48 protein-coding genes, 1 tRNA gene and 1 pseudogene (1 of these 50 only partly in view) are annotated in these 56,196 nt (G+C 68.6%); 24 read left to right on the top strand and 26 right to left on the bottom strand.

The genetic code is table 11. The features are described 5' to 3' along the window. The 6 genes from fusA to ACTJLF_RS12005 all read left to right on the top strand — a co-directional run. Positions 1 to 1,667, top strand: the 3' portion of a protein-coding gene (gene fusA, locus ACTJLF_RS12030; protein ID WP_440883149.1) for an elongation factor G. Its footprint begins 397 nt before the window's first position; only the last 1,667 of its 2,064 coding nucleotides appear in the window; its start codon lies beyond the left edge, outside the window; the stop codon is at positions 1,665 to 1,667. Positions 1,668 to 1,955: 288 nt separating this feature from the next. Then, entirely contained in the window at positions 1,956 to 2,294 is a 339-nt protein-coding gene (locus ACTJLF_RS12025; protein WP_126182716.1) for a hypothetical protein, read from the top strand. A gap of 106 nt (positions 2,295 to 2,400) precedes the next feature. Then, on the top strand, positions 2,401 to 2,967 hold the full coding sequence (locus tag ACTJLF_RS12020; RefSeq protein ID WP_132752382.1) for a DUF421 domain-containing protein: 567 nt from the start codon (positions 2,401 to 2,403) through the stop codon (positions 2,965 to 2,967). A 12-nt stretch (positions 2,968 to 2,979) separates the two neighbouring features. Further along, a complete protein-coding gene (locus tag ACTJLF_RS12015) occupies positions 2,980 to 3,483 on the top strand; it encodes a DUF421 domain-containing protein (protein WP_354406526.1) in 504 nt (167 codons plus the stop codon). A 228-nt stretch (positions 3,484 to 3,711) separates the two neighbouring features. Further along, positions 3,712 to 4,350: an isochorismatase family cysteine hydrolase gene (locus ACTJLF_RS12010; RefSeq protein WP_440883148.1), complete on the top strand. Its 639-nt coding sequence runs from the start codon at positions 3,712 to 3,714 to the stop codon at positions 4,348 to 4,350. A gap of 56 nt (positions 4,351 to 4,406) precedes the next feature. Further along, positions 4,407 to 5,279, top strand: a complete 873-nt coding sequence (locus ACTJLF_RS12005) for a glucose 1-dehydrogenase (RefSeq protein WP_019654342.1) — start codon at positions 4,407 to 4,409, stop codon at positions 5,277 to 5,279. Here the strand turns inward: ACTJLF_RS12005 and clsB are convergent. Continuing rightward, positions 5,272 to 6,513 carry a cardiolipin synthase ClsB gene (gene clsB / locus ACTJLF_RS12000; RefSeq protein WP_440883147.1) on the bottom strand — a complete coding sequence of 414 codons (1,242 nt, stop codon included), beginning with the start codon at positions 6,511 to 6,513 and terminating at the stop codon, positions 5,272 to 5,274. The two genes, ACTJLF_RS12005 and clsB, sit on opposite strands and share 8 nt — an antisense overlap. 284 nt (positions 6,514 to 6,797) lie before the next feature. On the opposite strand from clsB, the gene ACTJLF_RS11995 reads away from it, so the two are divergent. The 4 genes from ACTJLF_RS11995 (at position 6,798) to ACTJLF_RS11980 (ending at position 10,495) form a co-directional block, all read left to right on the top strand. Further along, positions 6,798 to 7,289: a hemerythrin domain-containing protein gene (locus tag ACTJLF_RS11995; RefSeq protein ID WP_126182712.1), complete on the top strand. Its 492-nt coding sequence runs from the start codon at positions 6,798 to 6,800 to the stop codon at positions 7,287 to 7,289. A 339-nt stretch (positions 7,290 to 7,628) separates the two neighbouring features. Further along, positions 7,629 to 7,862 carry a hypothetical protein gene (locus ACTJLF_RS11990; RefSeq protein WP_019654344.1) on the top strand — a complete coding sequence of 78 codons (234 nt, stop codon included), beginning with the start codon at positions 7,629 to 7,631 and terminating at the stop codon, positions 7,860 to 7,862. 45 nt (positions 7,863 to 7,907) lie between these two features. Then, positions 7,908 to 8,672, top strand: coding sequence for an SDR family NAD(P)-dependent oxidoreductase (locus ACTJLF_RS11985; protein ID WP_440883146.1), 765 nt, complete (start codon positions 7,908 to 7,910; stop codon positions 8,670 to 8,672). A 14-nt stretch (positions 8,673 to 8,686) separates the two neighbouring features. Continuing rightward, the gene (locus ACTJLF_RS11980; RefSeq protein WP_440883145.1) at positions 8,687 to 10,495 is read left to right on the top strand and encodes a thiamine pyrophosphate-requiring protein; all 1,809 of its coding nucleotides are present in this window, start codon (positions 8,687 to 8,689) and stop codon (positions 10,493 to 10,495) included. 28 nt (positions 10,496 to 10,523) lie between these two features. Here the strand turns inward: ACTJLF_RS11980 and ACTJLF_RS11975 are convergent, their stop codons facing one another. Continuing rightward, a complete protein-coding gene (locus ACTJLF_RS11975) occupies positions 10,524 to 10,787 on the bottom strand; it encodes a hypothetical protein (RefSeq protein ID WP_145761250.1) in 264 nt (87 codons plus the stop codon). Between the two features lie 171 nt (positions 10,788 to 10,958). Next, positions 10,959 to 11,588 carry a DUF4337 domain-containing protein gene (locus ACTJLF_RS11970; RefSeq protein WP_354406515.1) on the bottom strand — a complete coding sequence of 210 codons (630 nt, stop codon included), beginning with the start codon at positions 11,586 to 11,588 and terminating at the stop codon, positions 10,959 to 10,961. 122 nt (positions 11,589 to 11,710) lie between these two features. On the opposite strand from ACTJLF_RS11970, the gene ACTJLF_RS11965 reads away from it, so the two are divergent. After that, positions 11,711 to 13,390: a SulP family inorganic anion transporter gene (locus ACTJLF_RS11965; protein ID WP_440883144.1), complete on the top strand. Its 1,680-nt coding sequence runs from the start codon at positions 11,711 to 11,713 to the stop codon at positions 13,388 to 13,390. Here the strand turns inward: ACTJLF_RS11965 and ACTJLF_RS11960 are convergent. Both ACTJLF_RS11960 and ACTJLF_RS11955 read right to left on the bottom strand, forming a co-directional pair. Further along, complete coding sequence (locus ACTJLF_RS11960) at positions 13,359 to 14,657, bottom strand: aminotransferase class V-fold PLP-dependent enzyme (protein ID WP_019654350.1); 1,299 nt, start codon at positions 14,655 to 14,657, stop codon at positions 13,359 to 13,361. The two genes, ACTJLF_RS11965 and ACTJLF_RS11960, sit on opposite strands and share 32 nt — an antisense overlap. Positions 14,658 to 14,660: 3 nt before the next feature. Beyond that, positions 14,661 to 15,557 carry an amino acid ABC transporter substrate-binding protein gene (locus tag ACTJLF_RS11955; RefSeq protein ID WP_440883143.1) on the bottom strand — a complete coding sequence of 299 codons (897 nt, stop codon included), beginning with the start codon at positions 15,555 to 15,557 and terminating at the stop codon, positions 14,661 to 14,663. Positions 15,558 to 15,690: 133 nt separating this feature from the next. Here ACTJLF_RS11955 and ACTJLF_RS11950 point away from each other — a divergent pair, with 133 nt between their 5' ends. Next, complete coding sequence (locus ACTJLF_RS11950; RefSeq protein WP_440883236.1) at positions 15,691 to 16,653, top strand: LysR family transcriptional regulator; 963 nt, start codon at positions 15,691 to 15,693, stop codon at positions 16,651 to 16,653. A gap of 36 nt (positions 16,654 to 16,689) precedes the next feature. Here ACTJLF_RS11950 and ACTJLF_RS11945 read toward each other — a convergent pair whose 3' ends face one another. From ACTJLF_RS11945 to ACTJLF_RS11900, 10 genes are all read right to left on the bottom strand, one after another. Next, on the bottom strand, positions 16,690 to 16,875 hold the full coding sequence (locus ACTJLF_RS11945) for a hypothetical protein (RefSeq protein ID WP_019654353.1): 186 nt from the start codon (positions 16,873 to 16,875) through the stop codon (positions 16,690 to 16,692). Between the two features lie 259 nt (positions 16,876 to 17,134). Beyond that, a complete protein-coding gene (locus tag ACTJLF_RS11940) occupies positions 17,135 to 18,616 on the bottom strand; it encodes an N-acyl-D-amino-acid deacylase family protein (protein WP_440883142.1) in 1,482 nt (493 codons plus the stop codon). Then, the gene (locus ACTJLF_RS11935) at positions 18,613 to 19,524 is read right to left on the bottom strand and encodes a MurR/RpiR family transcriptional regulator (protein WP_019654355.1); all 912 of its coding nucleotides are present in this window, start codon (positions 19,522 to 19,524) and stop codon (positions 18,613 to 18,615) included. Before ACTJLF_RS11935 ends, ACTJLF_RS11940 begins: the two co-directional genes overlap by 4 nt. Before the next feature lie 26 nt (positions 19,525 to 19,550). Further along, the gene (locus ACTJLF_RS11930) at positions 19,551 to 20,855 is read right to left on the bottom strand and encodes an amino acid deaminase (protein WP_440883141.1); all 1,305 of its coding nucleotides are present in this window, start codon (positions 20,853 to 20,855) and stop codon (positions 19,551 to 19,553) included. 134 nt (positions 20,856 to 20,989) lie between these two features. Continuing rightward, complete coding sequence (locus tag ACTJLF_RS11925; RefSeq protein WP_126182704.1) at positions 20,990 to 21,943, bottom strand: ABC transporter ATP-binding protein; 954 nt, start codon at positions 21,941 to 21,943, stop codon at positions 20,990 to 20,992. Between the two features lie 154 nt (positions 21,944 to 22,097). Next, positions 22,098 to 23,135: an ABC transporter ATP-binding protein gene (locus tag ACTJLF_RS11920; protein WP_126182703.1), complete on the bottom strand. Its 1,038-nt coding sequence runs from the start codon at positions 23,133 to 23,135 to the stop codon at positions 22,098 to 22,100. 115 nt (positions 23,136 to 23,250) lie between these two features. Continuing rightward, entirely contained in the window at positions 23,251 to 24,090 is an 840-nt protein-coding gene (locus ACTJLF_RS11915; protein WP_019654359.1) for an ABC transporter permease, read from the bottom strand. A gap of 139 nt (positions 24,091 to 24,229) precedes the next feature. Further along, positions 24,230 to 25,171, bottom strand: a complete 942-nt coding sequence (locus tag ACTJLF_RS11910) for an ABC transporter permease (protein ID WP_126182888.1) — start codon at positions 25,169 to 25,171, stop codon at positions 24,230 to 24,232. An 11-nt stretch (positions 25,172 to 25,182) separates the two neighbouring features. Then, positions 25,183 to 26,451: a lactonase family protein gene (locus ACTJLF_RS11905; protein WP_440883140.1), complete on the bottom strand. Its 1,269-nt coding sequence runs from the start codon at positions 26,449 to 26,451 to the stop codon at positions 25,183 to 25,185. 20 nt (positions 26,452 to 26,471) lie between these two features. Beyond that, positions 26,472 to 28,046, bottom strand: coding sequence for an ABC transporter substrate-binding protein (locus ACTJLF_RS11900; RefSeq protein WP_132752369.1), 1,575 nt, complete (start codon positions 28,044 to 28,046; stop codon positions 26,472 to 26,474). 214 nt (positions 28,047 to 28,260) lie between these two features. On the opposite strand from ACTJLF_RS11900, the gene ACTJLF_RS11895 reads away from it, so the two are divergent. After that, on the top strand, positions 28,261 to 28,650 hold the full coding sequence (locus ACTJLF_RS11895) for a RidA family protein (RefSeq protein ID WP_019654363.1): 390 nt from the start codon (positions 28,261 to 28,263) through the stop codon (positions 28,648 to 28,650). 94 nt (positions 28,651 to 28,744) lie between these two features. Here ACTJLF_RS11895 and ACTJLF_RS11890 read toward each other — a convergent pair whose 3' ends face one another. Next, the gene (locus tag ACTJLF_RS11890; protein WP_409327442.1) at positions 28,745 to 29,374 is read right to left on the bottom strand and encodes an ATP-dependent Clp protease proteolytic subunit; all 630 of its coding nucleotides are present in this window, start codon (positions 29,372 to 29,374) and stop codon (positions 28,745 to 28,747) included. Between the two features lie 103 nt (positions 29,375 to 29,477). Between ACTJLF_RS11890 and ACTJLF_RS11885 the strand changes: the two genes are divergently transcribed. Next, positions 29,478 to 30,245: a sigma-70 family RNA polymerase sigma factor gene (locus ACTJLF_RS11885; RefSeq protein WP_440883139.1), complete on the top strand. Its 768-nt coding sequence runs from the start codon at positions 29,478 to 29,480 to the stop codon at positions 30,243 to 30,245. A gap of 132 nt (positions 30,246 to 30,377) precedes the next feature. Here the strand turns inward: ACTJLF_RS11885 and lolD are convergent, their stop codons facing one another. Together lolD and ACTJLF_RS11875 are read right to left on the bottom strand one after the other, a co-directional pair. Then, entirely contained in the window at positions 30,378 to 31,055 is a 678-nt protein-coding gene (lolD, locus tag ACTJLF_RS11880; RefSeq protein WP_440883138.1) for a lipoprotein-releasing ABC transporter ATP-binding protein LolD, read from the bottom strand. Next, positions 31,048 to 32,304, bottom strand: coding sequence for a lipoprotein-releasing ABC transporter permease subunit (locus ACTJLF_RS11875; RefSeq protein WP_019654367.1), 1,257 nt, complete (start codon positions 32,302 to 32,304; stop codon positions 31,048 to 31,050). Before ACTJLF_RS11875 ends, lolD begins: the two co-directional genes overlap by 8 nt. Before the next feature lie 55 nt (positions 32,305 to 32,359). Here ACTJLF_RS11875 and ACTJLF_RS11870 point away from each other — a divergent pair, with 55 nt between their 5' ends. Together ACTJLF_RS11870 and recJ are read left to right on the top strand one after the other, a co-directional pair. Continuing rightward, complete coding sequence (locus ACTJLF_RS11870; protein WP_019654368.1) at positions 32,360 to 33,328, top strand: hypothetical protein; 969 nt, start codon at positions 32,360 to 32,362, stop codon at positions 33,326 to 33,328. Continuing rightward, a complete protein-coding gene (recJ, locus tag ACTJLF_RS11865) occupies positions 33,325 to 35,136 on the top strand; it encodes a single-stranded-DNA-specific exonuclease RecJ (RefSeq protein ID WP_440883137.1) in 1,812 nt (603 codons plus the stop codon). Before ACTJLF_RS11870 ends, recJ begins: the two co-directional genes overlap by 4 nt. Positions 35,137 to 35,172: 36 nt before the next feature. On the opposite strand, the gene ACTJLF_RS11860 is transcribed toward recJ, so the two are convergent. Next, on the bottom strand, positions 35,173 to 36,165 hold the full coding sequence (locus tag ACTJLF_RS11860) for a hypothetical protein (RefSeq protein ID WP_440883136.1): 993 nt from the start codon (positions 36,163 to 36,165) through the stop codon (positions 35,173 to 35,175). 223 nt (positions 36,166 to 36,388) lie between these two features. Between ACTJLF_RS11860 and ACTJLF_RS11855 the strand changes: the two genes are divergently transcribed. The 7 genes from ACTJLF_RS11855 (at position 36,389) to ACTJLF_RS11825 (ending at position 49,513) form a co-directional block, all read left to right on the top strand. Further along, entirely contained in the window at positions 36,389 to 36,838 is a 450-nt protein-coding gene (locus ACTJLF_RS11855) for an SDR family NAD(P)-dependent oxidoreductase (RefSeq protein ID WP_354406479.1), read from the top strand. Between the two features lie 118 nt (positions 36,839 to 36,956). Beyond that, positions 36,957 to 38,093 carry a diguanylate cyclase domain-containing protein gene (locus tag ACTJLF_RS11850; RefSeq protein WP_440883135.1) on the top strand — a complete coding sequence of 379 codons (1,137 nt, stop codon included), beginning with the start codon at positions 36,957 to 36,959 and terminating at the stop codon, positions 38,091 to 38,093. Positions 38,094 to 38,278: 185 nt separating this feature from the next. Next, positions 38,279 to 42,451 carry a WGR and DUF4132 domain-containing protein gene (locus ACTJLF_RS11845; protein WP_440883134.1) on the top strand — a complete coding sequence of 1,391 codons (4,173 nt, stop codon included), beginning with the start codon at positions 38,279 to 38,281 and terminating at the stop codon, positions 42,449 to 42,451. A gap of 8 nt (positions 42,452 to 42,459) precedes the next feature. Next, entirely contained in the window at positions 42,460 to 43,599 is a 1,140-nt protein-coding gene (locus tag ACTJLF_RS11840; protein ID WP_132752364.1) for an AAA family ATPase, read from the top strand. 144 nt (positions 43,600 to 43,743) lie between these two features. Continuing rightward, complete coding sequence (locus ACTJLF_RS11835) at positions 43,744 to 46,206, top strand: DUF5682 family protein (protein WP_440883133.1); 2,463 nt, start codon at positions 43,744 to 43,746, stop codon at positions 46,204 to 46,206. Then, positions 46,203 to 47,327: a VWA domain-containing protein gene (locus ACTJLF_RS11830; RefSeq protein WP_132796909.1), complete on the top strand. Its 1,125-nt coding sequence runs from the start codon at positions 46,203 to 46,205 to the stop codon at positions 47,325 to 47,327. The genes ACTJLF_RS11835 and ACTJLF_RS11830 overlap by 4 nt, the downstream gene beginning before the upstream one ends. Continuing rightward, positions 47,324 to 49,513 carry an SWIM zinc finger family protein gene (locus ACTJLF_RS11825; RefSeq protein ID WP_440883132.1) on the top strand — a complete coding sequence of 730 codons (2,190 nt, stop codon included), beginning with the start codon at positions 47,324 to 47,326 and terminating at the stop codon, positions 49,511 to 49,513. Before ACTJLF_RS11830 ends, ACTJLF_RS11825 begins: the two co-directional genes overlap by 4 nt. A gap of 54 nt (positions 49,514 to 49,567) precedes the next feature. On the opposite strand, the gene ACTJLF_RS11820 is transcribed toward ACTJLF_RS11825, so the two are convergent. The 7 genes from ACTJLF_RS11820 to ACTJLF_RS11790 form a co-directional block, all read right to left on the bottom strand. After that, positions 49,568 to 49,643 (bottom strand) — tRNA-Thr (locus ACTJLF_RS11820). A gap of 79 nt (positions 49,644 to 49,722) precedes the next feature. Then, on the bottom strand, positions 49,723 to 50,286 hold the full coding sequence (locus ACTJLF_RS11815) for a ClpXP protease specificity-enhancing factor (RefSeq protein ID WP_354426420.1): 564 nt from the start codon (positions 50,284 to 50,286) through the stop codon (positions 49,723 to 49,725). A gap of 156 nt (positions 50,287 to 50,442) precedes the next feature. Then, a complete protein-coding gene (locus tag ACTJLF_RS11810; protein WP_007835362.1) occupies positions 50,443 to 51,054 on the bottom strand; it encodes a glutathione S-transferase N-terminal domain-containing protein in 612 nt (203 codons plus the stop codon). 96 nt (positions 51,055 to 51,150) lie between these two features. Next, entirely contained in the window at positions 51,151 to 51,924 is a 774-nt protein-coding gene (locus ACTJLF_RS11805) for a cytochrome c1 (RefSeq protein ID WP_019654379.1), read from the bottom strand. Between the two features lie 36 nt (positions 51,925 to 51,960). Then, a complete protein-coding gene (locus tag ACTJLF_RS11800; protein WP_019654380.1) occupies positions 51,961 to 53,397 on the bottom strand; it encodes a cytochrome b in 1,437 nt (478 codons plus the stop codon). Positions 53,398 to 53,411: 14 nt separating this feature from the next. Next, on the bottom strand, positions 53,412 to 54,029 hold the full coding sequence (gene petA, locus ACTJLF_RS11795; protein ID WP_019654381.1) for a ubiquinol-cytochrome c reductase iron-sulfur subunit: 618 nt from the start codon (positions 54,027 to 54,029) through the stop codon (positions 53,412 to 53,414). A gap of 176 nt (positions 54,030 to 54,205) precedes the next feature. Further along, positions 54,206 to 55,009, bottom strand: coding sequence for a LuxR C-terminal-related transcriptional regulator (locus ACTJLF_RS11790; protein ID WP_440883131.1), 804 nt, complete (start codon positions 55,007 to 55,009; stop codon positions 54,206 to 54,208). Positions 55,010 to 55,748: 739 nt separating this feature from the next. Here ACTJLF_RS11790 and ACTJLF_RS11785 point away from each other — a divergent pair. Then, positions 55,749 to 56,196 (top strand): annotated as a pseudogene (locus ACTJLF_RS11785) (hypothetical protein); the annotation flags it as partial.

Genomic DNA, 56,196 nt, shown 5'->3' with positions numbered 1-56,196 from the left:
TCGCGCGCCTCGTGGTCGTCAACAGGATCGACGACCCCGCCGCCGACCTCGCCGGCCTGCTCGCGCAGATCCAGGACACCTTCGGCCGCGAATGCCTGCCGCTGAACCTGCCCGCTTCGGGCGGCACGCGCGTGATCGACTGCTTCTTCAACCGCGAGGGCGAGTCCGACATCGGCGCAGTCGATGCGGCGCATCGCGCGCTGGTCGAACAGGTCGTCGAGGTCGACGCGGCCTTCGTCGAGCGCTACCTGAACGACGGCGACGTGGACGCCGCCGAGCTGCATGCGCCGCTCGAACAGGCGCTGCGCGAAGGCCACCTGATTCCCGTGTGCTTCGTCTCGGCGCGCAGCGGCGCGGGGGCGGCGGAGATGCTCGACATCATCGTCAAGCTGCTGCCCGACCCGAGCGAGGCCAATCCGCCGGACTTCCTGCTGGGCGAAGGCGAGGATGCAAGGCCGATGCATGCCAAGCCAGACCCGTCGATGCACGTGCTGGCGCACGTCTTCAAGGTGACGAGCGATCCCTACGTCGGCAAGCTCGGCATCATGCGCGTGCACCAGGGCACCGTCGCGAGCGACAGCCAGCTCTACATCGGCGACGGCCGCAAGCCCTTCAAGGTAGGGCACCTTTTCATGCTCCAGGGCAAGGACCATGTCGAGGTGCCGAGGGCCGTGCCGGGCGACATCGTGGCCGTGGCGAAGGTGGAAGAGCTCCAGTTCGACGACGTGCTGCACGACGCGGCCGAAGACAGCCACGTGCACCTCGCGCCGCTGGCGTTTCCCGTGCCCGTGCACGGGCTGGCCGTGGAGCCCAAGCGGCATGGCGACGAGCAGCGCGCATGGGAGATCCTCGGCAAGCTCGCGGCCGAAGACCCCTGCCTGCGCATCGAGCATGTGGCGGCGACCAACGAGACCGTGCTCTACGGCCTGGGCGAACTGCACCTGCGCACCGTGCTCGAACGCCTTCGCGAGGTGTATCGCTTCGAGGTGCAGACGCGCCCGCCGCGCATCGCCTACCGCGAGACCGTGACCGCGCCGGCCGAGGGCCATCACCGCCACAAAAAGCAGACCGGCGGCGCAGGCCAGTTCGGCGAAGTCTTCCTGCGCGTGGAGCCGCTCTCTCGCGGCGACGGCTTCCAGTTCGCCGACGAAGTCAGGGGCGGCGCGATTCCGGGCCAGTTCATTCCCGCCGTCGAGAAAGGCGTGCGCGAGGTGCTCTCGTGCGGCGCCATCGCAGGCTACCCGGTCGTCGACGTGCGCGTGGTGGTCTACGACGGCAAGCACCACAGCGTGGACAGCAAGGACATCGCCTTCGCCACCGCAGGCCGAAAGGCCTTCATGGCCGCGATCCGCGAAGCCAGGCCGGTGGTGCTGGAGCCGATCGTACAGATCGAGATCGTGGCGCCCGAACATGCGGTGGGCGACCTGACGAGCGACCTTTCGTCGCGGCGCGGACTGGTCACCGGCACGTCGGCCCTCGGAGCCGGCGCGGCTGCCGTGCGCGGACAGGTGCCCATGGCCGAGCTGGCGAGCTACCAGTCGCGGCTCAATGCGATGACGAGCGGACAGGGCCGCTACACGATCGCACTGTCGCACTACGAGGCCGTGCCGCCGAACGTGCAGCAGGTGCTGATGGGGCAATACCGGGGGCGGGAAGACGATCAGTGAAGCGCCAGTGAGGCCGCGGCGGGTGGCTATACTGCGCCCCGTCACGTCGAACAAGGGCGTGATCGGGATTGGCGTCCCGCTGAAATCACTGCGACGCAAAGCCGCAGTCACCGCGCAGGGTCTGCGGCTTCGTCGTTCGTGCCTCCAGTTTTGGCGGCTCGACGTGCGGGCGCGAGCCCGGCCGGTTTCATGCAAGTGGTTTCCCGGTACGCCAACTCGTCGAGCCGCCGCCCTCAATTGGCGTTGAGCGCAGCGGTGTCAACAAGCCGAAACCACTGGAGGCCTTTGATGGCTGCATCTGCCCGCGCGTCAGCGCCCGTCTCTTCATTCCCCCCATCTTCCGAAGCCGCAAGCGTCGAATCGCTCGCGCTGCAGGCCTGCGACGACATCGATGGCCTCCTGGCAGTGCAACGCGCATTCGCGTGCCTTGAAAAGCTCATCGCTCCCCAGCGAACGAGCGAAACCGATGAGGTCTACCCGACCCGCACCGAACTCGGAGCGCTGGTGCGAGTGGTCAACGAGGAGCTGCAGAGGTGCCTGGGAGCGGCAGACGCGACGTTGCAAAGGCTGCGGGCCGGCCTCGCCGAGCGCGTCGTCGACGAACACCCCATGGCTCAACCCGGGTAGTCGCCACCTACAGCCCGCAGCCACCGCTGCCGACAAGGCCCGACTCCACCCGAACCTATGTTGAAGCCTGAACCGACTCACAGCAGAAAGAGGACAGGCAGACGACATGAGCGAAGTCGCCGAACTTTTCGCGCGCGAGTTTCCCGTGTGGCACATGGTGGTGCGGGGCACGGTCGTGTACTGGTTCCTGCTGCTGGTGTTCCGCTTCGTGCTGCGGCGCGACATCGGCTCGATGGGCGTGGCCGACCTGCTCTTCGTGGTGCTGGTGGCCGACGCTTCCAGCAATGCGATGCAGGGCGAGTACAAGTCGATCGACGACGGCCTCGTGCTGCTGGCGACGCTGGTGGGCTGGAACTTCGCGCTCGACTGGCTCAGCTATCGCTTCGAGCCGGTCGCCCGCTTCCTCGAGCCGCAGCCGGAGGTGCTCATCCGCGGCGGCCGGCTGAACCGGCGCGCGCTTCGGCGCGAGATGATCACCACGGACGAACTGCGCGGCAAACTACGTGAGCAAGGCGTGGCGGATTTCTCGGAGGTGCGCGTCGCCCGGCTTGAGAGCGATGGAACGCTGAGCGTTTTCAAGAAGAAGAGCAGCATCAAGAAGCAGAACGACGGCGGCAGCGAAGACGAGGATCGTCACCAGCCGCCCGAGGCTCCCAGGCCTCCGGCCCAATGACGCAATGACGCAATGACGAAGGCGATGCAGTTCTTCGACTGGCTCTTCGGCGAGGGCTCCGCGCTCACCCCGTGGCAGATGGCCGCGCGGGCGCTGGTCGTCTTCTTCTTCGCGCTGGCGATGATCCGCGCATCGGGACGGCGCTCCTTCGGCCAGCAGAGCCCGTTCGACATCTGCATCACCGTGTTGCTGGGCGCGGTGCTCAGCCGCGCGGTGGTCGGCGCTTCGCCCTTCTGGAGCACCATGGCGGCCGGTGCGGCGCTGGTGGCCACGCACCGGCTCGTCGCGCTCGCGAGCAGGCGGTGGCAGGGCTTCGAGGATCTGGTCAACGGCCACAAGATCACGCTGGTGCGCGATGGCAGGCTCGACGAGAAAGCCATGCATCACGCGCTGGTCTCGCGCAAGGACATCGACGAGGCGCTGCGCCAGCAGGGCGGCGGCGTGTCGCTCGACGAAGTCGAATGCGCGGTGCTGGAGCGCGACGGCAAGCTGAGCATCGTCAAGCGACGCTCCTGATTCAGTGTGGCTCGCGCCACGCACGTAAGACAGCACCGACCCACGGCAACGGCGATGGCCTCGTTCGCGCGGGCTTCAGCTGCGAACACTCGGGCCCTGGAATGACATCCATCACTCCGAGGAAAGCCCATGAGCAGCAGCCCCACCTCCGACCCGGCCCGAAGCCTTGAAATGAAGACCCGTCGCGAGTCCGGCAGGGGTTGAGCGGGTGCCTTCCTTCTTTTCGACATGGCAACACCGCGCCGGCCCCGTACCGGGTCCTCTTCCCCTTCGAACGACGCCCTGGCCGTCGAAGCGGCCAATGGCGAGACCGCCCTGCTCATCATCGACATGATCAGCAGCTGGGACTTTCCCGACGCCGAGAAGCTGCTGCCCGCAGCCGTGGCCATCGCTCCTTCCATCGTGGCGCTGAAGCGACGCTGCAAGGCACGCGGCGTGCCGGCGATCTACGTCAACGACAACCGCGGCCGCTGGCGCTCCGACTTCAATGCGCTGGTCGGCCTCTCGATGCAGAGCGGCGGCCCCGGCGCGGACATCACGGCCAGCCTCGCGCCGGACCACGACGACTACTTCGTGCTGAAGCCGCAGCAGTCCGCCTTCGTCGCCACGCCGCTCGAACAGCTGCTGGGCGTTCTGAAGGCGCGCCGCCTCATCGTGACCGGCGTGGCCAGCGACCAGTGCGTGATGAGCACGGCCACCGACGCGCGCATGCACGGCTTCGAGGTGGTGCTTCCCAGAGACTGCACCGCCACGCAGACGGCCAGGCGCCACGCGATGCTGCTGGAGCAGTGCGAGACGGTGTTCGGCATCGCGACCACCTCCGGCCCGCGCATCCGCCTGCCGGCCGCGCGATCGCGCAAGCGATAGCTCCTCCATTTCTTTTTCTGTTTCCTTTTCGTTCCCACTTCCGTTTGGAGAAACCCATGACACACCCCATGCAAGCCGCACCGCAACCACCCTTCGACACGCCCCGCCAGACCCCGCCCGGGCTCGAATCGCGGATGGATCCGCCGCCGGACTTCGGCGAGTCGTCCTATGTCGGCTCCGGCAAGCTCATCGGAAAGGCCGCGATCATCACCGGAGGCGACAGCGGCATCGGCCGCGCCGTGGCGCTGGCCTTCGCACGCGAAGGGGCGGACGTGCTGATCTCCTACCTTGCCGAGGAGGAGTCGGACGCGCGCCGCACCGCGGAGCTCATCGAGAAAGAGGGCCGCACCTGCGTCGCCGTGCCGGGCGACATCCGCGACGAACCGCACTGCAGGAAGCTCGTGGACACGGCCATGGAGCGCTTCGGCAAGCTCGACATCCTGGTGAACAACGCGGCCTTCCAGATGGCCCACAAGGACCTCTGCGAGATCACGCCCGAGGAGTTCGACCGCACCTTCCGCACCAACGTCTACGCCAACTTCTTCCTCAGCAAGGCAGCGGCGGCGTGCATGAAGCCGGGCAGCGCCATCATCAGCACCGCATCGGTCAACGCCGACAAGCCCAATGCCACGCTGGTGGCCTACGCCGCGACCAAGGGCGCGATCCAGAACATGTCCGGCGGCATGGCGCAGCTGCTGGCCGAGAAGGGCATCCGCGTGAACTGCGTGGCGCCGGGGCCGTTCTGGACGCCGCTGATCCCCTCGACCCTGCCGCCAGAAAAGGTGAAGGAATTCGGCATGCAGACGCCGATGAAGCGGCCCGGCCAGCCCGCGGAACTGCAGGCGGTGTACGTGCTGCTCGCCTCCGACGAGGCCAGCTACATCTCGGGCGCCACCATTCCGGTGACCGGGGGCGTGCCTTTCATCTGAGGGGCCCGGCGCGCCGGCGCGCGCCTGCATCGGCATCTGCGCGGGTGCTGCCGCCGGCCGCGCGCCGCACCTCCAGCTTCTGCCGCCGTCTCGGCAGCCAAGTGCCGATGCGCGATACCCAGCGCAGAACGTGAAAGACCACGAAGCTGCCCAGTTGCGGCCAGCTGTTCCACATGCGCAGCTGGTCGCTCCGCACGACCCGGCATTGGGGCGAAAGTGCGTCGAGCCGCTCGGCGACCTGAGCGTTGAACCAACGGCTGACCACCACCACATTGGCCTCCATGTTGAGCGTGAGGCTCAGCGGATCGAGGTTGCTGGAGCCCACGGTGCTCCATGTGTCGTCGACGATGGCGATCTTTCCATGCAGCGGGCGGGCGCAGTACTCGTGCACCTGCACGCCGGCTGCCAGCAGATGGCCGTAGAGCAGCCGGGTCGCGAAGCGCACCGATCTCATGTCGGGCATGCCCTGCAGCAGCAGCTTCACCTCCACGCCGCGGCCCGCTGCGCGACACAGGTCGCGGAACAGGCGATAGCCGGGAAAGAAGTACGCATTGGCGATGACGATGCGCACGCGCGCGGTGCGGATGGCCTGGCGGTAGATCTTCTCGATGCTGTCGGGCGAGGCCTTGTTGTCCCTTCTGGCGAAGAGGATGTCGGCATCGCCGGCGGGTGGCGACGGCTGCGACATCGCGGAGGCCGGCTCGGGGCTTTCGCCTGCCGTGTGCTGCATGAAGCTGCGGATGCGCCCGACGACGGGCCCGTGCAGTTCCACCGCGTAGTCCTGCTTGGCCAGCTCGCCGTAATCCAGCAGCTGGTCGGCGCAGAAGTTGATGCCGCCCACGAAGGCCACCGTGTCGTCGACCACCACGAGCTTGCGGTGCATGCGCCTAAGCAAGTTGAGCTGCTGGCCGAAGAGCGCGCGGCCCGGGTCGAAGATGCGCACCTCCACACCCGCTTGCGAAAGCCGCTCCAGAAAGCCCTCCGACAGCCGCGGCGAGCCGAAGCCGTCGATGGTGAGCACAGTGCGAACGCCTCGGGCTGCGCACCCGCGCAGCGCGCCGGACAGCGCGCGGCCCACCTTGTCGTCTTCGAGGATGAAGGTCTCCAGCAGCACCAGCCGCCCTGCACCGGCAATGGCGTCGAGGACGCACGGGAAGAACTCGTCGCCGTTCTCCAGCAGGCGGCCCGCGTTGCCGTGCGTCCAGCCGCCGTCTTCGCTGCGTGCTCTGTGCATTGCTCTCGTTGTTCTGTGCATCGTCGACCCAGGCTACTGCGCGCCGACCGTACCCGTGTCGGGTCGTTCACCGCGTCGGGGTGGGATAGCGCCTGCGAAGGCCGTCGAGTCCGCGCCTGGAGTCGCAGCCTCCTGTTGCCGTTTGTTGCGCGAGCGGAAATACGCCGCCAGCCGCGTACGCCGCTTTCCTACGCAACGAAGGCAAGGCGAGTTCCATCTTCTGGACTCAAGTTCTTAGTTGATTGCCTGTTTTTCATTCCTCAACCCAAACCATGGAGCCCACGATGCCAACGACCCGTCGCGCCACCCCCGATGCCTGCAGCCTTCTGGATACCGACCACAAGAATGTGAAGAAGCTCTTCACCGCCTACGACGAACTCGCCCACTCCCGCGCCGCGAGCGCAACCGAGAAGAAGCGCGACCTCGCGATGCAGATCTGCATGGAACTGCAGGTGCATACGCAGCTGGAAGAAGAGATCTTCTATCCGGCGCTGCGCGAGGCCATCAAGGAGGTGGACCTGCTCGACGAGGCCGAGGTGGAACACGCCAGCGCCAAGGAGCTCATCGCGCAGATCCAGGACGCCACCGAGGTCGATGAGAAGTTCGACGCCAAGGTGAAGGTTCTGGGCGAGTACATCGACCACCACGTGAAGGAAGAGCGCAACGAGATCTTCGTGAAGGCCCGCGCGGCCCGCGGCCTCGACCTGGTCGCCATGCGCGAGCAGCTGGCGCAGCGCAAGGAAGAGCTCATGGCGGAGATGGAAGCGATGGCCTGAGGCCAGGCTTTCGCATCTTCCTCCGGGGCAGCCGTCAGCGCTGGGCTGGCGGCTGCCCTTCCTGTCCTGTGGCGCCCGTTTCAGTGCGGCACCCGCCGCAGCTCGCCGCGAGGCCGCTCGCTCGGCCAGACACCCCCCGCCTGCTCTCCCCCCAACCTCATCACACCTCCTTGAGCAGTGCGAGCTGCAGCTTGGATGAACGACCCCGCCTCGTGTTGCCGTACCCGGGAGAGTCTTCTCGACAGGCGTCCAAGCCGATGTCCGACACGCGAGCCGCAACGCCGTCCTAGCTTGTCCCTTGTGGACGGATAAGTCCGCGCCGCAGGAAAGGAACATCCCATGACCGACACAGCGAGAAGACAGCAGGCCAGGAGCGACCGACGCGACAACCAGCGGGTGTTCGTGTTCAGCGTGACGCTGGCCATCGTCGTGATGCTCGGCGCCCTGCTCTATTTCTATGCCGCGGACAAGCGTGGCGAAGGGCCCTCGCACGAGGCCTCGCCGCCGGCCGCGCAGGTGCAGGGCGGCGCGCAGACATCTCCGGCGACGGCACCAGCCGCACCGCCGAAATAGACGGCACCCCGTCATCAACCCGACCCCATCACCGAGAGGATCGTTATGCAACGTTTCAAGGACCGCGTCGTCATCGTGACCGGCGCAGGCAGCGGCATCGGCGAAGCGACCGCCCGCCGCTTTTCACAGGAGGGCGCGAGCGTGGTGCTCGCGGGCGACACCCTCGACAAGCTCGACCGCGTCGCGCGCGACCTGCCGAAGGAGCGCACGCTGGTGAAGGTGGCCGACGTCTCCAGCTTCGAACAGGTGCAGGCGCTGGTGGATGCGACCATCGAGCGCTTCGGTGCGCTGCACGTGCTCTTCAACAACGCCGGCATCGCGGTCGAGGGCACGGTCACCCAGCCGCCGCTGGAAGACTGGAACCGGATCATGGCGGTCAACGCCGGCGGCGTGTTCCATGGCTGCCGCGCAGCCATGCCGCACCTGGTGCGCAGCAAGGGCTGCATCGTCAACACCGCCTCGGTCTCGGGCCTGGGCGGCGACTGGGCGATGGGCTTCTACAACGCGTCGAAGGGCGCGATCGTCAATTTCACCAAGGCCCTCGCGCTCGACCACGGCAAGGACGGCGTGCGCGTGAATGCCGTGTGCCCGAGTCTCACCTTCACCCCCATGACCGAGGACATGAAGAGCGACGGCGCGCTGATGGCGAAGTTCGCCGAGCGCATTCCGCTGGGGCGCGGCGCCGACCCTTCGGAGATCGCGGCCGTGGTCGCCTTCCTGGCGAGCGACGACGCGAGCTTCGTCTCGGGCGTCGCGATGCCGGTCGACGGCGGGCTGATGGCATCCAACGGACAGCCCGACATGGGCTGAGGAAGGGCAGGAACATGGCATCGAGCACAGTCGGCGATTTCGTCGTGGAGCGCATGCACCAGTGGGGCGTGCGCCGCATCTACGGCTATCCGGGCGACGGCATCAACGGCATCGTGGGCGCGCTCGACCGCGCGGGCGATGCCATCGAGTTCGTGCAGGCCCGCCACGAGGAACTGGCCGCCTTCATGGCGTGCGCGCATGCCAAGTTCTCGGGCGAGGTGGGCGTGTGCCTGGCGACATCGGGGCCGGGTGCCATCCACCTGCTCAACGGCCTTTACGACGCGAAGCTCGACCACCAGCCGGTGGTTGCGCTGGTCGGCCAGCAGAAGCGCAGCGCGCTCGGCGGCGACTACCAGCAGGAGGTGGACCTCGTCTCGCTCTTCAAGGACGTGGCCCACGAGTTCGTGCAGATGGCCACCAGCGCCGAGCAGGTGCGCCATCTCATCGACCGGGCGTTCCGCATCGCCCGCGACCGCCGCACCGTGACCTGCGTGATCTTCCCGAACGACGTGCAGGACCTTCCCGCCGTGCCGGTGCCACCGCGCGAGCACGGTACGGTGCACAGCGGCATCGGCACCACCGTGCCGTCGGTGGTGCCGCCGCCCGACGCACTGCAGTACGCGGCGGACATCCTCAACACGGGCAGCAAGGTCGCGATCCTTGCGGGCGCCGGTGCGCTCCATGCGGGCGACGAACTCATCGCCGTGGCCGAGTGCCTGGGCGCCGGCATCGCCAAGGCACTGCTCGGCAAGGCCGCGGTGCCCGACGACCTTCCATTCGTGACCGGTTCCATCGGCGTGCTCGGCACGCGGCCGAGCTCCTGGATGATGGAAGAGTGCGATACGCTGCTGATCGTCGGCTCGTCCTTCCCCTATGCCGAGTTCCTGCCCGAGGAAGGGCAGGCGCGCTGCGTGCAGATCGACACCGACGCACGCGCGCTGGGCCTGCGCTACCCGTCGGAGCTGGGCCTCGTGGGCGACAGCGCCGCCACGCTGGCGGCGTTGCTGCCGCTGCTGGAGCGCAGGACCGAATCGCCATGGCGCGCCTCCATCGAAAGCGAAGTCGCGCGCTGGTGGCGCGTGCTCGAGGCGCGCGCGCACGTGCCCGCATCGCCGATCAACCCGCAGCGCGTGTTCTGGGAGCTCTCCCCTCGCCTGCCCGACAGCGCGGTGATCACCTGCGACAGCGGCTCGGCCGCCAACTGGTACGCGCGCGACGTCAAGCTGCGCCGCGGCATGAAGGCCAGCCTCTCCGGCGGGCTCGCGACCATGGGTCCGGCGGTTCCGTATGCGATCGCTGCGAAGCACGTGCACCCCGAGCGCCCGGTCGTCGCGCTGCTGGGCGACGGCGCGATGCAGATGAACGGCATCAACGGCCTCATCACCATCGCACGCCTGTGGCGCGACTGGGCCGATCCGCGGCTGGTGGTGATGGTGCTCAACAACCGCGACCTCAACCTGGTGAGCTGGGAACAGCGCGTGCTCGGCGGCGACCCGAAGTTCGATGCCTCGCAGGAGCTGCCCGACTTTCCCTATGCGCGCTTCGCGCAGATGCTGGGGCTGGAAGGCATCCGCGTCGAGAATCCCGACGCCATCGGCGACGCCTGGGATGCGGCCTTCAGGGCCGACAGGCCGGTGCTGCTCGACATGGTGACCGACGCCGCGGTGCCGCCGCTGCCGCCGGACGTCTCGCTGGCACAGGCCAAGGCGTACTTCTCCGCGCTCTGGCAGGGCGACCCCGAGGGCATGCGGACGCTGAAGGCGGTGATGCGGGAGTACTGGGCCAGCTTCACGGCAGGACGCTCGGAGAAGACGACGGCCTGATCGGTGCCTGCCAGGGCCCCCGAGAGGGTCAGGCGGGAATCGGCTGCGTGCGGGAAGAGTCCTGCTCGTGGCGCTCCACCTGCTCGATCCAGTCGACGCAGCGGCGCTTCAGCAGATCAAGCCCGGTTTCCACGGGGACGCGGGGTTGGCACAGCACCAGCTTGCAGCGGTGCCGGCCATCAAGGGCAACATCGCCCACGGCGGCGAAATTGCCCTCCTCCTGCGTCAGAAGGTAGATCGTGCAGGCCCAGGGTCCGGACCGGCCGTCATAGACAAAGGTACTTCCATCCACGCACACCTCGGTACCCGATACATGCGGGCCACCAGGATCGATGGATTGGCGCGAGCATCGAGCGAACCCACCATACGCGCATCGGCGGGCAGCGCCAAACGGCATTTCGCAGGCGGGGTTTCTTGACGCTTGTCCGGTTTCCGGCCGGTTTTCGGGCCTGTGCCAGCCGCCTCAGAGGTGGAATGCAGCCAGTACCCCGACCGCCAGCCCCGCAGCCGCCACCCCGAACATCGCCCGCTCCAGCCACTTGTTCTTCGTCAACAGCGCAATGGCAGCCAGGGCAATGGAAACCTGCAGCACGGTAGTCGCCTGCGCCCACCGATGATGCTGGTGCATCTGCTCATCCGACTGTGCGTCCCACTTGCCCGCCTCGGCCTCCAGCTTCTTCGCCTCGGTCTGGATGTCGGTCTTCTCCTGCTCGTAGCGCGCCACCTTGGCCTGCCAGCCCTGCTTGCGCGCGTCGTCGGTCGCGGTGTCGCGGGCGAACTCGGCGAGGGCCTGCTTGGTGCTCTTCGACTGGAAGTAATTCCACTGGTTCGACGCCTCGGTCTTCTTGATGGCAGCGTTGTTCTTGTAGATGCCCGCGTTGGCCTGCGTGGCGCCGCCCATGTACGCGAAGATGGCGCCGAAGGTGGCGATGACGGCGGTGCACATGGCGATCTTGCTCGTCATGCTCATGCCGCCGGAGTGCTCCGCTGCCGGAGCCGCGTGATGGCCATCGCCATGACCATGGCCGCCCGATGCGGCGTGTTCGAGTTCGTGATCGTGCGGGCCGTGCACGTGAAAGCCGTGTCCTGACATGGGATCCTTGTTGTAGAGAGATATGGTTTTTCGGGCGCGCGCGAGTATGCCCGTTCGATGAGTCAGCTTCCGGTCCGCCAGCCATTGCAAGCATGGGACGACATCAGCACACTTGCCTGCCCATGGCCGCCGAACCCTCGCCGACACCGACAGCCAACGCCCGCCGCCCCGGCTTCGCCGACATCGTGGCGGGTATTTCCATCGCAGGCCTGCTGCTTCCGGAGGCGGTGGCCTATTCGGGCATCGCGGGGCTGCCGCCGCAGGCCGGAGTGATCGCACTCTTCGCCGGGCTGCTGGTCTACGGCCTCTTCGGCAGCAGCCGCTTCGCAATCGTTTCCGCCACCTCCTCCTCGGCTGCGGTGCTGTTCGCGGCCACCACCTCGGTGACGGGCGTGGACGCCGCCACGCGGCTTGCGATGGGCATGGGCATCGTGCTGCTGGCCGGCGTGTTCTTCGTGATCGCGGGCGTCGCCCGGCTGGGCGCGGTGTCGAGCCTGATCGCCAAGCCCGTGCTGCGCGGCTTCGCGCTGGGGCTGGCGCTCACCATCGTGGTCAAGCAGCTGCCCAAGGTGCTCGACGTGCATCCGGCGCACAGCGATTTCTTCAGGCTCCTCGCGGGCCTGGTGGCCGAATGGCGGCACTGGAACATCGCAGGCGCGGCCATGGCGCTGGTGGCGCTGGTGCTGCTGCGCGGCCTCGCACGATGGCGCGCGGTGCCGGCAGCGCTGCTGGTGATCGTGGCGGGCATCGTGCTCGACGCGCAGGGCTTCTGCCATGCCTGGGGCGTGGCGGCGGTGGGGCCGATATCGCTCGACTTCTCGCATCCGAAGGTGCCGCAGCTCGATCGCGCGCAGTGGCAGAACCTTGGCGGGCTGGCATTCGCGATGGCGCTGATCCTCTATGCCGAGTCGTACGGCTCCATCCGCACCTTCGCCATGCGCCACGGCGACAACGTGTCGGCCAACCACGACCTGCTCGCGCTGGGCGGAGCGAACCTGCTGTCGGCGCTGTTCCAGGGCATGCCGGTGGGCGCGGGCTACTCGGCGACATCGGCGAACGAATCGGCGGGCGCCAGGAGCCGCGCGGCCGGCATCGTGGCGGGGCTGGTGGTGCTGGTGGCGGTGCTCACGCTGCTGCCGTGGATCGCGCACACGCCCGAGCCGCTGCTGGCGGCCATCGTGATCCACGCGGTGAGCCACACGCTGAACCCGGCTGCGCTGCGGCCCTACTTCCAGTGGCGGCGCGACCGTCTGGTGGCGCTGGTGGCGGTGGCCGCGGTGCTGGTGCTGGGCGTGCTCAACGGGCTGCTGGCGGCCATCGGCGTGAGCATCCTGCTGCTGCTGCGCGGCTTCACTCGCACCACGGTGAGCTGGCTCGGGCGGCTGGGCCAGAGCCACGACTTCGTCGACATCGCGCGCCACCCCGAGGCCGTGGTGCCTCCGGGTGTGCTGATCGCGCGGCCCGAGGTGCCGCTTTTCTTCGGCAATGCGGACGCGGTGTTCGCATCGATCCGCGCATGCATCGACGCCGCGCCGGGCCTGCAGCGCATGGTGCTGAGCCTGGAGGAGTCGCCCGACCTCGACGCGACCAGCATCGAGGCCCTGTGCGACTTCGCGGCCTACGTGCGCGTGCGGGGCCTTCGCCTCTCGCTGGCGCGCGTGAAGGACGACGTGCGCGACCTGCTCGCGAAGGTGAATTCACCCGACCTGCATGCCGAGGTGTACGCGCCGTGGAGCGTGGACGATGCGGTGCCGCGCACGGCGCCCGGCATCACTGCGCGTTCCGGGCGATCTCCCGGGTGATCCGCAGGAACTTCTCGATGTCCGCCATCGAATGGCAGTGCAGCGGCGACACCCGCACGGTGCCCGTGAGCCCGAAGGATTCGAGCATGCGCTTCGAGTAGATGCTGCTCGCCACGCGCTCGTAGACCGTCACGCCGCGCTTCGCATACTCGACCACCGCCTGCGTGCAGTCGATGCGGTCGAAGCCGATGCCCAGGATCAGGTCGCGCTTGCTCAGGTCCTCGTAGTCGAGGAAGACGTTGACGCCTTCCATCCTGCGCATGCCGGCGGCGTTCGCAGTGCCGTCGAGCAGGGCCGCCAGCAGCGCGCGCTCGTGCAGCTCGATATGGGTGATGCCCGCTACGAAGAGCTCACGCCTGTCCGCGGCATCAGCGAAGTGCGAGCCCAGCCAGCAGACGTAGTCGACGATCTCGGTGAGCACCGCGAACTGCCATGGCGAGGCGCTGCCCAGGTCCCAGTAGTCGGGCTTCTTGCCCGCGAGCTTGTGGTGCGGCAGCACGGCCGCGCGGTCGGACATCCACGACAGCCCCGAGCCCCTGCAGCCGAAGAACTTGTAGGGCGCGAGGTTAATGCCGTCCACCGGCGTCTTCTGCAGGTCGATGAGGCCGTGCGGCGCGTGCTGCACGGCGTCGACCAGGATGTAGAGGTCAGGCTTGATCTCGCGCGCGCGGCGCACGATGGCTTCCATGTCGAGCTTGGCGCCCGAGATGTTCGACGCGTGGATCACGTTGAGCAGGCAGGTGTCCTTGTCGACCAACCGAACGATCTCGTCGACGTCGACGCCGCCGGTGACGGGGTTGCTCTTCGCCACGCGCAGCTCGCGACCCAGGCGCTGGGCGTAGAGGCTCATCGCGTCGAAGGCCGACGGATGCTCCAGCACGGTGGTGACCATGTTCGTGCCCGGCACGTTCTCGGCCACCGCGCGCACCATGTCGAACATGGCGCCCGAGGCGGTGAGCGAGGCGTACACGCTGCCGCCGGTGGCGTTGAGGATGGTGCGCAGGTCGGCGCAGCCCCTGGCCTGGATCTGCTGCAGCTCGACGGCGGTGGCGTGGATGCGCTCGGTGTTGTCGGGAATGGCATCGACCTGCGCGAAGCGCTCGGCCGCGGCCTTCAGGCGGAAGGAGCCGCCGGCGTTGTCGAAGTACAAGCGCTCGCGGCCGTGGTGGTCGTGGTCGACCTGCAGGAAGCGACTCTTCACCTCGCGCATGAGCGCGTCGGAAAAGGCCAGCCCGTTCGGATGGCTCGATGACAGCTTGGAATCCATCGCTCAGACGCCCTTGTTGTTCGGGTTCTTGTAGATCTCGCGCACCGCGTCGGTCATCGGGAAGTTGAGGTTCGCGTTGCGCGGAGGGATCGGCGAGAGGAACCACTTGGTGTAGAGCTGTTCGATGGCGCCCGACTTCATCAGGCCCGTGACGGTCTCGTCCACCAGCGCCTTGAACTGCGGGTCGTCCTTGCGCAGCATGATCCCGTAGGGCTCCTGGCGTAGCGATTCCTTCAGGATCTTGTACTCGCCCGGGTTGGTGGAGCTGGCGATCATGCCGGCGAGCTGCACGTCGTCGAGCACATAGGCGTCGGCGCGGCCGTTGGACAGGCGCAGGAAGCCGTCGGAGGTGTCCTTGCCGGGGATCTCGTTGACTTCGATGGTGCCGCTCTTGCGCGCAACGCGCAGCAGCTGGATCGAGGTGCTGCCCGAGACGGTGGCCACGTTCTTGCCGTTGAGGTCGGCGAACGTGTCGATGCCGGAGTTCTTGCGCACGGCGGCGGTGATGTTGGCCACGAAGTGGCTGGGCGCGAAGTCGACCTGCTGCTGGCGCTGCGTGGTGTTGGTGGTGGTCGCGCAGTCGAGGTCGACGGTGCCGTTCTGCAGCAGCGGAATGCGGTTGGTCGAGTTGAGCATGGAGTAGCGCACGTCGATCTTCGCAAGGCCCAGCCTGGCCTTCACCGCATCGACGATCTTCAGGCAGATGTCGTTGGTGAAGCCGATGGGGTCGCCGTCGGCACCCAGCTTGTAAGAGAACGGGATCTGGCTGTCGCGCGCGCCGATCTGGATCGTGCCGCTGTCCTTGATCTTCTGCAGCGTGCCGCTGTACTGGGCGACGGCAGCGCCGCTGGCGAAGACAAGGGCGAGTCCGAGCGCGGGGGGCAGTTTCTTGAAGTCCATGGCGGTTCCTTGAAGGGTCGATGAGGTGGTTCCGGCGAATCTTCGGTCTCGCCATCAATTTCCAAAAGCGATTTTTTGTGATCGAATCGCATGAGAAAAAGCGTTCTTTTCAATCCGGAGCCAGCTTCCCGTGATGACCTTCAAGCAGCTCGAAGCCCTGTACTGGATCGCCCGGCTGGGCGGCTTCGCGCAGGCGGCCAACCAGCTGCACACCTCGCAGTCGGCCATCTCCAAGCGTGTGCACGAGCTGGAGCAGCTCTTCGACACCGAGCTCTTCGACCGCAGCCAGCGCACCGCCCGCCTCACCGAGAAGGGCGAGGAGATGTTCGTGCTCGCCCGCAAGCTGCTGGAGCAGCGCGACGCGGCCATCGAGCAGTTCGGCAAGCCGGAGGTCGTGGAGCGGCGCATCCGCCTCGGCGTGACCGAGCTGACGGCGATGACCTGGCTGCCGCGGCTGGTCGGCCTGATCCGGCGGCACTACCCCAAGGTGATCCTCGAGCCCGACGTGGACGACAGCCTGCAGCTGCGCGACAAGCTGCTGGCCGACGAGCTCGACCTGGTCATCGTGCCCGAGACCTTCGCCGACTCGCGCCTTCCGCACAAGGTCATCGGCCAGGTCAAAAGCGCCTGGATGTGCAAGCCCGGCGTGGTGCCGCAACCCAGCGGCGGCGCCATGCGGCTGCACGAACTGGCGCGCCACCGCATGCTGGTGCAGGGCAACAACTCCGGCACCGGCCGCGCCTACGACGCCTGGATGAAGGACCAGGGCGTGCAGCCCTCCGACGTGATCGTGGTGAGCAATCTGGTGGCGCTGACCGGGCTCACCGTGTCGGGCCTGGGCGTGAGCTACCTGCCCCGGGAGTGCCTGCAGCCGCTGGTTGCGGCGGGCATGCTCGCGGTGATCGAGGTGGCGCCGGCCCTGCCGGTGGTGCGCTATGTGGCGATGCACAAGGGCGAGCACCGCAGCGCGCTCACCTCGTCGATCGTGATGCTGGCGCAGGAATGCTGCGACTTCGCGCGCATGTTCCAGGCGCAGGGAGAGGAGGAAAAGGAACGGGAGAAAAAGGAGGAATCCGGCGAATCCGGCCCGGCCTGAGCGCCTTCGACGGGGAAACGCCTTGTTGACGCTGGCTCAGCCGTCGCCGCCGACCGGGGAAAGATCGGGGTGCAGCCGCTGCAGCGCCAGCGACAGCCGAACCACCCGCTCTCGCGCGCCGGGCTCGCCACGGGCTAGCGCACCCAGAGCGACTTCGTAGTCGTCGGTGAGCTGTTGCCACAACTCGAAGTCGGCGCCAAGGCCTTCGGCGTCCTTGTCCATCTTTGCTCCAGTAGGAATTCGACGGCTGGGAAGTGCACAGTTTGACTGATTTCTGCCAGGAGCGTTAGAACTTTAGCGGTCTTAGGGTTATAGCCGCGCAGATATTGCGGTGCAGCATGGAGCGGCCGGGGCGGCAGCCCGAGCCCCGGCACGGGGACCGCCCAGGCCTGGAGGGAGGCTGGCTGCGAGGCGCCCGGTGCGACCAGGCCGACAGCGCCGGCGCCGCCGCCCCGGGGCGGCGGCGCGATGTGAGCGGGCCCTAGCTAGCGCTGCCCCGCGTCAGCATCCGCCCCGCGCGCGCGAGCACCCGGGCCTCGGGCTCGCCGCCGCGATAGGCCAGCACGCCGTTCACGAACACCCGCTCCACGCCCAGGCTCACGCCGTGCGGCTGGTCGTAGGTGGCGGTGTCGGCGATGGTCTCGGGGTCGAACACCACCACGTCGGCCATGGTGCCGGCGCGCAGCAGGCCGCGGTCGGCGATGCGCAGGTTGCGCGCGGTCATGCCGGTCATCTTGTGCACCGCCTGCTCCAGCGTGAACAGCCGTCGCTGGCGCCAGTAGCGTGCGAACACGCGCGGAAAGGCACCCCACAGGCGCGGATGCGGATGGCGGTCGTGCGGCAGACCGTCGCTGCCGATCATGGTGAGCGGGTGCGAGATGACGCGCTCCACGTCCTCCTCCTGCATCTGGAAGTAGCAGGCGCCGCCGGGCTTCAGCCTCAGGCAGGCCTCCTGCTCGCTCACACCCCATTCGCGCGCGATGTCGGAGACCAGCCGCCCCGTCATCTCCGGATGCGGATCGGACCAGGTCAGCAGCACGTCGATCACGCCATCCACCAGGTCCTCGCGCAGCACGGTGGAGCCGGCCACATAGGGGTACACGTCCATCGCGATCTTCTGGCGCTGGGCGAGCGACTCGATCAGCGGCAGCGTCTCCTTCGTGCGGCCCCAGTTGGCGGGGCCCGCGCACTTGTGATGCGAGATGACGAGCGGCACGCCGGCCTCGAAGGCGCAGTCGCCGGCCTCGTGCAGCGCCTCGATGATCTGCTGCATCTCGCTGCGCAGGTGCGTGGCGTAGACGCCGCCGTGGCGGCTCACCACGCGCGCCAGCGCGGTCACCTCCTCCGCGGGCGCCGCGAAGGCTTCTTCATAGAACAGGCCCGAGGACATGCCGTGCGCCCCGTCGGCCATGCAGCCGTCGAGCAGCGCTTCCATGCGCGCCAGCTCTTCGGCATTGGCGGGACGGTCCAGCGCCTGCATGGCGGCGAAGCGCAGCGTGGTGTGGCCGACCAGCGCGGCCACGTTGAGCGCGGGCTGCGTCTCATCGACTGCGGCGCGGTACTCGGCCATGGTCGCGTGCCGGAACGAATCGGCGCCCAGCAGCGTGAGCGGCGGCAGCGACTGCGGCGTGCGGTACGGCGCCAGCGAGATGCCGCAGTTGCCCGTCACCACCGTGGTGATGCCCTGCGACACCTTCGGCAGGCACAGCGGGTCGCGCAGCACGATGGCGTCGTCGTGCGTGTGCGCATCGATGAAGCCGGGGGCGATCACCTTCGCGCGGCAGTCGACCACCTCGACCTCTGCCAGCGCCAGGCCATCGGGCAGCCGCCCGCGCAGGCCCTCGCCCAGCGCGACGATGCGGTCGCCCTGCAGCAGCACGTCGCCCGGCCACGAAGGGCCACCCGAGCCGTCGACCACCAGGCCGGCCTCCAGCAGCACGGCCTTCTTGTTGTCTTCGCTCACGATGCGCTCCCTCCGTCGTTCACGCCGCCGCCGTCCCAGCTCTGCAGCGGATGCGTGGTGGCGTCGATGCCATGGCGCTGGAAGGCCTCGCGCGCACGCTGCAGGCGCTGCACCGCGGGCTCGCCGCGGCGCTGGGCCACCAGCACGGTGAGGATCTCGATGACCGTGAGGTGCGTGAGGTAGGCGTCGATGCCCACGTGCATCACCGCGTCGTCGGGCACCGACAGGCCCAGCAGGAAGTCGGCCCTGGCCGCGAGCGCCGTGCCCGGCCGCGTGAGCGCGACCACCTTGGCGCCCTGCCCGCGCGCGATGTCCACCGCATCGAGCAGCGAGGGCATGCCGCCCACGTGCGAGATGGCGATGACCACGCCGCCCGGCCGCTGCGCCGCGCCGGCCACCTGCTGCAGGTGGTAGTCGGCCCATGCGTTGGCCGACAGGCCCAGGCGGAAGAGCCGCGCCTGCAGGTCGTTGGCCATGAACCACGAGGTGGCGCCCGCGCCGTACAGGTCGACGTGCGGCGCCGCCGCGATCGCCGCCACGGCGCCGTCGAGCACCTGCATGTCGAGCTGGCCGCGCACGCCCGAGACCGAGGCCGCCGCGCTGCGCGCGATCTTGCCGACCACTTCGTCGGCCGCGTCCTCGATGTTCACGCGGCGGTGCAGCGGCGAGCCGCCCAGCGCGAGCTCCTGCGCGAGCGCGAGCTTGAATTCGCGCAGGCCAGCGAAACCGAGGTCTCGGCAGGTCCGCATGATGGTGGGCACCGAACTGCGCGAGCGCTCGGCCAGCTGCTCGAAGCTTTCTTCGAGCACGCGGTCGGGGTCTTCGAGGATCAGGTCGAGGATCGCGCGCCGCGTCGCCGGTGCGTCGCTGCGGATGTCCGCGATCCTCTGGAGCAGTGATGGGGTCATCGGAATGCGCTCGGGAAGTCGCTCTCTCAGAAATGCATGGCCACCGCGTCGCTCACGCGGTAGTCCTGCTCGACGACCGGCATCCAGTGCCATTTGTCGAAGGTGGTGCAGGGGTGGGAGATGCCCAGGCCCACGCGGTCGCCGACCTTCGGCGCCTCGGCTTCCTCGTTCGCTTCCCAGCGCAGGTAGGCGTGCTGGTCGTTCAGCGCGGTGATCTTCCAGCCGGCGGGCACGCCCTGCGGCTGCAGCACGCCGCGCGCCGCGCGTGCGATGGGCACGGGCAGCGAGAGGTCGAAGGAAATGTCGCGCTTGCCCACCGCCAGGATCGCCAGACCCGGCTCCGGGCGCGACTGCACGGTGGCCCAGACTTCCATCGCCGGCACCAGGCTTTCGCCGCAGTTGCAGCCCAGGCGCTCATCCACCGCGCTCACCATGCGCTTGTAGAAGCCGTGGTCGTGCGTGACGTAGCAGCCCGAGCGCAGCAGGCCGCGCACCGGCGCACCCAGCGCGGGCTTGAGCCGGCCGGCCACGAGGTCGAAGATGGCCGAGCCGCCGGCCGAGACCAGCACCTCGCCGGTCTCGAAGAGACTGTTCTCGTCGCAATGGCGCGCCACGGCTTCCACGCGGTCCATCAGCGCCTTGGCGTAGGCGGTGTCGGGTTCGCTCTGGCCAGTGGCGCCCTGCCCTTCGTAGCACTCGATGCCCACGAGCTTGACCGCGTCGCTCGCGCGCAGCCTCGTGGCCAGCGCCACGGCTTCCTCGTGCGTGCGGCAGCCGGTGCGCGCACCGTCCACGCCGATCTCGATCATCACCTCGAAGGGCACGCTCGAAGGATGGCGCTTCGACCAGTCCTCGATCAGCGCCAGCTGCGCCAGCGAGTCGACCAGGAACACGATGCGCAGGTCGGGGTGCTTGCTCAGCAGCATCTGGATGCCGGCCAGGTCCTCGTCGCTCACCACCTGGTTGGCGATGAGCGTGCGGCGCGCGCCGGCCGCCACGCCCACCGCCAGCTGCGTGACGGTGGCGAAGGTCAGGCCCCAGGCGCCGGCGTCGAGCTGGCGCTGGAAGAGCTGCGGCGACATGGTGGTCTTGCCGTGCGGCGCGAGGTCGATGCCCCACTCGCGCACACGCGACTGCATCCAAGCCAGGTTGTGCTCGAGCGCCTCGCGCTTGAGCACGGCCAGCGGCAGCGGCAGGTCGCCGGCCAGCACGTTCCAGCCGGCGGCGCCGATCTCGCTGCGGCGGCGCGGCGCGGCGGTGCGCGGATAGCCCTTGAAGTTGCTGCCCAGCAGCGGGTCTGTGAAGTCGTTCATGACGAGCGGAGTGTTCATTGAGTCTCAGGGTTCATTGTTGTCATCGCATGTTCGTGAAACACCGCGGAACCGGCTTTGCCGGGCCGCAGGTGTTGCCCCCTGCAAGGGGGAAGGCGCACGCGACACGAAGTGCGCGAAGACTGGGGGTTTGGTCATAACTTGATGCAGGCGCTGTAGTGTCCCGCCGAAATCTCTTCGAGCGGTGGCACCGTCTGCGCACAGGCTTCTGCGGCATGCGGGCAGCGCGTGCGGAACACGCAGCCCGAAGGCGGCGAGATGGGACTCGGGATGTCGCCCTTGAGCGCAATGCGCTCGGTCGCCATCTCCGGATCGGGCTTCGGGCTCGCAGCCAGCAGCGCGCGGGTGTAGGGATGCGATGGGCGCGCGAACAGCTCCTCGGTGGTGGCGACTTCCATCACCTTGCCGAGGTACAGCACCACCACGCGGTCGCACAGGTACTCGACCACGTCGAGGTCGTGCGAGATGAAGAGCATCGTCAGGCCCAGCCGCTCGCGCAGGTCGGCCAGCAGGTTGATGACCTGCGATTGAATGGACACGTCCAGCGCCGACAGCGGCTCGTCCGCCACGATGAACTCGGGCTCCACGGCCAGCGCCCGTGCCACGCCGATGCGCTGGCGCTGCCCGCCCGAGAACTCGTGCGGGAAGCGGTTCGCATGCTCTGCACGCAGGCCGACGGTCTCGAGCAGCTCGGCGATGCGCTTCTCGCGCGCCGCCGCCCCCTTGTGCAGGCCGTGCGTGGACAGCGCCTCGCCGAGGATCGCGCCGATGCGCATCTTCGGGTTCAGGCTGGCGTACGGGTCCTGGAAGATGATCTGCAGCTTGCTGCGCAGCCGGCGCATGCGCTCGGCCGAGAGTTCGCCGATGTCGTCGCCGCGATAGAGCACCTGGCCGCCGCTGCGCTCCAGCAGGCGCAGCACGGTTCGGCCGATGGTGCTCTTGCCCGAGCCCGATTCGCCGACCAGGCCCAGCGTCTCGCCGGGGTGGATCGCGAAGGACACGTCGTCCACCGCGCGCACCGGGCGGTCGCTGCTGCCGAAGTACTTCTTGAGGGCGCGGACTTCGATGAGGGGGGCTGCGGTGGTCATCGTGGACTTTGGGTATTGGCTCCCTCCCCTTCTGGGGGAGGGTTGGGATGGGGGCTAGGAGCGATGGAGACTGTCGCGGCGGTGGAAAGGCCGCGTGCCCCCACCCCGGCCCTCCCCCAGAGGGGGAGGGAGCAAGACGGGAGCGGGGTGCGACTCATGCAGCCCTCGCCAGCGTTGCTTCAGGCTGCACACGAACGCATCGCGCCTGCCGCCCCTGCCGGATGTCCAGCAGCGGCGGCATCCCCGCGCTGCATTCGGCCAACGCCAGATCGCAGCGCGGCTCGAAGGCGCAGCCCGGCGGCGGCGCGAGCGGGCTCGACACCTGGCCGCGAATGGCGAACAGGCGCCTGGGCTTGGGCTGGCCGGGCTGTCGCGCCTTGCCCGGCAGGCAGGCCAGCAGGCCCTGCGTGTACGGGTGCTCGGGCTGCGCGAACAGCGGCCGCACCGGCGCGCTCTCGACCACGCGGCCCGAATACATCACGACCACGTCGTCGGCATGGTGCGCGACCACGCCCAGGTTGTGCGTGATGAACAGGATGCTCATGCCCGTCTCGGCCTGCAGCCGGCGCATGAGCTCGAGGATCTGCGCCTGGATGGTCACGTCGAGCGCGGTGGTGGGCTCGTCGGCGATCAGCAGCGTCGGGTCGCAGGCCATGGCCAGGGCGATCATCGCGCGCTGGCGCATGCCGCCCGAGAGCTGGTGCGGGTACTCGTGGATGCGCTGCGCCGCGGCCGGAATCTCCACCAGCTCCAGCATGCGCTGCGCATGCGCCAGCGCCGCCTTGCGGTCGAGCCCCTTGTGCAGGCGCACGCTCTCCGCGATCTGCTCGCCGATGGTGAACACCGGGTTCAGGCTGGTCATCGGCTCCTGGAAGATCATCGACAGCTGGTTGCCGCGCAGCGAGCGCATCTCGCGCTCGCCGATGCCCAGCAGGTCGAGCGTCTTGCCCTCGCGCGTCACGAAGGAAGCGCTGCCGCTGACCTGCGCGTTGGCGGTCTTGGGCAACAGGCGCATCAGCGTGAGGCTGGTGACCGACTTGCCCGAGCCCGACTCGCCGACCAGCGCGGTCGTCTTGCCGGGCTGGATCGAGAAGCTCACGTCGGCCACCGAGCGCACCAGGCCGTCCTCGGTCGGGAAGCTGGTGCTCAGGTGGCTGACCGTGAGGCGCGGGGAATTGGAAGCGGTGTTCATCTCGGATATGCCTTTCGCGCGGAATACCGCAGAGCCGGCCTTGCCGGGCCGCAGGCATCGCCCCCGGCGAAGGGGTCGACGGCCACAGGCAGTGAGCAAGCCTGGGGGAGTGCTTTCATGCCGTCTTTTTCAGCTTGGGGTCGAGCAGGTCGCGCACGCCGTCGCCGAGCAGCTGCAGAGACAGCGCCGTGAAGATGATCGCGAGCCCCGGGAACAGCACCACCCAGAAGGCCTGGTGCGCGTACTGCTGGCTGCCCGCGACCATCGTGCCCCAGGTCGGAATCTCGGGCGGCACACCCACGCCGAGGAACGAGAGCCCCGCCTCGGCCAGGATGGCGTAGGCGAAGATGAACGACACCTGCACCAGGATCGGCGACATCAGGTTCGGCAGGATGTGCCGCCACAGGATGCGCGAGGTGCGCACGCCCAGCGCGCGCACCGCTTCCACGAAGAGCAGTTCGCGCACCACCAGCGTGGAGGCCCGCACCACCCGCGCCACGCGCGGCGTGTAGACCAGCACCAGCGCCAGCACCGTGTTGACCAGCGAGGGCCCGAGGATGGCCACCAGCGCGATGGCCAGCAGGATGTCGGGGAAGGACATCATCGCGTCGACCACGCGCATCAGCGGCGCATCGAGCCGGCGGAAGAAGCCCGCCATCAGGCCCAGCACGGTGCCGGCGATCACGGCGCCCAGCGCGGTGAGCGCGGCGATGGCCAGCGAGTAGCGCGCGCCATGCACGATGCGCGAATAGAGGTCGCGGCCGAGTTCGTCGGTGCCGAGCAGGTGCTCGGCGCTCGGCGCCTTCAGGCGTTCGAGCACGGCCGTGTCGTTGGGGTCGATGGAAGCGAACAGCGGCGCGCCGATCGCGAGCACCGCGATCACCAGCAGCACCAGCGCGGACACCATCACGATGCGTCTGTGCATCAGCTGGCGGAGCATTCGGGGCATTTGCATCAGATGCCTCCAGCCACAGCAATACAAAGGGTCGAGGAGCCGATTCCAGAAATACCGCGGAACCGGCTCTGCCGGGCCGCTGGTATTGCCCCCTGCAAGGGGGTTGGAGGCCACACGAAGTGGGCAAGCCTGGGGGTATTCATACTTTGACGCGCGGGTCGACCACCGCGTACAGCAGGTCGATGGAGAAATTGATGAGCACGTAGATCGCCGCAATGACGAGCAGCGCCCCCTGGATCACCGGATAGTCGCGCCGCAGCACCGCACTGACCACGAGGTTGCCCACGCCCGGCAGGCCGAAGACGGTCTCGGTGATGACGGCGCCGCCGATCATCAGCGCGATCGTGAGGCCGATCACCGTGACGATGGGCACCAGCGCATTGCGCAGCGCGTGCTTGAGCACCACGGTGCCCTCGCTCAGGCCCTTGGAACGCGCGGTGCGCACGTAGTCCTCGCCGAGCACGTCGAGCATCGAGGCGCGGGTGAAACGGATGATGAGCGCCGAGTTCAGCAGGCCCAGCACGGCGGCCGGCAGCACCAGCGCATGCAGGCGCTCGGCGAAGGGCGCATCGGGCGCGCCGTAGCCAGACACCGGGAACCAGCCCAGCGACACGGCGAAGATCTGGATCAGCACGATGCCGAGCCAGAAGCTCGGGATGCTGGCACCCAGCATCGCGATGCCGGTGAAGAGCTGGTCGACCGCGCGCCCCCGGAACACCGCCGACACGATGCCGCACGGCACGCCGATCAGCGCCGCGATGGCCACCGCCATCAAAGCGAGCAGCGCGGTGGGCTCGGAGCGCTCCCACAGCGCCTGCGTCACGGGGCGCTGCAGGAAGATCGACTGGCCCAGGTTGCCCTGCAGCACCTCGCGCAGCCAGTAGCCGAACTGCACGGGCAGCGGCTTGTCGAGGCCGTATTCCTTCTGCACGCGGGCGATGTCGGCCGCGGTGGCCTGGTCGCCCAGCAGCACCGAGACCGGGTCGCCCGACGCGGCGCGCGTGAGCACGAAGACCAGCACCGCCACGATGGCGAGCACGACCAGCATGCCCGCGACGCGAGAGGCGATGTAGCGGAACAGCGATTTCTTCATCACGCTGAAAACTCGAGGGCCGCAGCGGAACCGACCGCGATGTACTGCCCGGTGAACTGAATGTCGCCGCCCTTCACGCGGAAGACCGTCACGTTGTCGCCCTGCTTGTTGTGGCACACGTAGAGGAACCTGCCGCTGGGGTCGAGCGTGCAGCTGCGCGGGTAGTTGCCGCGCGACCATTCCTCTCGCACCAGCGAGGGCGCGCCGGTGCGGGCGTCGACCTTGAAGATCGAGATCGAGTCATGCAGCCGGTTGAGCGACACGAAGTGCTGGCCGTCGGGCAGCATGCGGATGCCCGATGCGTAGCTCGTGCCCTTGAAGCCCTTGGGCAGCGCCGAGGTCTCGTTCACCAGCGTGAGCACGCCGGTGGCGTCGTCGTAGCGCATGAAGGCGATGGTCGAGGCCTCCTCGTTCACCAGGTAGAGCCACTTGCCGTTCGGGTGGAACACGAAGTGGCGCGCGCCGGAGCTTTCGGACACGGCCACGGTGCTCGGCTGGCTCAGCACGCCGGTGGCGCGGTCGAAGCGGTAGGAGATGACGCGGTCGAGCCCCAGGTCGGCCACGAGCACGAAGTTGCCCTTCGGGTCGGCATGCACCATGTGCGCGTGCGGGCCGTCGTGGTCGCTGGTGGCGAAGCCTTCGTGCGAGCGCGCGGCCTGCGGCACCACGTCGGCGCCGGGCTTGCAGGGCGTGCCGGCGCCGCAGGCTTCCGCGTCCTTGTAGACGACGGCTGCGACGGCAGGGTCGGGCGTGCCGTCGGCGCGTAGCGCGAGCACGCTGACGTCGCCGCTCGCGTAGTTGGCGGTGAAGAGAAAGCGGCCGTCGGGGTGCACGCTGATGTAGGCAGGGTCCTTGCCGCCGCAGGGCGTCTCGGAGACGAAGCTCAGCGCGCCGTCTGCACCGATACGAAAAGCCGAGACCGAGCCGGCCTCGAACTCGTTGGCCGCATAGAGCATCGGCAGCTTCGGGTGGCGCGCGAGCGAGGCGGGGTTGCGCAGCTTCGCGCCCTCTCCCGTGCCTGCCACGGCCGCCGGTGCGCCGGGAATGGGCTTGAGCGCGCCGGTGGCGCTGTCGAGCACGAACTGGTGCACGCCCTGTCCGCGGCCGCCGCGCCACGGCTTGCCGCCGTCGCTGTAGGTGCCGACGTAGGCGTAGACCGGGCCCTGGGCGGCAGCCCGGGCGGCGAAGGCAAGGGAAGGTTCGAGGCCCAGAGCCCCGAGGCCGGAGGCCAGTGCGCTGGCTTGCAGGAGTTGGCGACGCGACGGCATGGCTGTGTGTCTCCGCCTTCTTACTTGATCTTCGCGTTCCAGAAGAACGGCCAGGTCGCGGGCTGGTAGTTGTCCAGCGCCGGGCTCTTGGCCGAGAGGCCGTTGAACTTGCCGACGTTGATGTACGGCACCTCGTCGTACACCACCTGCTGCACCTTGCCCCACAGCGCGCCGCGCTTGGCGGGGTCGCTCTCGACGTTGAAGGCCTGCAGCGCCGACTTCTTGGCAGGCGTTTCCCACCAGCCGGGCGCGCCGTCCCCGAGCTGCGGCGGCGAGAGCATGGGCTCGGGGAACTGCCCCGAGTGGGTGACGTAGATGTCCCACAGCTTGGCGTCGTTGCGCCGCTGCACCAGCGTGGCCCAGTCGACCACGTTGAGGTCGACCTTGAAGCCGGCGCGCTTGAGCTGCTCGGCCATCAGCAGCGCCATGTTGTAGTGGAAGTCGTACTGGCGGCTGGTGAGCACGCGGATCGGCTCGCCCTTGTAGCCGGCCTTGGCGGCGGCTTCCTTGGCCTTGGCGGCGTTGCGCTGGTTGTACTGGTCGGCGCCCGCGGTCGAATAGAAGGGCGAGCCCTTCGGGAAGTGGTTGGGCTCGGCGGTGAAGAAGCGCGTATCGCCGAAGCCGGCGGCGAGCATCTCGCCTTCGCCCAGCGCGGTCTGGATCGCCTGGCGCACAGGCTGGCTGGCTGCCACGCCTTCCTTGGTGTTGAGCACGAGGTACGGGAAGCCGAACGAGGGCGTCATGATCGGCACGGTCTTGCCGCCCGACTTCTCCAGCCGCGGCAGCGCTTCCACCGGCAGCAGGTCGGCGAAGTCGTACTGGCCGGCCAGCGCGCCCTCGACGCGGGTGCTGGCGTTGGGCACGGGCACGAAGCGCAGCTCCTCGATGGCCGCCTCGCGCTTGCCGCCATAGCCGCTGGCGGCCTCCTTGCGCGGGCTGTACTTGTCGAAGCGGGTGAGCAGCACGAACTGGTCGGGGCGGCGCTCCTTGAACTTGTAGGGGCCTGTGCCCACGAACTCCTTCAGCGGCGAGGCGATGGAGTCCTTGGCCATGATGGCGGCCATGCCGCTGGGCAGCGCGAGCTGCGACAGCAGCGGCGCGTAGGGTTCCTTCAGCACGATCTCCACCGCCAGCGGGCCCTTGGCCTTGAGGCTGTCGATTTCCTTGCCCACGGCCTTGCCGCGCGGCGACTGGTCCATCCAGCGCTGCAGGCTGGCCACCACGTCGTCGGCCGTGAGCTCGCGGCCGCTGTGCAGCATCACGCCCTTGCGCAGGGTGATGGCGTAGGTCTTGCCGTCGGCCGAGATCTTCGGCATGCCCTCGGCCAGCATCGGCACCACGTTCCACTTGGCGTCGAAGGTGTAGAGCGTCTCGTACACGTGCTGCATGATGGTTCCGACCAGGTCTGCGGTGGAAGCCATCGGGTCGAGCGTCTGCGGCTCCGCCACCATCGCCAGCGTGGCGAAATTGCGCGGCCCCTGGGCATGGACGCTCTGGTGGGGCAGCGCGGCGCACAGCACCGCGAGCAGGGAGGCACCCAGCAGGCTGCGCTTGGACAGCATGGGCAGGCGCTGGACGGGACCGACGTGGGGCATGGGGAACTCCTTCATGGGGCGGACTGATTTGTGAAAGAAATTTTCTCTCTGGCCCGGACTTTGAAGCAGTATCCATGCCAAATCATCCGTGTTAACCCTCGTTCGGACGATTTTTTGAAATAGATTTTCAAATCAGAGGGATACTCGCGGCTGGCTCCAGCCCTTGTTTCCTTGTTCCTTCCCTTCTTCCTTCAACCACTACTCAGGAGTACCCATGCCCCTCGAATACCTCGGCGCCCCGCCCCTTGCCTCCGACCGCCAGGTCCGCCCCTTCTCCCCGGCCGTGCGCGCCGGCGACTTCATCTACGTCTCGGGCCAGGTGCCCGTGAACAAGGACGGCGAGATCGTGGTGGGCGGCATCGAGGCGCAGACGCGCCAGGTGATGGAGAACATCAAGTCCGTGCTCGCGCTGGCTGGCGCCACCCTCGACGACGTCTGCAAGAGCACCTGCTGGCTGCAGGACGCGCGCGACTTTGGTGCCTTCAACCGCATCTACATGAGCTATTTCGGTGAGAACAAGCCGGCCCGCTCGACCACCGAGGCGCGGCTGATGGTCGATGCGCGGGTGGAGATCGACGTGGTGGCCTACAAGCCCAAGGCCTGAGAAAGCGGGATCGGACAGCCGGACGCGAAGAGCGCGAAAGTAAGACCCGGAAAATTCTTCCGGATTCGCTTTTGTTGCGTCCGGTCTTGCGCCTTCAGCCGTGCAATTCGGTCTTGCGCTGGATGATCCGCGAGACCAGCCCGTACTCCACCGCCTCCTCGGCCGAGAGCCAGCGGTCGCGCTCGATGTCGGCCAGCACCACGTCGATGGGCTTGCCGGTCTCGCGAGCGATCTCGTGCGCGATGCGCTGGCGGGCCTTGATGATTTCCTGGGCCTGGATGGCGATGTCGGTCGCCTGGCCGCCCGCGCCGCCGCTGGGCTGGTGGATCAGGAAGCGCGTGTTGGGCAGGCACACGCGGCGCTCGCGCGGTGCCGCCAGGAACAGGTGCGTGGCCGCGCTGCCCACCCAGCCGGTGCCGATCATGTTCACCGGCGCGCTGATGAAACGCACGATGTCGTGGATGGCATCGCCCGACTCCAGGTGCCCGCCGGGCGAGCTCACGAGAATGTCGATGGGCTTCGCGGCGCTGTCGGCGTCCAGCGCGATCAGCCGGCGCGTCACGTCGGCGGCCACCGAATCGGTGATGGCGCCGAAGATCAGCAGCGTGCGCGACTTGAACGCCTTTTCTTCCAGGTAGGAGTTGCGCGGCTCGGCCGTGGCGGCGGGCTTGGTGTCGTCTTCGTCGGATCCCATCGAGAACATGGGCATGGTGGGTTGCTGCATGAAGAAAGCTCCTGTGGTTGGACTGTCTTGACGAACAAGCCCACAGTTTCGTGACATTGCGCGGGCATTGCACGGGCTTTGCGCACCATGGCAAGCTGTGCGGATGCTCGACGAACACTACCTCTCGCAATTCCCGGCACTGCGCGGCCGGCTGGTCCGCGCGGCGGCGCGCATGCTCGGCGGCCCGGCCGATGCCGAGGACGTGGTGCAAGAGAGCTACCTGCGCGCGCTGGAAGCCGGCGAAAGGCCCGGGCCCGAATCGATGCAGGCCTGGCTGACGACCGTGATGCAGCACCTCGCGATCGACCGGCTGCGTCGCGACGGCTGGATGCAGCGCTGGCTGCGCGATGCCGAGGGGCTCGCATCCGAGGCGCCTTCGGCGGAGAGCGAGGCTGCGCAGGCCGAATCCATCGATCAGGCCTTGCGCCTTGTCGCCGCGAAGCTATCGCCGGCCGACGGCGCCGCGGTGCTGCTGCGCGAAGTCTTCGAAGCCAGCTTCAGGGAAATCGCCGAGGCCGCCGGCAGGACCGAGGCGGCCTGCAGGCAGCAGCTGCATCGCGCACTGCTGCGGCTGCGCGAGGAAAAGAGCCGGGATGAAGCCGGCTCCTCGGACACGGTCTTCCATGTCTACCGGCAGGCGCTGCAGGACTGCGATGCGCGCGTGTTGTTCGCGATGCTGCGGCAGCCGCCTGCGCGGGCCTTGTCGATGTCTGCGAGCGCGGCCGGTGAAACACCACGCACCGTCTGCCAGGTGATGCAGATGGGCGGCCGGCTTGGACTCGTGCTCACGCTGGGAGGCAAGGTGCTGTGTGTCTTGCCGCTCGATGCAAGGCAGACGGACGAAGAGGCCGAAGCAGCCCTGTCGTATTAGCCCCTTCCCCCTCTGGGGGAAGGTTGGGATGGGGGCAAGCTGCGGTTGTTCGGCGCAGTGCTTTGTTGAACGCCGCCGTGCCCCCACCCCTGCCCTCCCCCAGCGGGGGAGGGAGAAAGACAAAGACCGGTATCAACCCGCCAATCGCCCCGCCACCAGCTGCAGCACCCGGTCGCAGCGCTTCGCCAGGTCCTGGTCGTGCGTCACCATCACGAAGGCGGTGCCGTGCCGGCGTGCGAGGTCGAGCATCAGTTCGAAGACGGTGTCGGCGGTGCTTCGGTCGAGGTTGCCGGTGGGCTCGTCGGCCAATACGCAGGCCGGCTGCGTGACCAGAGCGCGCGCGATCGCCACGCGCTGGCGCTCGCCGCCCGAGAGTTCGGCGGGGCGGTGGTGCAGGCGCTGGCCCAGGCCCACGCTCTCGAGGATCTTCGCGGCCGACTGCGCGGCGGCCTGCTTCTCGACGCGGCGGATCTTCAGTGGCATGGCCACGTTGTCCAGCGCGCTGAATTCGGGCAGCAGGTGGTGGAACTGGTAGACGAAGCCCAGGTGCTGATTGCGCAGCCGCCCCTGCTCGGCCGGATCGGCGTGGGCGATGTCCTTGCCCAGCAGCTCGACCTTGCCGGTGGTGGGCTCGTCGAGCCCGCCCATCAGGTGCAGCAGCGTGCTCTTGCCGGAGCCGGAGGCGCCGACGATGGCCAGCGTCTCGCCGGCGTGCACGTCGAGGTCGATGCCGTGCAGCACGGTCAGGTCGAGCCTGCCCTCGTGGAACCGCTTGGTCAGTCCACGGGCCTTCAGTACAACTTCACTCATAACGCAGGGCTTCGGCGGGGTTCACGCGGCTGGCGCGCCAGCTCGGATACAGCGTGGCGACGAAGGCCAGCACTAGGGAAATGATCGCGATGGGCACGATGTCGCTTTGCTGCGGATCGCTGGGCATCTTGCTGATCAGGTAGATGTCCTTCGGCAGGAAGCTCGCATGGAACAGCTGCTCCAGGAAGGGCACGATCACGTCGATGTTGTAGGCGATGCCCAGGCCCAGCAGCAGGCCGGCCACGGTGCCGATCACGCCGACCATCGCACCCTGCACCACGAAGATGCCCATGATGCTGCGCGGCGAGCTGCCCAGCGTGCGCAGGATGGCGATGTCGGCGCGCTTGTCGGTCACGGTCATCACGAGCGTGGAGACCAGGTTGAAGGCCGCCACCGCCACGATCAGCGTGAGGATGATGAACATCATGCGTTTCTCGACCTGCACCGCCGCGAACCAGGTCTTGTTCTGGCGCGTCCAGTCGCGGATGAGGAACTCGCCCGGCAGGCTCACCGCCAGCTGGTCGGCCACCTCGCGCGCCTCGTTGAGGTTCTTGAGCTTCAGGCGGATGCCGGTGGGGCCTTCGAGGCGGAACACCTTGGCGGCGTCCTGCTCGTGCACCATGGCCAGCGCGGAGTCGTATTCGTAGTGGCCCGAGTCGAAGGTGCCGACCACGGTGAACTGCTTGAGCCGAGGCACCACGCCCGCCGGCGTGACCTGCCCGCCCGGCGCCACCAGCGTGACCTGGTCGCCCGGCTGCACGAAGAGCGAGCGCGCGAGTTCCGCGCCGAGCACGATGCCGAACTGGCCCGGCACGAGCTTGTCGAAGGTGCCGCGCGAGGCGATGCCGTTGATGTCGGTGACCTCGGGCTCGAGCTTCGGGTCGATGCCGCGCACCAGCGTGCCCTTCATGTCCTCGCCGCGCGCGATGAGCGCCTGCGTGTTGATGAAGGGCGCCGCGCCGACCACCTCGGGGTGCTTGCGCGCCGCCGCCATGATCTGGTCGAGCTGCTGCAGCGCCTGCCCGTCGCGCGAGAAGATCTCGATGTGCGACACCACGCCGAGCATGCGGTCGCGCACTTCCTTCTGGAAGCCGTTCATCACACTGAGCACAATGATCAGCGCCGCCACGCCCAGCGCGATGCCGAGCATCGAGACACCGGAGATGAAGGAGATGAAGCCGTTGCGCCGCGTCGCCCGGCCTGCACGCGTGTAGCGCCAGCCGAGCTGCAGTTCATAAGGAAGTCGCATAGGGTCGGAATTGTGGCATTCCGGGCAACCCTGGGGCTTCCCGGACAATAGGGGGATGGCCGAAACCTCCCCACGCCAATTGCTGATCCCTTTCGCCGGCCGCGGTTCCCCGTCATGCCGCGCGGCCCTCTCCACGCTCAGGCTCCCCAATCTCGAAAACCTGCTCTCGCGGCTCACCCTCGCGGAGACCGACACGCAGGACGAAAGCACGCGCTCGCCTCCGCATGAACGCGCGCTGGCGCAGGCGCTGGGCATCTCCGCGCCCGACGGCTGCATTCCCTGGGCCGCGCTAGAAGCGCGCCGGCTGGGCATCGCCGCGCCGGGCGACACCGAGGGCTGGGGCACCGTCACGCTGTGCAACTGGCAGGTCGGCATCGACGACGTGGTGCTGGGCGATCCGGCCTCCATCGAGATCGACGCCGGCGAGTCGGCCGCACTGCTGGAAGCCGCCCGCCCCTTCTTCGAGGAGGACGGCATCGCACTGCATGCCTCGCCCGTGCCCGGCCGCTGGCTGGCGCGCGCGGGCATCTTCGACGGGCTGGCCACTGCTTCCATCGACCGCGCCGTGGGCTACCCCGTCTCGCAGTGGTCGCCGCTGGCCGATGCCGCGCGGCCGCTACGCCGGCTGCAGAACGAGATGCAGATGCTGCTGTACACCCAGCGCGTGAACGACGACCGCGCCGCGCGCGGCGTGCCGCCCATCAACTCCTTCTGGCTCGCCGGCACCGGCGCGCTGAAGAACGAAGCGGCAGCAACCGCCGTCGCACCGGCCGCCGACGACTCTCTGCGCACCGCCGCGCTGCGCGACGACGGCATCGGCTGGGCCGAGGCCTGGCAGGCGCTCGATGCCGGCCCCGTCGCCGCGCTGCTGGCCGAGTACACGCGCGGCGCGAACGACGTGTCGCTCACGCTGTGCGGCGACCGCGCCTCACAGCGCTACACCGTGCAGCCGCGCGGCCTGGCGCGCTGGGCGAAGAGCCTGTTCGAGCGCAAGCGTGCGGCCGGCGTTCTGGAGGCGCTATGAAAATCATAGCCAGGGACATCCCCCCGCGCACCGTCTGGGCGCTGGAGCAGGCCGGCGTTCATCCGCTGCTGGCGCGGCTGTTCGCGGCGCGCGGCGTGCGTGCCAAGGAAGAACTGGACGACGGCCTCGCGCTGCTGCTGCCACCCGACACCCTGCACGGCACCCGCGAAGCCGCCGCGCTGCTGGCCGACGCCATCGCGCAGGACAAGCGCCTGTGCATCGTTGCCGACTACGACTGCGACGGCGCCACCGCCTGCGCGGTCGGCGTGCGCGGCCTGCGCCTGCTGGGCGCGAAGAACGTGAGCTACCTCGTGCCCGACCGCGTGGTCGACGGCTACGGCCTCACGCCGCCCATCGCCGAGCGCGTGGCCGCGAGCGGCGCCGACATGCTCATCACCGTCGACAACGGCATCGCCAGCGTCGAGGGCGTGGCCGCTGGCAAGGCGCGCGGCCTGCAGGTGCTGGTGACCGACCACCACCTGCCCGGGCCCGAGCTGCCCGCGGCCGACGTGCTGGTCAACCCCAACCAGCCCTGCTGCGGCTTCGAGAGCAAGAGCATCGCCGGCGTCGGCGTGATGTTCTACGTGCTGCTCGCGCTGCGCTCCGAGCTGCGCCGGCGCGGCGTGTTCGACACGCCTGCGCCCGCCGCCGGGCCGCCCCAAGGCGGGCCAGCCTCCCCCTCAGGGAGTGGCGAAGCACACGAAGTGGCAAGCCGGGGGGCAGGCAAACCCCAGCCCAAGCTCGATGCGCTGCTGCCGCTCGTCGCACTGGGCACGGTCGCCGACGTGGTTCGGCTCGATGCCAACAATCGCCGCCTCGTGGCGCAGGGCCTGCGCCGCATCCGCGCGGGAAGCATGCCTGCCGGTGTCGCGGCGCTGTTCAAGGCTGCCGGGCGCAACGCGTCCATCGCCACCACCTTCGACTTCGGCTTCGCGCTCGGCCCGCGCATCAACGCCGCGGGCCGGCTTTCGGACATGACGCTGGGCATCGAATGCCTGCTGACCGACGACGCCGGCCGCGCCGAGGAACTCGCGCGCATGCTCGACGGCATCAACCGCGAGCGGCGCGACATCGAGGGCGGGATGCGCGACCAGGCGCTGCTGCTGGCCGAATCGCTGTTCGCCGCCGATGGCGACGGCATCGAGGCGCCGCCGCCGGCCATCAGCGTGTTCGACGCGGGCTTCCATGAAGGCGTGGTCGGCATCGTGGCCTCGCGCATCAAGGACCGCTTCCACCGCCCCACCTTCGTCTTTGCCGCGAGCGGCGCGCCGGGCAAGGAGCAGGAGCTGAAAGGCTCGGGCCGCTCGATCCCGGGCTTCCACCTGCGCGATGCGCTCGACCTCGTGGCCAAGCGCCATCCGGGCGTGCTGCTGCGCTTCGGCGGCCACGCGATGGCCGCGGGCTGCACCGTCGCGCGCGAGCACTTCGAGACCTTCGAGAAGGGCTTCGCGCAGGTCGCGCGCGAGCTGCTGGCCGAATCCGCGCTCACGCGCCAGATCGAGACCGACGGCCCCATCGCACGCGAGTACATGCGCATCGACCTCGTCGACACGCTGCATCGCGAGGTGTGGGGCCAGGGCTTCGCGCCGCCCACCTTCAGCGAGGAGGTGGAAGTGGTGTCGCAGCGGCTGGTGGGCGAGAAGCACCTGTCGCTCAAGCTCAGGCACCAGGGCCAGCCCATCGACGCGATGTGGTTCAGCCACACCGAGCCGCTGCCGCCGAAGGTCAAGCTGGCGTTCCGGCTCGACGCCGACGAGTGGCAGGGGGTGCGGCGGCTGCGCTTCCTGGTCGAGGGTGCGGAGTTCTAGGCGGTCGGGAGGAGCGGACGCCGCCGGCATTCGCGCTCAGGGTTCTTCGGTCGTCTCTTCCGGCTTGTTCGGCTTCTTCGACGCCTTCGATTTTTCCTCCTCTTCTTTCCTCTGCAGGTAGGCCATGACCTTGGTGCCGCTGTAGATGCCGGCGACCTTGTCCATCGGCAGCGACCTGTCCGCCACCAGCGCGATCATGTCGTCGATGGTGCCCACGAAGATGGCCGGCGTGCCGCCGATCTGAGGCAAGCGAAAGAACTGGCGCCAGGTCGGATCGACGATGACGCCGTTCTGGTCGACCGTGTAGCGGTGGGTGTCCTTGCCGTTGCGCTCGACGCGGAGATCGCCGATGGCGTGGATCGTCAACGGATCGCCGTAGCTCTCGATCTTTCCGCGCACATGCTCCTGCGCCCACGCAGCCGCGCTGAAGCACGCCGCGCCGCCATGGAACCCCGCGCCCGGTCTCAGGCCGAAGGCGTCCAGGATGCGCCTGTCGGCCTCGTTCATGGAGTCGTTCACATGGGCCGCACAGCCTATGCTCGAGAACTCCTGGATCAGGGACTTCCGCAGGCTCTGGACCGTGGCACCGTTTTCCGAGAACCCACCCCGAATCCTGTCGATCGGACCGGCCCTGTAGTCGTGCCGGCGCAGCCATTCGGCGCGGTCGTAGACCACGTTGTCGCACAGGATGGTCACGATCGAGTCCATGACGCCCATGGCAGTGAAGCGCCGGCTCCTCGCTGCGGCGGGGCCCCGCCGCAGCCTCCAGCGCCCGATGATGTCGCGGATTCTCCTGATGGCGTCGGCCCGCTCGCCGCGCAAGACGCTCCTGTAGCGCAAAAGCTGCGCATCGATCTGCAGAAGCTCGAGGTTGGTCTTGCCTCGCGCCCCGACCTTCACCGCTGTCGCGCCCTGCCACTCGGCCAACGTGGGCATGTTGTCGAACAAGTAGTCGTCGTCGGTGCTCGGTACGAGAAGATCCCGCTGCAGTGCCTGCAGCCTGTTGTTCATCGCCGTCAGACCCGCCATGGAAATTCGCGCCGCCGCCGCGGCAGTGGATGAAGACGCTCGCGATTAGACACAAACCACAACACTCGCGCCAAGTCCCCCCGAGCGCCCGCAGGTGCTCACGGGCGCGTGGTCGGGACGGATGACTACGCACGCGGCCAGCGGGCGTTCTACGGCGGGAGGCATCGAGCGATTGATTCCAGGAGATCGACATGAAGAGTCAGGACACCCGCCCCTTGCCGTGGTGACCGGCGCTTCCTCAGGCATCGGCTTCCAGCTCGCGCTGCTGGCGGCGCGCCAGGGCTACGACCTGCTGATCGGCGCCGACGAGCCGCTCATCCAGGCCGAGACGGAGCTGCGCATGCTGGACGCGAGCGTGTTCTCGGTGCGCGCGGACTTCGCCACCCGCGACGGCGTGGACGCGCTTCTTGCCGCCACCGAAGGCCGACCCGTGGCAGCGCTCTTCGCCAACGCGGGACACGGCCTGGGCCACGGCTTCCTGGACCAGAACTTCCACGACGTGCAACACGTCATCAACCCCAACATCACCGGCACGATCTGGCTCGTTCAGTGCGTCGGCCGCCGCATGTGCGAGGCCGGCCGCGGGCACATCCTCATCACTGGCTACATCGCGGGCTTCCAGCCGGGCAGCTTTCAGGCTGCCTGCCAGTCACGCCGGCAACCGCAGGCGTGAGAACGGCCGCGGGGCCGGCTACGATCGGCGACCTCCTTCCCGAAGCCGACCGGATGCCGCCCAGCCTTCGCCCCGTCTCAGCCAACCTTCACCTTCACCCCCGCCCATGCAGGCCGGCATGAGTCTTGGCGTGCTCGCCGGCCTGATGGTCTGCGGCCTGGTGCTGCTGCTGGTGTCCGGCAGCGCCCGCATGCATGCCTGGTACGTGCTGGCCTGCGGCTTCGCGCTCGCTGGCTTCGCACTGCTGGATCGCCTTTCGCCCGATGGGCCGCGGGCTCATTGGGCCGCACTCCTGCTGATGCTCTGGGCCGGATGCCGCCTGGAGTTCTCGCGGCAATTGCTGCGGCTGCCGAAGTTCACGCCGCGCCTGGACCGCGTCGCGCTGGGCTTTCTCGCCGCGCTGGCGCTGGCCGCTCTCTACTGCGCCATCGAGGCCCGCCTGCCCTGGCTGCTGCGCGTGCTGCAGGCGCTGGTTGCGGCTTCCACCGTGACGCTCGTCGCAGGCGCCATCGCAGTGCGCCGCCGCGCGCCGTGGCCTGCGCTGCTCTTCTGCGTGGGCGCGGCGCTGCTGCTGGCGGGCGTCTCGGCGGCGCATCTTCCGGCCTGGGGCGTGGCGCCCTGGACACCGGACCATGCAAGCCTCGCGCAGGCCGCGGTCATCGCAGAGCTCGCGCTGCTCGCGGTGGCCGCCGCCATGCGCATCCGCGAAGAAAGAGCCGTCGAGGCGCACGCTCAATCGCTCCTGGCGGCGCCGGGCATCGACGCGCTCACCGGTGCGGCGAGCGAGGCCGGCTTCGAGCTGCGCGGCGAGGAATGGCTGCGCGAGGACCGCAGCTTCTCGCTGATGCTGATCGGACTGAACGATTTCGACGCGGTGTACGAACGCCATGGCCAGACAGGCGGCGATGCGGTGCTGGCAGCCATCGCCCATCGCCTGCGCGAGCAGCTGCGCGCCGACGACATGGTGGCGCGACTCGGCGCCGACAGCTTCGCGATCCTGCTGGTCGGCGTGCCGCCGCGGCAGAAGCTCGCGGAGATGGCGATCCGCATCGAGACCGCCGGTGCGCGGCCCGTGGCCTATGAAGGCCGGCTGCTCGCGGGCGGCGAACTCAGCATGGGCATCGCCAGCCATCCCGGCGACGGCGACACGCTCGGCAGCCTGCTCGAAGCGGCCGAGCGCGCGCTGGCGCACTGCAAGCGGCAGCGCATGGGACCGGCCTACGCCTTCGCGAGCGAGCTCGGGCGCACCGCCTGAATGATTTCTTCGTAATCCTCGCGCGCCTGCTGGCGCCTTGAACGAAATCTTCCTGCCGGCGAAGGCCCCGCAAGGGTCTGGCCTTCACGCCGGCCCTTTATCCTCGGCGGCGACCCAGCGGAAGGAACGACCCGCAGCGCGATCGCCGACCGCTCTTCATCGATTCACAGGAGGACGTCTTTTTCATGCGCCGTTTTGAACTGATCGAAGGAACCGCCAGCAAATTCTGGGAGATCGAACAGGCAGACACCGAACTCAACATCCGCTGGGGCCGCATCGGCACCGCGGGCCAGAGCCAGACCAAGTCGTTCGCCGACGCCACCAAGGCCGCGGCCGCGCTGACCAAGCTGGTGAACGAGAAGACCGGCAAGGGCTACGGCGAAGTCGGCGTGGACTCCGGTGCGGCGATCGGCAAGACCGAGGCGAAGCCGAAGGCCGAGGCGGCGACACCCAAGACGGAAGCGAGCGCACCGGCATCCGCGGCGACGGCCGAAGCGGTGCCGGCGGCGCAGGAAACCGCAGCACCCACCGAAAGCATCGACGCGCAGGCCGACCGCGCCTTCGAGGCGGTGCGCGCGCAGCTCGAAGCCGACCAGCTCAAGCCCACCGACGCGCTGTCGGCCGCGATGCTCAAGCGCCAGCACGGCGTGAGCGAACAGGCCGCTGCGCTGGCCTTCAAGCGGCTCAAGGACCAGGGCCTGCTCTCCGGCTGGGGCACCACCGCCACGCCGGGCAAGCACGCCCAGAAGATCGCACGCCAGCTCGGCGCCGAGGCTGCGACCGGCGCCGCCGATGCAGCAGTCGTGCTGCCCTCCGCTTCCGATGCGGCCGGCAGCGCCGACACGCCACCGTGGCTGGCCGCCGGCACGCCGATCCGCTTCACGCCCGAGATGCGGCGAGAGGCCTTCGCGTCGCGCCGCTTCCCGCAACCGGTGGAGAACCGCAGCACGACGGCCGCGTGGTACCTCGCGCAGCGCAAGCTCGAAGCTTCGATCGACCTCGACGGCACCGACGCCGCGCTGCGCCCCGCCGCGCAGCGCATGCTCGATCGCGTGGGCGCGCAGGCCGCCGGCACGGCGCCGGGCGCGGATACCGAGGCCGACGCGCTGATGCTCGCGCTGGCGCTCGGCACCTCGGGCTACTACGGCGAGAGCGAGCCGGCCGAGGCCATCGTCGACTACCTGGTCGCGCAGTACGGCCTGGTCGATGCCGTCGGCGTGCTGCTCGACGCGCAGCGCGTGCAGGTCGAGACCGACTACAACCACGGCACCAAGAGCCGCAAGAGCCGCTTCACGAGCAGCGTGACCCGCCCGATGAGCAACGGCTGGCGCGGCCCGCTGGGCCAGGGCGAGCAGGCCGTGCGGCGCCACCTGGCCGCGGCACCGCAGGAGGCGTGGCAGCAGGCCCGCGACCGGATCGAGACGGCCCTGCCGCAGCTGCATGCGAGCCGCCGCCCGATCATCGCGATGCTGCTGCCCGATGCGCCCGAAATCTCCAACGCGCTGGCGCACTCCCTCTCGGCCGAGAAGGACACGCCCGAGACGCTGCACTGGCTGACGCTCACCGCCACCGAGCCCGCAGCGATCGCGCTGGCCGCGAAGACGCGCGTGGGCTACTCCACCGGCTTCTGGGGCCACGACAACATGGTCGCCACGCTGATCCAGGAACGCGGCATCGATGCCGTCGAAGGCCTGGAGCGCGGCGCCGCCAGCGACGAGGCCGGCGACGGGCTCGCGGCCATAGGCACGCCCGAGGCGGTACAGGCGCTCGCGCGCGTGGCCGGCAGCTCCAAGGCGGCGCTCGCGCGCTTCTCGCTCTCGGTCGACCGCTGGCCGCAGGCGGCGCTGGTGGCGCTGTCGCGGCTGGTCGCCGCCGGCGGCAAGGACGCCAATCTCGTCACGCCCAGCCTCACGCGCCTGCTGCGCGCGCACGCGGGCCTGGTCGACGGCCTTCGGCCCTGGCTCGACGCCGGCGCGCAGGCCGTCATCGACCGCCAGCTCGCGCTGCTGGCCGGCCCGGCCGAGGTGGCCGGCGCCGACGAGCTTCCCGGCGTGCTGGCCTCGCCGCCATGGCTGGCGAAGGTGCAGAAGAAGGCGGCCGGCGCGCTGGCGCTGGAGCCGCTGGCGCTCGCGCCCGTCGAGCGCTGGGACGAGGCGGCGCGCGCGAACGCGCTGAGCGCCAACTCGTGGCAGCAGAGCCGCCATGCGAGCGCGCGACAGGACGTGCGCGTGCTGCTCGACGAGCTGGGCTTCGACCGTAGCAAGAAGCAGCTGCACCCCATGAACGAAGCGGCCGTCGCCGCAGTCGCCGCCGGCGATGCCGATGCGCTGATCGCCGCATGGCGCGCGATGGTGGTCGAGCGCAAGAAGGAGCGCTACTACTGGTTCCGCTTCCAGTCGACCTACGCGGCGATGCTGCCGGCCGCCGTGGGCGTGCCTTTCTGGAACGCGATCGCCGGCGAGGCCGAGGACTACGGCATCGGCCACATCCTCGCGACGCACGGCCTGGCGGTGCTGCCGGGGCTGCTGTCGATGGTGCGCGCCAAGCCGGGCGAGAACCTCTCGTTCGCGCTCTACTACGGCACGCCCGAACTCGCGCTGCCCGCCGCGCGCGCCTTCGCCAAGCTCAAGACGCTGCGCGCCACGGGCCGCGAGTGGCTGCTCAAGTTCCCCGAGCACGCCGCCTGCGGGTTGATCGCGCCCGCGCTGGGCAAGGCCGGCGAGGCGCGCGACTGCGCCGGCTCGGCGCTGCGCCTGCTGCAGGCCAACGGCCACGAGGCGCTGCTGCTCGAAGTCGCCGGCCGCTACGGCAGGCCCGAGGTGGTGGAGGCGCTGCGCGCCGTGCTCGACGAGAGCCCGCTCGACCGCTTTCCCACCAAGCGCGCGAAGCTGCCCGAGTTCTGGCAGCCGCGCGGCTGGCGCCGCCCTGTGCTGAAGAACGGCAAGGCGCTGCCCGACGACGCGCTGGAGCACCTGGGCCAGATGCTCACCTTCCCGACCAACGAAGAGGTCTACGGAGGCATCGCCGTGGTCAAGGAAGCCTGCGACGCCGCCTCGCTCGCCGATTTCGCTTGGGACGCCTTCACCGCCTGGCTGGAGGCCAGCGGCCCGAGCAAGGAAGGCTGGGCACTCACCAGCCTGGGCCACCTGGGCAACGACGACACCGCGCGCAAGCTCACGCCCTTCATCCGCGCCTGGCCCGGCGAGGCTTCGCACGCGCGCGCCGTCACCGGCCTCGACGTGCTCGCCAACATCGGCAGCGACGTGGCGCTGATGTTGCTCAACGGCATCGCGCAGAAGGTCAAGTTCAAGGGCCTGCAGGACAAGGCGCGCGAGAAGATCGACGCCATCGCCGAGGCGCGCGGCCTGAGCACCGAGGAGCTCGAGGACCGGCTCGCGCCCGACCTCGGCCTCGACGAGCAGGGCACCATGCGGCTGGACTTCGGCCCTCGCGCCTTCAAGGTGGGCTTCGACGAGACGCTCAAGCCCTACGTGCGCGAGATCGGCGCCGACGGCGTGGCCGGCGCGCGCCTGCCCGACCTGCCGAAGCCCAAGAAGACCGACGACGCCGAGCTGGGCAAGGAAGCCGTCGAGCGCTTCAAGCTGCTCAAGAAGGACGCGCGCACCATCGCCAGCCAGCAGCTGCTGCGCCTCGAAGTCGCGATGTGCACCCGCCGCCGCTGGACGCCCGAGGTGTTCCGCACCTTCCTGGTCGAGCATCCGCTGGTGCGCCACCTGGTGCAGCGCCTGATCTGGGGCGTGTACGAGGTGGCCGGCGGCGGCAGCTACGGCGGCACGCTCAAGGCCTGTTTCCGCGTGGCCGAGGACGGCAGCTGCACCACGGCCGAGGACGACGCTTTCGAGCTGCCCACGGGCGAGAACATCCGCATCGGCGTGCCGCACGCGCTCGAACTGCCGCCCGCCGATGCCGCGGCCTTCGGCCAGGTGTTCGCCGACTACGAGCTGCTGCAGCCCTTCGCGCAGATCGGCCGCGACGTCTACACGCTCACCGAGGAAGAAAAGGGCAGCAACAAGCTCGAACGCTGGAAGAAGGCCAAGGTGCCCACCGGCCGCGTGCTCGGCCTGGTCAACAAGGGCTGGCGCCGCGGCGAGGCGCAGGACGGCGGCGGCATCTGGTACTTCACCAAGCCGCTGGGCACCGACCGCGTGATCGAGCTGTACCTCGACCCGGGCATCATCGTCGGCATGGTCGACGAGTACCCCGAACAGGAACTCGGCGAAGTGCAGGTCGGCAAGCCTTCGGGCTGGGGCAACATGCAGAACGCGGAGACGCTGAACCAGCTCGATCCGATCTCGGCGAGCGAACTCATTCGTGACATGGAGGGCCTTCGCGCCTGAACGACCAGATGGCCACCGCAAGCAAGACATCCAAGGACACCACCCCCGCCGCGCTGCAGCGCCCGCCGGCGGAAATCCTCTACGCCGACCAGCTCGCCCGCCTGCGCGCGAAGGACAAGGACCCGCGCCCGCCGGGCTGGGCGCTGAGCCTGAAGGCCGCGCGCTCGTTCATCCTGGGCGACGCGGCGCTCGACATCGCGCCGAAGATCGTCGCGCCCGTGGCCAGCATCGAGCGCATGCTGGTCACGCTGGCCACCGGGCGCGGGCTGATGCTGGTGGGCGAACCGGGCACCGCGAAGTCGATGCTGTCGGAGCTGCTGGCCACGGCCATCTCGGGCATCTCGACGCTGACCATCCAGGGCGGCGCATCGATCACCGAGGACCAGATCAAGTACGGCTGGAACTACGCGCTGCTCATCAACGAGGGACCGAGCCCGCGCGCAATGGTGCCGGCGCCGCTGTACACGGGCATGCAGCAGGGCCAGGTGGTGCGTTTCGAGGAAATCACCCGCGCGCCGCTCGAAGTGCAGGACTGCCTGCTGGGCATGCTCTCCGATCGCGTGATGGCGGTGCCCGAGCTCTCGGGCGAGCACGGCATGCTCTATGCGCGCGAGGGCTTCAACATCATCGCCACCGCCAACACGCGCGACCGCGGCGTGAACGAGATGAGCGCGGCGCTCAAGCGCCGCTTCGACTTCGAGACGGTGTTCCCCATCCTCGACTTCGACCGCGAGCTGGCGCTGGTACAGGAATCGTCGGCGCGGCTGCTCGCGCAGAGCGGCATCCCGAAGACGGTGCCCGAGCCCGTGCTGGAGCTGCTGGTGTCGACCTTCCGCGACCTGCGCGGCGCGCCCGCGAAGGGCGATGGCGGCGGCAGCAGCAGCGGCGACGGGGCCATGGACCGGCTCACCGCCGTGATGTCGACCGCGGAAGCCGTGAACGTGGCCCACGCGGTGGGCGTGCGCGCGTGGTTCCTCGAACAGCGCGAAGGCTCGCCCGCGGACCTGGTCGATTGCATCGCCGGCACGGTGGTCAAGGACAACGCGGACGACCGCGCGAAGCTGCGGCGCTACTTCGAGCAGAAGGCGGCCAAGCGCAGCGGGACGCACTGGCGCGCCTACTACGAGGCTCGCCACAGACTGCCGTGATATGAGCAAACCCCCAGGCTTCGCGCACTTCGTGTCGCTTCGCCAACCCCCTTGCAGGGGGCAACACCAGCGGCCCGGCAGAGCCGGTTCCGCGGTGTTCCGCGAAGGGCCTTCGCTTCGCTTGGCGCACCATCGGTGACGAGGATGAGCGAATCACCACACATCGTCGGCGTGCGCCACCACAGCCCCGCGTGTGCGCGGCTGGTGGCCGAGCGCATCCGTGCGCTGCGGCCCATGTACGTGCTCATCGAAGGCCCGGCCGACTTCAACGAGCGGCTCGACGAGCTCTACCTGCAGCACAGCCCGCCGGTGGCGATCTACAGCTATCTGTCGAGCGACCGCACGCACCGCGGCTCGTGGTCGCCCTTCGCCGAGCATTCGCCCGAGTGGCAGGCGCTGCAGGTGGCGCGCGAGGTGGGTGCCGCCGTGCGCTTCATCGACCTGCCGGCCTGGCACGACGCCTTCTCGCGCATGGAGAACCGCTATGCCGACGTGGCCGACCATGAGCACGAGGAACGGGCCGAGGCCTACGAGCGCGCGCTGACCGAGAAGCTCTCGGTGCAGGGCCGCGATGCGCTGTGGGACCACCTGTTCGAGGACGGCTGCGACGTGGCCGAGCTCGCGCAGCGCCTGTCCACCTACTTCGATCACCTGCGCGGCCAGGACCCCGGCTCGCTGGGCAACCAGGCGCGCGAAGCCATGATGGCGCGCTGGATCGCCTGGGCGATGGCGCAGCCGGGCGAACCCGGCCGTGCGCAGGCGCTGGTGGTGTGCGGCGGCTATCACGCGCCGGCGCTCGCGCGGCTGTGGCAGAGCCTGCCCGCCACGCTGCCCGAGACGCCGCAGCCCTCGCCCGAGACCACCGACGAGGACGAGGACGAGTCGCAGCCAGCCCAGCCGCCGGGCCCACAGGCCCCTCTGCGCTTCGGCTCCTACCTCGTGCCCTACACCTTCAAGCGCCTGGACGCCTTCGCGGGCTATGCCTCGGGCATGCCGTCGCCCGCCTACTACCAGTGGGTGTGGGACCACGGCCCCGAGGGCGCCGCGCACCGCGCGCTGCAGCTGGTGATGCAGCGCCTGCGCGACAAGAAGCTGCCCGCCTCCACCGCCGACCTCATGGCCGTGCACCTGCGCGCCCAGGGGCTCGCGCGGCTGCGCGGACACGACAAGCCGCTGCGCTCCGACTGGCTCGACGCGCTGGCCGGCGCGCTGGTGAAGGACGCGCTCGATGCGCCGCTGCCCTGGACCTATCGCGGCAGGATCCGTCCCGGCACCGATCCCGTGCTGGTCCAGGCCATGGACGTGCTGGCCGGGGACACCGTCGGCCGCCTCGCGCCCGGCACGCCGCAGCCGCCGCTGGTGGCCGCCGTGCAGGCCGAGCTGGGCGCACACGGCATCGCGCTGCGAGGCCAGCTCAAGCTCGACCTGCTCGCCGAAACCGACCGCGCGAGGAGCCGCTTGCTGCATCGCCTCGCCATCCTGCGGCTGCCCGGCGTGCGGCGCACGCAGGGGCCGAAGCTCGCGATGTCGGGCGAACGCACCGAGCTGTGGTCGCTTTCCGAGCCGCTGGAACAGCAGGCCGCGCTGATCGAGGCAGGTGCCTGGGGCGCGAGCCTGCACGACGCGGCACGCGCCCGGCTCGAAGACGACCTGCGCCAGGCCCGGGGCCGCATCGGCCCGCTGGCTGACGGCCTCAACCAGGCCGCCTGGGCGGGGCTTTCCGCGCTGAGCGACACGCTGCTGCGCGAGCTGCGCGGTGCGATCGCCGCCGAGCCGCGCTTCGAGGCGCTGGGCCCTGCCCTTTCGGTGCTGCACACGCTGCTGCGCCACGGCCAGATGCTGGGCATGGCCGACGCGCCGGTGCTGCGCGTGGTGATCGAGTCGGGCTTCGACCGCGCGCTGTGGCTGCTGGAGCCGCCCGCGGCCATCGCGCCGGCCGACATGCAGTCGCACCTCGAAGGGCATCTGGCACTGCGCCGCATCGTGGCCGACGCGCTGGCGCATGCGCAGGATCATTCCAACGCGCAGCCGCTCCTCGACCTGGAGTCGGCGCGCGCGCTCGCCGTGTGGCAGCGCAAGGCCGCCGACCCCGCCGCGGCGCCCGTGAGCCGCGGTGCGGCGCTGGGCGCCACGCTGAGCCTGGCCGGCCGTACCGACGATCCGCATGCGCAGGGCGAGAGCGGCGCGGCCGAGGCCATGCAGCTGCTGCAGTCGCTGCCCCCGCCGGTGCTCGGCGATGCGCTCACCGGGCTTCTGGCGCTCGCGCGCGAGCAGCTCGCTTCGGAGCCCGCCTTCGTCGCCGGCATGGACCGCACCGTGCAGGCCCTGGACAACGCCGATTTCGTGCGCGCCATGCCCAGCCTGCGCGCCGCCTTCGCCTGGCTGCCGCCGCAGGAGCGCGGCCTGCTCGCCGACCAGGTGCTCACGCTGCACGACGCCACGCACCTCTCGCGCCGCACCCTCACCGCCCACCGCAGCGGCGAAGCCCCGCCCGAACAGCTGGCCGAAGCCCGCCGCGTGGAGGACGCGGTGTTCGCGCGCCTGGCCGCCTGGGGCGTGACGCTGGAAGAAGAAGAAAAAGACATCGAGAAAGCCCCTCGCCCATGAGCCTCGAGATTCCCGATCCGCTGCAACGCTGGCGCCTGCTGCTGGGCGATCCCGCCGAATCGGCCTGCGGCGGACTGAGCGCCGAGGCGCAGGCCGCCGACGCCGCGCTCGACTGGCTCTACGGCCGCGACACCGACCGCGAAAGCCGCGGCGAACGCAGCGCGGGCCTGGGCCCCTCGGCTCTGAGCACGCCGGACTGGATCAACACCATCCACACGCTATTCCCGAAGGAAGTGATCGAGCGGCTGGAGCAGGACGCGGTCGAGCGCTACGGCATCGACGAGGTCGTGACCAACCTCGAAGTGCTGGAGCGCATCGAGCCTTCCGAATCGCTGCTGCGCGCGGTACTCCACACCAAGCACCTGATGAACCCCGAGGTGCTGGCCGCCGCGCGCAAGCTGGTGGCCGAGGTGGTGCGCCGCATCATGGAGAAGCTCGCCACCGAAGTGCGCCAGGCCTTCAGCGGCAGCCGCGACCGGCGCCGCCGCTCGCGCATGAAGGTGGCGCGCAACTTCGACTTTCGGCAGACGCTGGCCGCCAACCTGCACCGCTACGACCCGCAGCGCCGCAAGCTCTACGTGGAGCACCCGGTCTTCATCAGCCGCACGAAGCGGCATGCCGAGCCGTGGGACATCGTCCTGCTGATCGACCAGAGCGGCTCGATGGTCGATTCGGTGATCCACAGCGCGGTGATGGCAGCCTGCCTGTGGCAGCTGCCCGGCATGCGCACGCGCCTCGTGGCCTTCGACACGGCAGTGGTCGACCTGACGGCCGACGTCTCCGACCCCGTGGAGCTGCTGATGAAAGTGCAGCTCGGCGGCGGCACCGACATCGCGAAGGCGGTGGCGTATGCGCAGTCGCTGGTCGCCAACCCGGCGAAAAGCATCGTGGTGCTGGTGAGCGACTTCTACGAGGGCGGCAGCGAATACGAGCTGGTGCGGCGCGTGAAGGCGCTGGTCGAATCCGGCGCCAAGGTGCTCGGGCTGGCCGCGCTCGACTCGAACGCCGAGCCCAACTACGACCGCGAGATGGCCGCGCGCCTGGTGCGCGAAGGCGCGCAGATCGGCGCGATGACGCCGGGCCAGCTCGCAGGCTGGCTGGCAGAGAAGGTGCAGGGATGAGCGGCGACAACATCGCATCGCCGTCGAGGGCCGACCTGCTGGAGCTCACGCCGGAGGCGCTCACCGCGCTGGCCAACGCCGGCTTCGTCAAGCGCGCGCAGAAGGACGTGGCGGCCGGCCTTCTGCCCAAGCTCGAGACCGGCGCCGACGGCACGGTGCAGGCACAGTTCGACGATGGCGTGCGCACCAGCCTGCCGCCGGGGCGCACGCTGCGCGATGCGCAGTGCAGCTGCCCCGCCAGCGGCATGTGCAGGCATCGGGTGATGCTGGTGCTGGCCTATCAGGCGCTGGCGAAGGCGAATGCAACGCCGGCGGAAGTCGGCGCATCGATCGCCTCCGCCGAAGCCTCGCCTCCCGAGCCAGAGACCGCGTGGAGCCCCGCGCAGTTCGACGATGCCGCCATGGCCGCGAGCTTCGCCCCATCCGTGCTCGATCAGGCCGCGAAGCTCGCCGCCGCGCGGCCCGTGGTCGGCGTGCAGGCCTGGCGCAGCGCAAGCGCGCCACCCGTCGCGCGCCTGCCGATGTGCAGCGTGCGTTTCTTCTCGCGCAGCTCGCTGGTCCATGCGCGCTGCGACTGCAAGCAGGGCGGCGGCTGCGCGCATGTGGTGATCGCGCTGTGGGCGTTCCGCCAGGCCGGCGCGCTGGAGCCGGGCGCGGCGGAAGTGATGGTCGAGGTGCAGCCGGCCGCGTCGTCCGAAGAAGACGCGGCCGCTTCGCCGGCGCCCTCCGTGATGCAGGGCGAGGCTGCCGCCGCGCTGCGCTCGGGCATCGACGCCCTGCTGCTGTCGCTGTGGCTCGACGGATCGAGCCAGCCGGCGATGGCGCTGGCCGCGCGCTTCGAGGCCGTGCGCGAACAGGCCCGCACGTTGGGCTGGAGCTGGGTCGACGACGCGCTCGACGAACTCTGGCAGCTCCTGCAGGCGCAACAGGCGCGCAGCAGCCGCTTCGACCCGCTGCGCCTGCTGCGCGTGACGACCGAGCTGTGGGCGCGGCTGCGCGCGGCGGCGCATGCCGCGCGGCCGCCCGAAGGCACCAGCCGGCCCACCCTGCCGGCCAGCCAGATCCTCGGCATCGGCGTGAAGGGTGAAGTCGCGCTCGACCATCTGCGGCTGGTCTCGCTCGGCGCCGAACTCTGGTCCGACGAGACGGCGGAGGGCGCGAGCATCCTCTTTGCCGACCCCGACACCCAGAACGTGACCGTGCTGGAGCGCCAGTGGTCGCGCGCCGCCGATGCCGCCGCAGGCGGTGCCGCGCCCAGCCTCATGAACCGTCGCGTCGCGGGTTTTCCGCTGCGCCAGCTGGCGAGCGGCCAGGTCATCACCAAGACCGCGACCCGGCGCGCCAACGGGCTGGTCGACATCACGGCCGGCGCGCGGCAAACGGGCGTGCTGCCGCTCTCACCCAAGTCGTGGGACGACCTCGTCGCGCCGCTGAGACAAGGCAGCGTGGCCGCACTGGTGGCGCACCTGCGCGAGGCGCAGCCGGACTTCGTCAAGCCCAGGCAGGCCGCGAGCGGCGCTTCCGCCGGCGCCTCGGGCCAGCTGCACGTGGTGGCCTTCGAGCGCATGGAGGTGGCGTCGTGCCATTGGGACGCAGCGGCACAGGTGCTCCATGCGCGGCTGGGGCAGGCGCCGGCAACGGACGAGCAAGACGACACGAGCCCGCACGAGAACGATGCGCCATCGCTGCTGCACCTGGCGCTGCCCCATCGCGCAGTCACCCCCGGCGCCGTCGACGCACTGGCCCGCACCCTGGCCGGCGAGCACGGCGCACTACGCGCAGTGGCGGGCACGGTGCATCTGCAGGGCGATCAGGCCATCATGCAGCCGCTGACCCTGCTCACCGAACAGCGCGCCGTGGTGCTCCAGGTCGAGACCGCCGCGCCGCAGCCGCTGGGCGTGCAAAGCGACATCGAGGAGGTGCCCGCGCTCAACGCACTGGCCGGCGACACCCTGGAACTGCTGGCCCTGTGGCTGCGCCAGGGCCTGCGCCACCAGAGCGGCGGCGCGCTGTCGCGGGCGCAAGCCCAGGCGCAGCGGCTGAAGCAGGCCGGCCTGGGGCGCAGCGCAGCGCTGCTGGGGACGGTGCTGGAGAACATGCGCTCGGCCCAAAGGCCGGCGCTGGTGGCGCAGCTGGCGATGCTGGGGTTGGCGATGCAGGGGGTGGCGCAGTCGGCCTCCGCATGAGCCAGGAAAAGAAGAAAACCCCTGAGCCCATTCAGGACTCAGGGGTTTCTTGCTTGGTGCCGCTTGTCGGAATCGAACTGACGACCTTCCGCTTACAAGGCGGGTGCTCTACCAATTGAGCTAAAGCGGCTGAATTCCAGTGCGTGATTCTAGTGGCGCCGCCGACCGGTCCGGCCGGGCACCGATCGCCACGCGCGCCTGCCTGTTGCTTACTTGATCCGCTTGAGCGACGGCCGGGTGCCACCACCGGATGGTGGCCGCGGCGGCTCGTCCGGGGAATCGGCATCGACCGTCTCGCTGCCGTCCTCGCCCGTCACCAGGTGGACGATCTTGCCGGCATCGCCTTCGGAGGCGCCACTGCCGCCGCGGGAAGCATCACGCAGCGGCGAGCGTGCGGGTGCCTGGGCGGGAGCCGGCGCATCGGCATGGCCCTCTTGGGGAGCAGCCGGAGCCGGCGCGGGAAACGCCATGCCCTGCCCGTTCTCGCGCGCATAGATCGCGATCACGCGCCCCACCGGTACGCTGATTTCACGCGCCGTGCCCGCGAAGCGGGCCTTGAACTCGATGAAGTCGTTGCCGAGCTTGAGCGAGCTGGTCGCGTCGAAGCTGATGTTGAGCACGATCTCGCCGTTCTTCACGTACTCGCGCGGAACCTGGACGGTCTCGTCGACCTGCACCGCGACGTAGGGCGTGAAGCCGTTGTCGGTGCACCATTCGTACAGCGCCCGGATGAGGTATGGGCGGGTGGATGACGACTCGAGCGCGTTGATCATGAAATTGGTACCAAACAATCGCGAAATCGCGGCCTCGAATCGGCCACCGTCTCTTCGCGGAACACCGCGGAACCGGCTTTGCCGGACCGCTGGTGCTGCCCCCTGAAGGGGGTTGGCGAAGCGACACGAAGTGCGCGAAGCCTGGGGCGATCTTAATTACTTTCGCATGACCTTTTCGGACGGGGTCAGTGCTTCGATGTAGGCCGGGCGCGAGAAGATGCGTTCGGCGTACTTCAGCAGCGGCGCAGCGTTCTTGCTGAGGTCGATGCCGTAGTAGTCGAGGCGCCACAGCAGCGGCGCGATGGCCACGTCGAGCATCGAGAAGTTGTCGCCCAGCATGTACTTGTTCTTGAGGAAGACGGGCGCCAGCTGCGTGAGGCGGTCGCGGATGTGCGAGCGGGCCTTTTCGAGCGCCTTCTCGTTGCCCTTGGTGGTGCGGTTCTCGAGGGTCGAGACGTGCACGAAGAGTTCCTTCTCGAAGTTGAGCAGGAACAGGCGCACGCGGGCGCGGTCGACCGGGTCGCCGGGCATCAACTGCGGGTGCGGGAAGCGCTCGTCGATGTACTCGTTGATGATGTTCGACTCGTACAGGATCAGGTCGCGCTCGACCAGGATCGGCACCTGGCCGTACGGGTTCATCACGCTGATGTCTTCGGGCTTGTTGTAGAGATCGACGTCGCGGATCTCGAAGTCCATGCCCTTTTCGAACAACACGAAGCGGCAGCGGTGGGAAAAGGGGCAGGTCGTTCCTGAATACAAGACCATCATGGCGAGAGACTCCTAAAAATCAAAAAGAGTGGGTCGCGTTGGCAACCCACTCTGTGGGACCGGACACCCGAAGGTATCCGGTCGGCGTGCACGGAACTACTTGACGTCTTTCCAGTACGAGGCGTTCAGCCGCCACACGAACACCACCGACATGGCCAGGAACAGCAGCACCCACACGCCGATGCGCACGCGGGTGTTCTGAGCCGGCTCGGCCATCCATTGCAGGTAACTCACAAGGTCGCCGACCGCATTGTCGAACTGCACGGGCGTCATGGTGCCGGGAGTGACTTGCTCCCAGCCCTTGAACACCTCGGTTTCGTGGCCGTGCTGTTCGACCTTGGTGTAGACCGGGCGGCGCTCGCCCTGCAGTTCCCACAGGGGGTTCGGCATGGCGACGCTCGGGAACAGCAGGTTGTTCCAGCCGGTGGCCTTGGTTTCGTCGCGGTAGTAGGTGCGAAGGTAGGTGTAGAGATAGTCGGCGCCGGTGCCGCCGTGGCCGGCACGCGAGCGCGCGACCAGCGTGAGGTCGGGCGGCGTGGTGCCGAACCAGTCCTTGGCCTGGCGCGCGTCGATGTTGGCCTTCATGGTCTCACCGACCTTGTCGGTGGTGAACAGAAGGTTGTCCTTGATCTGCTGCTCGGTGATGCCGATGTCCTGCAGGCGGTTGTAGCGCATGAAGGCGGCCGAGTGGCAGTTCAGGCAGTAGTTGACGAACAGCTTGGCGCCGTTCTGCAGCGCGCTCACGTCGTTCGTCTTGTTGGGTGCCTTGTCCCACGCGATGCCGCCGGACTCGGCCGACGCCGCTGCGGAGAAGGTCAGGCCCAGCGCGAGACCCAGTACAGCGAGCCAGCCGGAAATGCTTTTCTTCATCGTGTTTCTCTCAGCTCTCTTGGCTTCTGGTTCTCATCAATGGGCGGCGAAGACCACGCGCTCGGGCACGGTCTTGAATTCGCCCTTGCGGCTCCACCACGGCATCAGCAGGAAGAAGCCGAGGTACACGAGCGTGCCGATCTGCGAGATGGTCTGCGCGATGTCCAGCTTGAACGAGCCGATGCCCAGCTCGCCCCACACGCCGGGAGGCTGGATGCCCAGGTAGCCGAGGATCAGGAAGAAGAACACGAAGAGGCCGTACACGTACTTGTGCCAGCCCGGACGGTAGCGGATCGACTTGACTTCGCTGTGGTCGAGCCAGGGCAGGAAGAACAGGATGATGACCGAGCCGCCCATGACGACCACGCCCCAGAACTTGGCGTCGAAGGTCTTGAGCAGGAAGATCACCACGGCGGCCGCGACGATGATCGCGATCTTCAGGCCCGTGCCCGACTTGCCCTTGACGAAGTTCCAGATCGCGGCCACGGCGATGATCAGCGAGAACACGTTGACCATGTCGTCGGTGGTCGCGCGCAGCATCGAATAGAACGGCGTGAAGTACCACACCGGGGCGATGTGGTTCGGCGTCTTCAGCGAGTCGGCCGGGATGAAGTTGTTGTATTCGAGGAAGTAGCCGCCTGCCTCGGGGGCGAAGAAGATCACCGCCGAGAAGATCGTGAGGAACACCACCACGCCGAAGATGTCGTGCACGGTGTAGTACGGATGCGACGGAATGCCGTCCAGCGGATGGCCGTCGGGTCCGCGCTTGGCCTTGATCTCGATGCCGTCGGGGTTGTTCGAACCCACTTCGTGCAGCGCGATCAGGTGGGCGACCACCAGGCCGAGCAGCACCAGCGGCACGGCGATCACGTGGAAGCTGAAGAAGCGGTTCAGCGTGGCGTCGCTCACCACGTAGTCGCCGCGGATCAGCAGGGCCAGGTCGGGACCGACGAACGGGATGGCGGCGAACAGGTTCACGATCACCTGGGCGCCCCAGTAGGACATCTGGCCCCAGGGCAGCAGGTAGCCCATGAAGGCCTCGGCCATCAGGCACAGGAAGATCGCGCAGCCGAACACCCAGATCAGCTCGCGCGGCTTGCGGTAGCTGCCGTACATCAGGCCGCGGAACATGTGCAGGTACACCACGATGAAGAACGCCGATGCGCCCGTCGAGTGGATGTATCGGATCAGCCAGCCCCACGGCACGTCGCGCATGATGTACTCGACCGATGCGAACGCCTGGTTCGCGTCGGGCTTGTAGTGCATGACCAGGAAGATGCCGGTGACGATCTGGATCACCAGGACCAGCATCGCCAGCGAGCCGAAGATGTACCAGAAGTTGAAGTTCTTCGGCGCGTAGTACTTGCCCCACTGGTCGTTCCACAGCTTGCTCAGCGGGAAGCGGTTGTCGACCCAGTTCAGCAGCTTGGCGCCGGCGGGTGCGTTGGGGGAGATCTCGTGGAATTCAGCCATGTTCTTCTTCCGCCTCAGGCCTTCTTGGAGTCTTCACCGATCAGGAGCTTGGTGTCCGACAGGTACATGTGCGGCGGCACCGGCAGGTTGTCGGGCGCAGGCTTGTTCTTGAAGACCCGGCCGGCCAGGTCGAAAGTCGAACCGTGGCAAGGGCAGAGGAAGCCGCCTTCCCAGTCGTTCGGCAGCGAAGGCTGCGGACCGGCCTGGAAACGGTCGGTCGGCGAGCAGCCCAGGTGGGTGCAGATGCCGACCACGACGAGCACGTCGGGCTTGATGGAGCGGTGCTCGTTCTGTGCGTACTTGGGGGTGAATTCGTCGGGGTGGCGCTTGGAGAGAGGGTCGGCCAGCTGGCCGTCGAGCTTGGGGAGTTCCGCGATCTGCTCGGGAGAGCGCTTGAGGATCCAGACCGGCTTGCCCCGCCATTCGACCGTGATCTTCTCGCCGACCTTCAGGCCCGAGATATCGACCTCGACCGCAGCACCCGCAGCCTTGGCCTTCTCGGAAGGCTGGAAAGTGCTCACAAAGGGGATGGCGGTGGCCACGCCGCCCGCCACGCCAGCGCAGCTGGATGCAATCAACCACGTGCGCTTGCTGGTGTCGATCCGGTGCGTGCCGGAGGTCATGTCACTCATGGGGGATCCTCTTGTCTTCTTCGCTGGAGCAGGAGTCAACCCGCGATTGTAGCGGGGCGCTGTAAGGATATTCAATGGCCGCCAGGCGCGTGGCGGACGGCCGCAGGCGGGGCGCGCCGCTTCCGCGGGCGTCCGCCAGGGGCTGCAGGGCGACGAAGACTGTCGCCGCGGGGACTTCAGTTCAGGAGCCCGTGCTGCATCGCCTCGTGGACCGCCTGGGTCCGCGACTTGACAGAGAGCTTGCGATAGATGCTCTTCGCGTGGAACTCGATGGTGTTGACCGACAGGTACACGGCTTCAGCGATCTGCCTGTTGCTCCAGCCCTGCGCGATGAGGCGCAGCACCTTGAGTTCGCGCGGCGACAGCAGCCCTTGCGGCAGCCGCGAGTCCGCGCCGTCTTTCTGCTGCAGGTCCTGCGGCCGGTCATGCCGCTGCGGGGCCGGCTTCTGCACGCGGATGGGGTCGATGGTGCGGGCCTTGGCCGAGGCCGCGATCGAACCGAGGATGCGCCGCGCGATGCGCGAATCCATCGGCGAGCCGCCACGCTCGATGGAGCGCAGAAGATAGGCGAGTTCCGCGTCGTCGGTCTCGGTAAGTAGATACCCGATGGCGCCCGCGGCGATCGCGGCATTCACGAGCTGCTGGTCGTCGGTGGCCGACATGCCGATGCACTCGATGCGCGGATAGGTCTGGCGCACGTGATAAAGAACCGCGGCGCCATCGTTGCCCTGCAGCCGCATGTCGACCAGAACCAGGTCGTAAGGCAACGCTGCAAGCAGATTGAACGCCTCGGCCCTTCCCGATGCGACCACCACGCGGCGATGCGGCGCGAGCTCGCAGAGGATGCGCCGCATGCGGTCTGCGCAGGCGGCGTCGTCCGCAACGATCAGCGCGGCATGGAAGACGCCGCCATACAACTGCGCTGCCGTAGGCACCTGCGCCGAAGAGACCGAAGAGGTGTAGTGGATGTTCATTTCCATGTCAGCTCTCCTGCGTTGTCTCCTGCCTTGCCGCGACGGACCTGTTCCGTGCCGCATGCGCTGATGCCGTTGCCGATGTCCAAGAAAAAATTGATCACGCGACGTCCTCTGGCTCTGTCGCCACCCTTGGGTAGCTTCGAAATGTTGTCTTTCGTTTCAGATACCGCAGGAACGATGCCCACTCGGACGAGCGTCGGCGCACATCACGCAAGGACGCGTGTAGTACTTTGATTTCGTTGAAGAAATTGCCCGAAACGAGCTGAAAAACGAGCGCTCGCGAAGGCCTTCCGAAGGTCGTTTTCAGGCCGTTGTTACGTGCGAGTTACCGCGCGTGTTACGTAGCACCGCGACACACGAAACGCGTCCGAGAACGCATCTCAAAACGTCAATACGCGATTCATGCGATGCCCGCAAAGCCGCATGTGCATTGGCTTCGCGGCATATGTATGCATTCGTCGATGCCGCATCGGCGGACATGCATACAACCATAACTACGGATACCGGTGATGTTCAGCAAAGACCTCGATTCCTAGCATCGGTTGCATTGGGTAACTCGATGAAACCCAACCCTGCTTCCGCACGACGAGGGCGTGTGGAAGACCAGAAATGGCAACTGATTTCTTCAAGGAAGAAAGTCCAAATGACTACATCCCAGCGTCCCAGTGTTCGCTCTTTCATTGTTCGCCGTCCGGGCGCAAGCAAGCTTCTCGCTTCAGTGCTTCTGAGCGCTGGTTATGTGATGACGCTGCCCGTCGCACATGCCCAGGTCACGATCGGCGGGAATCAAGTCAATTCAGGCAACGTCTTCGGGGACACGAACCTCGGCAACAACGGCGGCGTATTGAACGCAGTCGGCGGCGTGACGACGACTACGCTGTCCGCCGGGAGCGTGAGCACCACTAACGTCACGGCCAGCAACGGCACCATCCGCACGCTGAGCGCGACCAACATCACCTCCACCAGCCTCACCGCAGCATCGGCCACGGCCACCAATCTCACGTCCACCAGCATCAGCACGGCGACGCTCACCGCAGGCACCGTGTCTGCGGGCAGCATCACCGCCGGTACGGTGTCCTCGGCCAACGTCACTGCGACAAACCTGTCCGCCACCAGCGGCACGGTCACCAACCTAACCTCTTCCAGCATCAGCACGGGCACGATCACCGCAGGCACCGTGTCTGCTGGCA

This window comes from Variovorax sp. 22077 (assembly GCF_052044195.1).
Lineage (GTDB): Bacteria > Pseudomonadota > Gammaproteobacteria > Burkholderiales > Burkholderiaceae_C > Variovorax > Variovorax atrisoli.
The sequence above is the reverse complement of the archived record's forward strand: the minus strand, read 5'-3'. Positions and strand labels throughout refer to the sequence as shown.

What these genes read in the sequence shown, in the direction of transcription:
- ACTJLF_RS11800 (WP_019654380.1), bottom strand. Translation starts at nt 53,397, where the DNA reads ATGGCTGAATTCCACGAGATCTCCCCCAACGCACCCGCCGGCGCCAAG.
- ACTJLF_RS11825 (WP_440883132.1), top strand. Translation starts at nt 47,324, where the DNA reads ATGAGCGGCGACAACATCGCATCGCCGTCGAGGGCCGACCTGCTGGAG.
- ACTJLF_RS11935 (WP_019654355.1), bottom strand. Translation starts at nt 19,524, where the DNA reads ATGACCCCATCACTGCTCCAGAGGATCGCGGACATCCGCAGCGACGCA.
- ACTJLF_RS11905 (WP_440883140.1), bottom strand. Translation starts at nt 26,451, where the DNA reads ATGCCGTCGCGTCGCCAACTCCTGCAAGCCAGCGCACTGGCCTCCGGC.
- ACTJLF_RS11860 (WP_440883136.1), bottom strand. Translation starts at nt 36,165, where the DNA reads ATGGCGGGTCTGACGGCGATGAACAACAGGCTGCAGGCACTGCAGCGG.
- ACTJLF_RS11850 (WP_440883135.1), top strand. Translation starts at nt 36,957, where the DNA reads ATGAGTCTTGGCGTGCTCGCCGGCCTGATGGTCTGCGGCCTGGTGCTG.
- ACTJLF_RS12015 (WP_354406526.1), top strand. Translation starts at nt 2,980, where the DNA reads ATGACGAAGGCGATGCAGTTCTTCGACTGGCTCTTCGGCGAGGGCTCC.
- ACTJLF_RS11920 (WP_126182703.1), bottom strand. Translation starts at nt 23,135, where the DNA reads ATGAACACCGCTTCCAATTCCCCGCGCCTCACGGTCAGCCACCTGAGC.
- ACTJLF_RS11960 (WP_019654350.1), bottom strand. Translation starts at nt 14,657, where the DNA reads ATGGATTCCAAGCTGTCATCGAGCCATCCGAACGGGCTGGCCTTTTCC.
- ACTJLF_RS11970 (WP_354406515.1), bottom strand. Translation starts at nt 11,588, where the DNA reads ATGTCAGGACACGGCTTTCACGTGCACGGCCCGCACGATCACGAACTC.
- ACTJLF_RS11845 (WP_440883134.1), top strand. Translation starts at nt 38,279, where the DNA reads ATGCGCCGTTTTGAACTGATCGAAGGAACCGCCAGCAAATTCTGGGAG.
- ACTJLF_RS11945 (WP_019654353.1), bottom strand. Translation starts at nt 16,875, where the DNA reads ATGGACAAGGACGCCGAAGGCCTTGGCGCCGACTTCGAGTTGTGGCAA.
- ACTJLF_RS11980 (WP_440883145.1), top strand. Translation starts at nt 8,687, where the DNA reads ATGGCATCGAGCACAGTCGGCGATTTCGTCGTGGAGCGCATGCACCAG.
- petA (WP_019654381.1), bottom strand. Translation starts at nt 54,029, where the DNA reads ATGAGTGACATGACCTCCGGCACGCACCGGATCGACACCAGCAAGCGC.
- ACTJLF_RS11990 (WP_019654344.1), top strand. Translation starts at nt 7,629, where the DNA reads ATGACCGACACAGCGAGAAGACAGCAGGCCAGGAGCGACCGACGCGAC.
- ACTJLF_RS11830 (WP_132796909.1), top strand. Translation starts at nt 46,203, where the DNA reads ATGAGCCTCGAGATTCCCGATCCGCTGCAACGCTGGCGCCTGCTGCTG.
- ACTJLF_RS12005 (WP_019654342.1), top strand. Translation starts at nt 4,407, where the DNA reads ATGACACACCCCATGCAAGCCGCACCGCAACCACCCTTCGACACGCCC.
- ACTJLF_RS12020 (WP_132752382.1), top strand. Translation starts at nt 2,401, where the DNA reads ATGAGCGAAGTCGCCGAACTTTTCGCGCGCGAGTTTCCCGTGTGGCAC.
- ACTJLF_RS11950 (WP_440883236.1), top strand. Translation starts at nt 15,691, where the DNA reads ATGACCTTCAAGCAGCTCGAAGCCCTGTACTGGATCGCCCGGCTGGGC.
- ACTJLF_RS11875 (WP_019654367.1), bottom strand. Translation starts at nt 32,304, where the DNA reads ATGCGACTTCCTTATGAACTGCAGCTCGGCTGGCGCTACACGCGTGCA.
- ACTJLF_RS11965 (WP_440883144.1), top strand. Translation starts at nt 11,711, where the DNA reads ATGGCCGCCGAACCCTCGCCGACACCGACAGCCAACGCCCGCCGCCCC.
- ACTJLF_RS11805 (WP_019654379.1), bottom strand. Translation starts at nt 51,924, where the DNA reads ATGAAGAAAAGCATTTCCGGCTGGCTCGCTGTACTGGGTCTCGCGCTG.
- ACTJLF_RS11915 (WP_019654359.1), bottom strand. Translation starts at nt 24,090, where the DNA reads ATGCAAATGCCCCGAATGCTCCGCCAGCTGATGCACAGACGCATCGTG.
- ACTJLF_RS11985 (WP_440883146.1), top strand. Translation starts at nt 7,908, where the DNA reads ATGCAACGTTTCAAGGACCGCGTCGTCATCGTGACCGGCGCAGGCAGC.
- recJ (WP_440883137.1), top strand. Translation starts at nt 33,325, where the DNA reads ATGAAAATCATAGCCAGGGACATCCCCCCGCGCACCGTCTGGGCGCTG.
- ACTJLF_RS11930 (WP_440883141.1), bottom strand. Translation starts at nt 20,855, where the DNA reads ATGAACACTCCGCTCGTCATGAACGACTTCACAGACCCGCTGCTGGGC.
- lolD (WP_440883138.1), bottom strand. Translation starts at nt 31,055, where the DNA reads ATGAGTGAAGTTGTACTGAAGGCCCGTGGACTGACCAAGCGGTTCCAC.
- ACTJLF_RS11955 (WP_440883143.1), bottom strand. Translation starts at nt 15,557, where the DNA reads ATGGACTTCAAGAAACTGCCCCCCGCGCTCGGACTCGCCCTTGTCTTC.
- ACTJLF_RS11790 (WP_440883131.1), bottom strand. Translation starts at nt 55,009, where the DNA reads ATGGAAATGAACATCCACTACACCTCTTCGGTCTCTTCGGCGCAGGTG.
- ACTJLF_RS11840 (WP_132752364.1), top strand. Translation starts at nt 42,460, where the DNA reads ATGGCCACCGCAAGCAAGACATCCAAGGACACCACCCCCGCCGCGCTG.
- ACTJLF_RS11885 (WP_440883139.1), top strand. Translation starts at nt 29,478, where the DNA reads ATGCTCGACGAACACTACCTCTCGCAATTCCCGGCACTGCGCGGCCGG.
- ACTJLF_RS11895 (WP_019654363.1), top strand. Translation starts at nt 28,261, where the DNA reads ATGCCCCTCGAATACCTCGGCGCCCCGCCCCTTGCCTCCGACCGCCAG.
- ACTJLF_RS11870 (WP_019654368.1), top strand. Translation starts at nt 32,360, where the DNA reads ATGGCCGAAACCTCCCCACGCCAATTGCTGATCCCTTTCGCCGGCCGC.
- ACTJLF_RS11995 (WP_126182712.1), top strand. Translation starts at nt 6,798, where the DNA reads ATGCCAACGACCCGTCGCGCCACCCCCGATGCCTGCAGCCTTCTGGAT.
- ACTJLF_RS11925 (WP_126182704.1), bottom strand. Translation starts at nt 21,943, where the DNA reads ATGACCACCGCAGCCCCCCTCATCGAAGTCCGCGCCCTCAAGAAGTAC.
- ACTJLF_RS11815 (WP_354426420.1), bottom strand. Translation starts at nt 50,286, where the DNA reads ATGATCAACGCGCTCGAGTCGTCATCCACCCGCCCATACCTCATCCGG.
- ACTJLF_RS12025 (WP_126182716.1), top strand. Translation starts at nt 1,956, where the DNA reads ATGGCTGCATCTGCCCGCGCGTCAGCGCCCGTCTCTTCATTCCCCCCA.
- ACTJLF_RS11810 (WP_007835362.1), bottom strand. Translation starts at nt 51,054, where the DNA reads ATGATGGTCTTGTATTCAGGAACGACCTGCCCCTTTTCCCACCGCTGC.
- ACTJLF_RS11890 (WP_409327442.1), bottom strand. Translation starts at nt 29,374, where the DNA reads ATGCAGCAACCCACCATGCCCATGTTCTCGATGGGATCCGACGAAGAC.
- ACTJLF_RS12010 (WP_440883148.1), top strand. Translation starts at nt 3,712, where the DNA reads ATGGCAACACCGCGCCGGCCCCGTACCGGGTCCTCTTCCCCTTCGAAC.
- clsB (WP_440883147.1), bottom strand. Translation starts at nt 6,513, where the DNA reads ATGCACAGAGCACGCAGCGAAGACGGCGGCTGGACGCACGGCAACGCG.
- ACTJLF_RS11900 (WP_132752369.1), bottom strand. Translation starts at nt 28,046, where the DNA reads ATGCCCCACGTCGGTCCCGTCCAGCGCCTGCCCATGCTGTCCAAGCGC.
- ACTJLF_RS11835 (WP_440883133.1), top strand. Translation starts at nt 43,744, where the DNA reads ATGAGCGAATCACCACACATCGTCGGCGTGCGCCACCACAGCCCCGCG.